The organism is Comamonas antarctica (assembly GCF_013363755.1).
Classification (GTDB): Bacteria; Pseudomonadota; Gammaproteobacteria; order Burkholderiales; family Burkholderiaceae_C; genus Comamonas; species Comamonas antarctica.
Genome location: NZ_CP054841.1, coordinates 398,447 through 456,117 on the forward strand (window position 1 = coordinate 398,447; position 57,671 = coordinate 456,117).

46 protein-coding genes and 1 pseudogene (2 of these 47 running past the window's edge) are annotated in these 57,671 nt (G+C 64.1%); 18 read left to right on the plus strand and 29 right to left on the minus strand.

The annotated features are described in order from the left end of the window. Window positions 1–712 carry the 5' portion of a LysR family transcriptional regulator gene (locus HUK68_RS21175; RefSeq protein WP_175506224.1) on the minus strand. It extends 206 nt beyond the left edge of the window, so 712 of the gene's 918 nt are visible here — the first part of the coding sequence; it begins with the start codon at window positions 710–712; its stop codon lies off the left edge, out of view. 99 nt (window positions 713–811) lie between these two features. Here HUK68_RS21175 and HUK68_RS21180 point away from each other — a divergent pair, with 99 nt between their 5' ends. Then, the gene (locus HUK68_RS21180; RefSeq protein WP_175506225.1) at window positions 812–1,312 is read left to right on the plus strand and encodes a sterol desaturase family protein; all 501 of its coding nucleotides are present in this window, start codon (window positions 812–814) and stop codon (window positions 1,310–1,312) included. Between the two features lie 4 nt (window positions 1,313–1,316). Here HUK68_RS21180 and HUK68_RS21185 read toward each other — a convergent pair whose 3' ends face one another. Genes HUK68_RS21185 through HUK68_RS21200 form a run of 4 tightly spaced genes read right to left on the minus strand, consistent with a single transcriptional unit; the run spans window position 1,317 to window position 6,289 of the window. Next, window positions 1,317–2,267: a phytoene/squalene synthase family protein gene (locus tag HUK68_RS21185; protein ID WP_175506226.1), complete on the minus strand. Its 951-nt coding sequence runs from the start codon at window positions 2,265–2,267 to the stop codon at window positions 1,317–1,319. Continuing rightward, on the minus strand, window positions 2,264–3,763 hold the full coding sequence (locus tag HUK68_RS21190) for a phytoene desaturase (RefSeq protein ID WP_175506227.1): 1,500 nt from the start codon (window positions 3,761–3,763) through the stop codon (window positions 2,264–2,266). Before HUK68_RS21190 ends, HUK68_RS21185 begins: the two co-directional genes overlap by 4 nt. Next, the gene (gene crtY / locus HUK68_RS21195; RefSeq protein WP_244146376.1) at window positions 3,760–4,998 is read right to left on the minus strand and encodes a lycopene beta-cyclase CrtY; all 1,239 of its coding nucleotides are present in this window, start codon (window positions 4,996–4,998) and stop codon (window positions 3,760–3,762) included. Before crtY ends, HUK68_RS21190 begins: the two co-directional genes overlap by 4 nt. Beyond that, window positions 4,976–6,289, minus strand: a complete 1,314-nt coding sequence (locus HUK68_RS21200) for a nucleotide disphospho-sugar-binding domain-containing protein (protein ID WP_175506228.1) — start codon at window positions 6,287–6,289, stop codon at window positions 4,976–4,978. Before HUK68_RS21200 ends, crtY begins: the two co-directional genes overlap by 23 nt. Window positions 6,290–6,454: 165 nt before the next feature. On the opposite strand from HUK68_RS21200, the gene HUK68_RS21205 reads away from it, so the two are divergent. Then, a complete protein-coding gene (locus HUK68_RS21205) occupies window positions 6,455–7,399 on the plus strand; it encodes a polyprenyl synthetase family protein (RefSeq protein ID WP_175506229.1) in 945 nt (314 codons plus the stop codon). A gap of 17 nt (window positions 7,400–7,416) precedes the next feature. On the opposite strand, the gene ilvB is transcribed toward HUK68_RS21205, so the two are convergent. Beyond that, window positions 7,417–9,189 (minus strand): biosynthetic-type acetolactate synthase large subunit, encoded by a 1,773-nt coding sequence (gene ilvB, locus HUK68_RS21210; RefSeq protein WP_175506230.1) that lies wholly within the window; start codon window positions 9,187–9,189, stop codon window positions 7,417–7,419. A 56-nt stretch (window positions 9,190–9,245) separates the two neighbouring features. On the opposite strand from ilvB, the gene HUK68_RS21215 reads away from it, so the two are divergent. Further along, window positions 9,246–9,761, plus strand: coding sequence for an Lrp/AsnC family transcriptional regulator (locus HUK68_RS21215; RefSeq protein ID WP_175506231.1), 516 nt, complete (start codon window positions 9,246–9,248; stop codon window positions 9,759–9,761). A gap of 45 nt (window positions 9,762–9,806) precedes the next feature. On the opposite strand, the gene HUK68_RS21220 is transcribed toward HUK68_RS21215, so the two are convergent. From HUK68_RS21220 to HUK68_RS21240, 5 genes are all read right to left on the minus strand, one after another. Beyond that, window positions 9,807–10,352, minus strand: coding sequence for a type 1 glutamine amidotransferase domain-containing protein (locus HUK68_RS21220; protein ID WP_175506232.1), 546 nt, complete (start codon window positions 10,350–10,352; stop codon window positions 9,807–9,809). Window positions 10,353–10,475: 123 nt separating this feature from the next. Beyond that, on the minus strand, window positions 10,476–11,489 hold the full coding sequence (locus HUK68_RS21225; protein WP_175506233.1) for a Bug family tripartite tricarboxylate transporter substrate binding protein: 1,014 nt from the start codon (window positions 11,487–11,489) through the stop codon (window positions 10,476–10,478). Window positions 11,490–11,536: 47 nt separating this feature from the next. Then, a complete protein-coding gene (locus HUK68_RS21230) occupies window positions 11,537–12,745 on the minus strand; it encodes an acyl-CoA dehydrogenase family protein (protein WP_175506234.1) in 1,209 nt (402 codons plus the stop codon). A 9-nt stretch (window positions 12,746–12,754) separates the two neighbouring features. Next, window positions 12,755–14,320 (minus strand): AMP-binding protein, encoded by a 1,566-nt coding sequence (locus tag HUK68_RS21235; protein WP_175506235.1) that lies wholly within the window; start codon window positions 14,318–14,320, stop codon window positions 12,755–12,757. Window positions 14,321–14,462: 142 nt separating this feature from the next. Continuing rightward, on the minus strand, window positions 14,463–15,425 hold the full coding sequence (locus HUK68_RS21240; protein WP_175506236.1) for a LysR family transcriptional regulator: 963 nt from the start codon (window positions 15,423–15,425) through the stop codon (window positions 14,463–14,465). A 150-nt stretch (window positions 15,426–15,575) separates the two neighbouring features. Here HUK68_RS21240 and HUK68_RS21245 point away from each other — a divergent pair, with 150 nt between their 5' ends. Together HUK68_RS21245 and HUK68_RS21250 are read left to right on the plus strand one after the other, a co-directional pair. Continuing rightward, the gene (locus tag HUK68_RS21245; protein WP_175506237.1) at window positions 15,576–17,384 is read left to right on the plus strand and encodes a monovalent cation:proton antiporter-2 (CPA2) family protein; all 1,809 of its coding nucleotides are present in this window, start codon (window positions 15,576–15,578) and stop codon (window positions 17,382–17,384) included. Between the two features lie 36 nt (window positions 17,385–17,420). Then, complete coding sequence (locus HUK68_RS21250) at window positions 17,421–18,242, plus strand: DUF2789 family protein (RefSeq protein ID WP_350355239.1); 822 nt, start codon at window positions 17,421–17,423, stop codon at window positions 18,240–18,242. Window positions 18,243–18,308: 66 nt separating this feature from the next. Here the strand turns inward: HUK68_RS21250 and HUK68_RS21255 are convergent, their stop codons facing one another. The 7 genes and pseudogenes from HUK68_RS21255 to HUK68_RS21285 all read right to left on the minus strand — a co-directional run bounded on the left by HUK68_RS21255 (window position 18,309) and on the right by HUK68_RS21285 (window position 24,805). Continuing rightward, complete coding sequence (locus HUK68_RS21255; RefSeq protein WP_175506238.1) at window positions 18,309–18,776, minus strand: hypothetical protein; 468 nt, start codon at window positions 18,774–18,776, stop codon at window positions 18,309–18,311. 43 nt (window positions 18,777–18,819) lie between these two features. After that, window positions 18,820–19,185 (minus strand): annotated as a pseudogene (locus HUK68_RS23515) (hypothetical protein); the annotation flags it as partial. Window positions 19,186–19,349: 164 nt separating this feature from the next. Beyond that, the gene (locus tag HUK68_RS21265) at window positions 19,350–19,616 is read right to left on the minus strand and encodes a Txe/YoeB family addiction module toxin (protein ID WP_175506239.1); all 267 of its coding nucleotides are present in this window, start codon (window positions 19,614–19,616) and stop codon (window positions 19,350–19,352) included. Then, window positions 19,613–19,867, minus strand: a complete 255-nt coding sequence (locus HUK68_RS21270; RefSeq protein ID WP_175506240.1) for a type II toxin-antitoxin system Phd/YefM family antitoxin — start codon at window positions 19,865–19,867, stop codon at window positions 19,613–19,615. Before HUK68_RS21270 ends, HUK68_RS21265 begins: the two co-directional genes overlap by 4 nt. A gap of 325 nt (window positions 19,868–20,192) precedes the next feature. Next, window positions 20,193–20,348: a hypothetical protein gene (locus HUK68_RS21275; protein ID WP_175506241.1), complete on the minus strand. Its 156-nt coding sequence runs from the start codon at window positions 20,346–20,348 to the stop codon at window positions 20,193–20,195. 348 nt (window positions 20,349–20,696) lie between these two features. After that, window positions 20,697–22,616 (minus strand): UvrD-helicase domain-containing protein, encoded by a 1,920-nt coding sequence (locus HUK68_RS21280; RefSeq protein ID WP_175506242.1) that lies wholly within the window; start codon window positions 22,614–22,616, stop codon window positions 20,697–20,699. Then, complete coding sequence (locus tag HUK68_RS21285; protein WP_244146377.1) at window positions 22,613–24,805, minus strand: ATP-dependent nuclease; 2,193 nt, start codon at window positions 24,803–24,805, stop codon at window positions 22,613–22,615. Before HUK68_RS21285 ends, HUK68_RS21280 begins: the two co-directional genes overlap by 4 nt. Window positions 24,806–25,736: 931 nt before the next feature. On the opposite strand from HUK68_RS21285, the gene HUK68_RS21290 reads away from it, so the two are divergent. From HUK68_RS21290 to HUK68_RS21325, 8 genes are all read left to right on the plus strand, one after another. Further along, window positions 25,737–26,408, plus strand: a complete 672-nt coding sequence (locus tag HUK68_RS21290) for a competence protein CoiA family protein (RefSeq protein WP_175506243.1) — start codon at window positions 25,737–25,739, stop codon at window positions 26,406–26,408. A 276-nt stretch (window positions 26,409–26,684) separates the two neighbouring features. Further along, on the plus strand, window positions 26,685–26,948 hold the full coding sequence (locus tag HUK68_RS21295) for a hypothetical protein (protein ID WP_175506244.1): 264 nt from the start codon (window positions 26,685–26,687) through the stop codon (window positions 26,946–26,948). A 1,801-nt stretch (window positions 26,949–28,749) separates the two neighbouring features. Continuing rightward, a complete protein-coding gene (locus tag HUK68_RS21300; protein WP_175506245.1) occupies window positions 28,750–29,823 on the plus strand; it encodes a PDDEXK nuclease domain-containing protein in 1,074 nt (357 codons plus the stop codon). 372 nt (window positions 29,824–30,195) lie between these two features. Continuing rightward, a complete protein-coding gene (locus tag HUK68_RS21305) occupies window positions 30,196–36,834 on the plus strand; it encodes a DUF3320 domain-containing protein (RefSeq protein ID WP_175506246.1) in 6,639 nt (2,212 codons plus the stop codon). A 139-nt stretch (window positions 36,835–36,973) separates the two neighbouring features. After that, window positions 36,974–38,002, plus strand: coding sequence for a hypothetical protein (locus tag HUK68_RS21310; RefSeq protein WP_175506247.1), 1,029 nt, complete (start codon window positions 36,974–36,976; stop codon window positions 38,000–38,002). 611 nt (window positions 38,003–38,613) lie between these two features. Continuing rightward, on the plus strand, window positions 38,614–40,140 hold the full coding sequence (gene istA, locus HUK68_RS21315; protein WP_175502832.1) for an IS21 family transposase: 1,527 nt from the start codon (window positions 38,614–38,616) through the stop codon (window positions 40,138–40,140). Then, complete coding sequence (gene istB, locus HUK68_RS21320; RefSeq protein WP_175502831.1) at window positions 40,130–40,927, plus strand: IS21-like element helper ATPase IstB; 798 nt, start codon at window positions 40,130–40,132, stop codon at window positions 40,925–40,927. The genes istA and istB overlap by 11 nt, the downstream gene beginning before the upstream one ends. Then, complete coding sequence (locus HUK68_RS21325; protein ID WP_175506248.1) at window positions 40,924–41,253, plus strand: hypothetical protein; 330 nt, start codon at window positions 40,924–40,926, stop codon at window positions 41,251–41,253. The genes istB and HUK68_RS21325 overlap by 4 nt, the downstream gene beginning before the upstream one ends. Window positions 41,254–41,714: 461 nt before the next feature. On the opposite strand, the gene HUK68_RS21330 is transcribed toward HUK68_RS21325, so the two are convergent. Further along, window positions 41,715–42,383 carry a hypothetical protein gene (locus HUK68_RS21330; protein ID WP_175506249.1) on the minus strand — a complete coding sequence of 223 codons (669 nt, stop codon included), beginning with the start codon at window positions 42,381–42,383 and terminating at the stop codon, window positions 41,715–41,717. Between the two features lie 44 nt (window positions 42,384–42,427). Between HUK68_RS21330 and HUK68_RS21335 the strand changes: the two genes are divergently transcribed. Beyond that, window positions 42,428–43,399: a toll/interleukin-1 receptor domain-containing protein gene (locus HUK68_RS21335; protein WP_175506250.1), complete on the plus strand. Its 972-nt coding sequence runs from the start codon at window positions 42,428–42,430 to the stop codon at window positions 43,397–43,399. 73 nt (window positions 43,400–43,472) lie between these two features. On the opposite strand, the gene HUK68_RS21340 is transcribed toward HUK68_RS21335, so the two are convergent. After that, complete coding sequence (locus HUK68_RS21340; RefSeq protein ID WP_279614313.1) at window positions 43,473–43,877, minus strand: tripartite tricarboxylate transporter substrate-binding protein; 405 nt, start codon at window positions 43,875–43,877, stop codon at window positions 43,473–43,475. 371 nt (window positions 43,878–44,248) lie between these two features. Then, the gene (locus HUK68_RS21345) at window positions 44,249–44,710 is read right to left on the minus strand and encodes a GNAT family N-acetyltransferase (RefSeq protein WP_175506251.1); all 462 of its coding nucleotides are present in this window, start codon (window positions 44,708–44,710) and stop codon (window positions 44,249–44,251) included. Between the two features lie 253 nt (window positions 44,711–44,963). Here HUK68_RS21345 and HUK68_RS21350 point away from each other — a divergent pair, with 253 nt between their 5' ends. After that, complete coding sequence (locus HUK68_RS21350; RefSeq protein WP_175506252.1) at window positions 44,964–46,469, plus strand: DASS family sodium-coupled anion symporter; 1,506 nt, start codon at window positions 44,964–44,966, stop codon at window positions 46,467–46,469. A gap of 13 nt (window positions 46,470–46,482) precedes the next feature. Here HUK68_RS21350 and HUK68_RS21355 read toward each other — a convergent pair whose 3' ends face one another. Then, window positions 46,483–48,072: an aspartate:alanine exchanger family transporter gene (locus tag HUK68_RS21355; RefSeq protein ID WP_175506253.1), complete on the minus strand. Its 1,590-nt coding sequence runs from the start codon at window positions 48,070–48,072 to the stop codon at window positions 46,483–46,485. An 82-nt stretch (window positions 48,073–48,154) separates the two neighbouring features. On the opposite strand from HUK68_RS21355, the gene HUK68_RS21360 reads away from it, so the two are divergent. Next, the gene (locus HUK68_RS21360; protein ID WP_175506254.1) at window positions 48,155–49,150 is read left to right on the plus strand and encodes a 2-hydroxyacid dehydrogenase; all 996 of its coding nucleotides are present in this window, start codon (window positions 48,155–48,157) and stop codon (window positions 49,148–49,150) included. Between the two features lie 38 nt (window positions 49,151–49,188). Beyond that, window positions 49,189–49,524, plus strand: a complete 336-nt coding sequence (locus tag HUK68_RS21365) for a hypothetical protein (protein WP_175506255.1) — start codon at window positions 49,189–49,191, stop codon at window positions 49,522–49,524. A 179-nt stretch (window positions 49,525–49,703) separates the two neighbouring features. Here the strand turns inward: HUK68_RS21365 and HUK68_RS21370 are convergent, their stop codons facing one another. From HUK68_RS21370 to phnD, 6 genes are all read right to left on the minus strand, one after another. Next, window positions 49,704–49,961 carry a hypothetical protein gene (locus HUK68_RS21370; protein WP_175506256.1) on the minus strand — a complete coding sequence of 86 codons (258 nt, stop codon included), beginning with the start codon at window positions 49,959–49,961 and terminating at the stop codon, window positions 49,704–49,706. A 177-nt stretch (window positions 49,962–50,138) separates the two neighbouring features. Next, entirely contained in the window at window positions 50,139–51,011 is an 873-nt protein-coding gene (gene phnX / locus HUK68_RS21375; protein WP_175506257.1) for a phosphonoacetaldehyde hydrolase, read from the minus strand. Window positions 51,012–51,048: 37 nt separating this feature from the next. Next, a complete protein-coding gene (gene psrA, locus HUK68_RS21380) occupies window positions 51,049–52,137 on the minus strand; it encodes an iron-containing alcohol dehydrogenase PsrA (RefSeq protein ID WP_175506258.1) in 1,089 nt (362 codons plus the stop codon). Window positions 52,138–52,226: 89 nt separating this feature from the next. Next, window positions 52,227–53,060 (minus strand): phosphonate ABC transporter, permease protein PhnE, encoded by an 834-nt coding sequence (phnE, locus tag HUK68_RS21385; RefSeq protein WP_175506259.1) that lies wholly within the window; start codon window positions 53,058–53,060, stop codon window positions 52,227–52,229. Next, a complete protein-coding gene (phnC, locus tag HUK68_RS21390) occupies window positions 53,060–53,887 on the minus strand; it encodes a phosphonate ABC transporter ATP-binding protein (RefSeq protein ID WP_175506260.1) in 828 nt (275 codons plus the stop codon). The genes phnE and phnC overlap by 1 nt, the downstream gene beginning before the upstream one ends. Further along, a complete protein-coding gene (phnD, locus tag HUK68_RS21395) occupies window positions 53,884–54,756 on the minus strand; it encodes a phosphonate ABC transporter substrate-binding protein (protein ID WP_175506261.1) in 873 nt (290 codons plus the stop codon). The genes phnC and phnD overlap by 4 nt, the downstream gene beginning before the upstream one ends. Window positions 54,757–54,952: 196 nt before the next feature. Here phnD and HUK68_RS21400 point away from each other — a divergent pair, with 196 nt between their 5' ends. Further along, window positions 54,953–55,804 carry a LysR substrate-binding domain-containing protein gene (locus tag HUK68_RS21400; protein ID WP_175506262.1) on the plus strand — a complete coding sequence of 284 codons (852 nt, stop codon included), beginning with the start codon at window positions 54,953–54,955 and terminating at the stop codon, window positions 55,802–55,804. 36 nt (window positions 55,805–55,840) lie between these two features. Here HUK68_RS21400 and HUK68_RS21405 read toward each other — a convergent pair whose 3' ends face one another. Further along, window positions 55,841–57,671, minus strand: the 3' portion of a protein-coding gene (locus tag HUK68_RS21405) for a phosphocholine-specific phospholipase C (protein ID WP_175506263.1). The gene runs 320 nt beyond the window's last position; 1,831 of the gene's 2,151 nt are visible here — the last part of the coding sequence; its start codon lies off the right edge, out of view; its stop codon occupies window positions 55,841–55,843.

Below are 57,671 nucleotides of genomic sequence, written 5' to 3' on the forward strand. Positions count from 1 at the left end.
CCACGCCCGCGGCCACCAGCGCCAGTACGGCTTCGAAGCCATGCACATGCAGCCGGGTGCGCAGCGCGCGCCCGTGCCGCGCGGCGGTATCGCGCAGGAACAGGAAGTTGCTGCTGCTGCGGCTCATGCAGACGAAGTCGAAATCCAGCGCCGCGCCCAGGCGGATGCTGCGCTGCGCCGCCAGCGCATGTTCGCGCGGCGTCACGAGCACCAGGCGCTCGGTGGCATACGGCTGCACGCGCAGGCCCTGCACCTGGGTGTCGCCCGCGAAGATGCCGATATCCGCCTCGCGCGCCAGCACGGCGGCCGGAATGTCCTCGCTCTGGCGCTCCTCGACCTCGGCATCGATGCCGGGATAGGCCACCAGAAAGCGCCCCAGGGTCTGGGTGACGAAGCCGTTGAGCGAGCTGCTGTTGGCGACCAGGCGCACATGGCCCTTGAGGCCCGAGATGAAGCGGCTGACTTCGCCCTGCATGCGCTCTATGCCCTCGAACATCTCGCGCACGTGCAGCAGCACGGCATCGCCTGCCGGGGTCAGTTCCATGCCGCGCGGCGTGCGCACGAACAGCGGCGTGCCCAGCGCCTGCTCCAGGTTCTTGAGGCGGTAGCTCGCGGCCGACGGCGTCGTGAACAGCGCCGCCGCGCCGGCGGTGAGGCTGCGGGCCTGGGCGATTTCCAGGAAGAGCCGAAGGTCTGTCAGTTCATAGCGCATGCTGCGGATTGTCGCCACAGTTCGCGGCCCGCGCTGCGGCTTCCGGGTTAGCATGGGCATTTAATGCCGTCACGCGCAGGCCGCTGCGCCCCTTGCCCCATGAACACCCCTCTTGCATCGCTTGGCATCGTGCTGGCCACCGTCGCCGGCATGGAGGTGTTTGCCTGGGCCGCGCACCGCTGGATCATGCATGGCTGGGGCTGGGGCTGGCACCGTTCGCACCACGAACCCGCGGGCGGCTGGTTCGAGAAGAACGACCTGTATGCAGCGGTGTTCGCGGGCGTGGCCATCGTGCTGATTGCGCTGGGCACTTCGGGGCGCTGGCCGCTGCAGTGGGTCGGCGCGGGCATGACGCTCTACGGCCTGCTCTACTTCATCGTGCACGACGGGCTGGTGCACAAGCGCTGGCCCTGGCGCTGGGTGCCGCGCTCGGGGTATCTCAAGCGCCTGTACCAGGCGCACCGCCTGCACCACGCGGTGCATGGACGCGAGGGCTGTGTGTCGTTTGGCTTTCTCTGGGCGCCCGCGCCCGAGCGGCTGAAGCAGCGGCTGCAGCAGGTGCAGCGCCAGCGCCAGCAGCGGCGCACGCCCGGCGGCTGAGGCCTCAGGCCGGGCGCTGGAACAGCTGCGCGCCGCGCGGCTGCGGCCGGCGCAGGCGCGACGCCAGCGCCTGGCCCGCGGCGCCCGCGACCGAGACCAGTTTTTCCGCGCGGCTGGTGCGCGCGCGCCGGTCCCACGCCGCCGCGCCGCGCGCCTGTACCTTGCGGCCAATGGCGCGGTAGACGCTGCGCGCGGTGGCAATCGACCAGGCCGAGCGCAGCGGCAGCGCCGGCAATCCGCCCAGTGCCGCGTCGTAATACGGCTCGGCCGTCTGCACCAGCCGCCGCGCCACGCGCGCCAGTGCGTCGCGGTGGCGCGGCTCGGCCAACGCCGCATCGGCGGGCAGGCCCTCGGCGGCCAGCCAGTCGGCGGGCAGATAGATGCGGCCGATGGCGGCATCCTCGACCACGTCGCGCGCGATATTCGTGAGCTGGAACGCCATGCCCAGGTCGCAGGCCCGGTCCAGCGTGGCCGCGTCGCTGCGGCCCATGACCTGCGCCATCATCACACCGACCACGCCGGCCACGCGCCAGCAGTAGGCCAGCGTGTCGTCCAGCGTCGCATAGCGCTGGTCCGCGACATCCATCGCAAAGCCGTCGAGGTGGTGCTCGAAATACACCGCGTCGATGCGGTGGCGCCGCACCACCTCGGCCAGGCCCGCAAAGACCGGATCGTCGCCGGGCTGGCCGGCACAGGCGCGCCGCGTCGCCGCGCGCAATTGCGCGAGCCGCGCCGCGCCATCGCCGCGCTGCCCGCTGCGCTGGCCATGGCCCAGCACCTGGCCATCGACCACATCGTCGCAGTGCCGGCACCAGGCATACAGCATGACTGCGCTCTCGCGCACCTCGGGTGCAAACAGCCGCGCGGCGGCGGCGAAACTCTGCGAACCGGTGCGGATCGCAGCCGTGCCATGCGCCACGAGCCGCGCATCGCCGGTGGCCTGTGCGGCCGTCATGGCGCTGCCTCGGCAAGCATCAGCCCGGCCGTGGCCTTGGCCGAGCCCACGACGCCGGGCACGCCCGCGCCCGGGTGCGTGCCCGCGCCGACGATATACAGGTTCGGGATTTCGGCATCGCGGTTGTGCGGGCGAAACCAGGCGCTTTGCGTCAGCACCGGCTCGAGCGAGAAGGCCGAGCCGTGGTGGGCGTTGAGTTCGCTCTCGAAGTCCGCGGGCGTGAACATGCGGCTGGTCACCAGGGTCTCGCGCAGCCCGGGAATATAGTGTTTTTCCAGATAGTCGAAGATGCGCTCGCGCAGGCGCGGGCCCTGCACCGCCCAGTCGACCGGAGCGTTGCCCAGGTGCGGCACCGGCGCCAGCACGTAATGGCTGGAGCAGCCCGGCGGCGCGAGCGACGCGTCGGTGGCGCAGGGCGCGTGCAGGTAGAGCGAGAAATCCTCGGGAATCGCGCTGCCGTGGAAGATTTCCTGGATCAGTTCGCGGTAGCGCTTGCCGAAGCACACCGTGTGGTGCTGCAGTTGCGGCTGGGGCCGCGACAGCCCGAAATGCACGACAAACAGCGACATGCTGAAGCGCTTGCCCTTGAGGCGCCGCGCCTCGGCCTGCCCGCGCGCGGTATGGCCCAGCAGGCGCTCGTAGGTGTGCACCACGTCGGCATTCGACGCCACCTGGTCGAACGCCTGGCGCGCGCCGCCCGCGACCACGGCCACGGCGCGCCCGTCCTCGACCTCGATGCGCTGCACCGGCGTCGAAAGGTGCAGCGTGCCGCCCATGTCCTCGAAGCAGCGCCGCATGCCCTGCACCAGCGCGCCCGTGCCGCCGCGCGGAAACCACACGCCCCACTCGCGTTCGAGCGCATGGATCAGCGCATAGATGGCGCTGGTCTCGAACGGGTTGCCGCCCACCAGCAGCGAATGGAAGGAAAACACCTGGCGCAGCTTCTCGTCCTGGATGAACGACGCCACGCGGCTGTAGACGCTGCGCCAGGCCTGCAGCTGCACCAGCGCCGGCCCGGCCGCGACCATGTCGCGAAAGCGCAGGAACGGCACGGTGCCAAGCTTGCGGTAGCCTTCGTCGAACACCGCGCGCGAATAGGCGAGAAAGCGCTGGTAGCCCTCGACGTCGAGCGGCGACAGCGCGCGCAGCTGGGCATCGAGCGCGGCCTGGTCGTTGGCATAGTCGAGCGTCGTGCCATCCTCCCAGCACAGCCGGTAGAACGGCGCCACCGGCAGCAGCTCGACATAGTCGGCGAGGCGCCGGCCCGACAGCGCGAACAGCTCCTCGAGCGCCGAAGGATCGGTGATCACCGTCGGGCCGGCGTCGAAGGTGAAGCCCTGGTCGTGGTAGACATAGGCGCGGCCGCCGGGCTTGTCGCGCGATTCGAAGACCGTGGTGCGCACGCCCGCGGCCTGCAGCCGCATGGCAAGGGCCAGGCCGCCGAAGCCGGAGCCGATGACGGCGGCCGTGGGACCCGAAGAATGAGAGACGTTCATGGCGTGGGAGAGCGGGAAGAAGCAGAAGCCGCGCCGGCAGCGCCGGGTACGGAAAGAAGGGCGGCGCGCAGCGCCGCGGTGACGGGCACCGGCGGGCGGCCCGAGAGAATGCGCGCCTTGTCGGCCCAGGACGGCTGGCCCGCGTAAAAGCGCCCGATCAGCGGCGCGGGCAGGCCGTAGAAACGCTCCATCACGGCGCGGCGCGCGGGCGGCGCCGCAGCCAGGAACAGCATGCGGTTGAGCAGGCGGAAGAAGCCGGTGCTGCGCCAATGCGCGAGCGCATGCGCGCGCAGCGCGGCAAAGACGCGGGCCGGATCATCCCAGCTGCTGCGCGGCAGCGCCGCGAGATGGTCGGCCAGGCGCATGGCCTGGGGCAGGGAGTAGCCGGTGGTCGGATGGAACAGCGCCGCGGCCAGGCCGGCCTGGGGCACGCCCTGCGCGCCGGCCCAAAGCGCCTGCGCGTCGCCCGCCAGCGCGATGGGCAGCACGCCCTCCTCCTCGCGCAGCAGCGCCGCCACGCGCCAGCCGCGCGCCGCGACATAGTCGGCTATGTGGCCGCGCAGGCGCTGGCGCGACAGCTCGGCGCCATCGGCATAGACCGTGTCTTCGACCAGCACGGTGTCGGCCGTGAACGGCAGCACATAGACAAAGCGGTAGCCATCGACCTGGTCGACCGTGGCATCCATCAGCAGCGGCGCGGTGAGGCCGTGCGGCGCCGCCAGGCGCAGCTCCTGGCCGAGGAATTTCTGAAAGCGCAGCGCCAGCTGCGCGGGCGGCGCGCCGCGCGCATCGATCACGGCGCGCGCGCGCAAGCTGCGGCCGTCGGCCAGCCGCACGCTGGTCGGCGCCACGCGCGCCACCGCGCAATGCAGCCGCGCCGCCAGGCCTTCCTGGCCGCGCAACACCGCATCGAAGCGCTGCGCCGTCACGCTGCAGTATTCGCCCTCGATGCGCCGGCGGTAGCTGGGAAACTGCACCTCGTGCGCGGGCCAGCGGTGCACGACCAGCGGATCGATCCAGGCGCGCTGCGCGGCCGTGAGATCGGCGCCGTGAAAGCTCCAGGTATGGTTGCCGCCCAGCGCCGCGCCGGCTTCGAGCAGCAGCACGCGCAGGCCGGGATGGGCCTGCCGCAGGCGCCGCGCGATCAGCCCATTGGCCAGCCCGCCGCCGACCAGCAGCAGATCGGCGTCGAGATCGCCCGGGCCCGGCATCTCAGACAGGGGCCGCGACGGCATGGTTTTTCGCCGCCGGGGCGGGCCGCAGATAGGGCCGGTGCGGCAGCAGCGCGGCTTCGGTCAGATCGGCCGCATGCTCCACGCCGCCGGCCAGCGCGATTTCGCGGCCCAGGGCGCGGCTGCGCTCGGCAAAGTGCGGCTCGTCCAGCAGCCGGCGCAGCGCGCCCCGCAGCGCCTTGACACCGGCGAGCGGCGGCAGCAGCTTGAGTCCGGTGCCGGCGTGCGCGATGCGCGCCGCCACGCCGGGTTGGTCGAAGGCAATCGGCAAGGCGAGCTGCGGCGTGCCGGCTTCGAGTGCGTCCATGACGGTGTTCAGGCCCGCGTGCGTCACCACCACATCGGCGCGCGCGAGCGCGGCGCGCTGCGGCGCAAACCCGGTCACGGCGGTGGCGCCGGCACGCAGCAGCGCCGCGGCCTGCGCTTCATTGAGCCGGTCGCAATGCGCAATCAGCAATTGCAGGCCCTCGGCGCGGCAGGCGCGCGCGATGCGCTCGAACAGCGCATGGCGGCCGCCCTGCAGCGTGCCCAGCGAGGCAAAGACAAACGGCCGGTCCGCATCGAGCGGCAGCGCCAGCGGCGCCTCCTGCGCCGCGGGCCCGCGCAAGGGGCCGACATGGTGCAGGCGCGGCGCGGGCGCGGTGCGCGCAAAGTCAAAGCCGGGCGTGGTCTGGCTGATCTGCGCCAGCGGCGAGACGCAGTCGGCCAGCGTGCGCCGGCCCGTGAGGCCAAAGCGCGCGGCATGCCGCTGGATCACGGCCTCGTGCCGTCCCATCATCCAGTCATAGACGCGGGTGCTGCCGGCGTTGAGCTGTACGCCGCGCGCGTCGACGGCGTAGCCCCAGGGCATCACCGGCAGCGGCACGCGCGGATCGCGGTTGACCGGCAGGGCGCAGGCCACCGAGACAAACGGCAGCCCCATGCCGGCAGCCAGGATGCCGCCCGCGGCTTCCATCTGGTCGGCGACGATGGCCTCGACGCCCAGTTGCTCGAGCCAGGCCGGCGCCTCGCGGCACAGCATGTCGGTGCTGTCCGCGACATCGCCGATCACGCGGCGCAGGCCCAGCGGGCCGCCGGGATTCGCGGCGCGCGCGACGAGGCCCTCGAGGCTGCCCGCGGGATGGCTGGCCGCGCCCAGGGCCTGGAAGCCGATGCGATGGTCTTGCAGCAGCGCCGCGACATCGGCCTGCTGCAGCCAGCTCACGCGGTGGCCCCGGTTCAGCAGCGCGCACGCCAGCGCCTCCAGCGCGCGCACATGGCTGGTGAACGGGGGAACGATGAAGGCAAGGTGCATGGAGTCGAGACGCGGCGGCAGCGGACCAGAAGCAGTCCCTGGCTATTGTGTCTGGCAAGGCTGTAGGACGGAGGCGCTACTTGCGGGCGCCGGCCGCCACGGCCCCGGCTTTCTGACTAAGGTGCGAAGACCGCTTTGCTTGGGCGGTGCCCTGCCCTGACCGCCATGCCCGTGTTGCTTGCCCTGCCGCCCTGTTCCTCCACCGCTGCCCTGCCGCCAGGCGAGGCGCAGGCACGGCTGATCGCCGCGCTGCGCGCGCGCATCGACGAACGCCTGGGCCAGCTGCTGCCCGCCGCCGATGCGCAGGAAAATCCGGTCGCCGCGGCCATGCGCTATGGCGTGCTCGCTCCGGGCAAGCGCGTGCGGCCGCTGCTGCTGCTGCTCGCCGCGCGCGGCTTCGGCATCGCGCCGGACGATGTGCTGGACGCCGCCTGCGCGCTGGAGATGGTGCATGCGGCCTCGCTGTTTCTCGATGACCTGCCCTGCATGGACGACGCCCGGTTGCGCCGCGCCCAGCCCACCGTGCATGTGGCGTTTGGCGAAGACGTGGCCATGCTCGCGGCGGTGGCGCTGCTCGCGGGCGCATGGCGCATCACCGCCGCGGCCAGCGCGCTGCCGCCGCTGGTGCGCACCGACATGGTCGGCGTGCTGTCGGAGGCCGTGGGCATCAATGGCCTGGTGAGCGGCCAGTACCGCGACCTGCACGCCAGCGGCCCGGCGCGCACCACGCCGCAGATCGCGCAGACCAACCAGCAAAAGACCGGCGCGCTGTTCACCGCGGCCTTCGAGCTCGCGGGTCTGGCCGCCGGCGCCAATAGCGCCACGCGGGAGATGATGGGCGAAGCCGCCGAGGCGCTGGGCCAGGCCTTCCAGCTCGCCGACGACCTGGCCGATGGCGAGATGGACATCTCGGCATTGGGCAAGGACTGCCAACAGGACATCGGCAAGCCGACGCTGGTGGCGCTGGTCGGCCCGGCGCGCACGCGGCGCATCCTGGCCGGCCATGTGCGCCGCGCCGAGGCGCTGTTGGCCCAGGCCATGCCCGGAGACCAGGCGCTGGCGCAGTTCACGCGCAGCCTGTTCACGGCGCAGCGCCGCGCGGCCGCCTGAGGCGCCAGCGCCGCAGCTCAGGGCTGCTCGCAGTACCAGCGGTCGTCGGCCAGCATCACCTCGTGGTGGCCGCGGCCCGCGGGCATCATCGGGTAGCAGTTCTGCTGCGCGGCGACCTGCACGTCGAGAAAGAACGGGCCGTCATGGGCCAGGCATTCGTCCAGCGCCGCATCGAGTTCGCGCGCATCGTCCACGCGACGCGCGCCCCAGCCGAAGGCGCGCGCCAGCGCGACGAAATCGGGCAGCGCCGCGTTCCAGCTGTGGCTCAGGCGGTTGCCGTGGTTGAGCTGCTGCCATTGCCGCACCATGCCCATGTAGCCGTTGTTGCACAGCACCAGCCTCACCGGCGTCTGATGTTGCACGGCGGTGGACAGCTCCTGGATGTTCATCAGCACCGAGGCATCGCCGCTGATGCAGACCACGGGCTTGTCGGGATGCGCGATCTGCGCGCCAATCGCCGCGGGCAGGCCGTAGCCCATGGTGCCCGCGCCGCCCGAGGTCAGCCAGCGCCGCGGCCGCTCGATGGCCAGGTGCTGCGCGGCCCACATCTGGTGCTGGCCGACATCGGTCGCGACAATCGCGTCGCGTCCGGCCAGCTGCGCGCGCACGGCGCGCATCAACTGCTGCGGCAGGATGGTGGTTGCGCCGGGCGTGAAGGCCAGGCAGTCGGCGCGGCGCCAGTGGTCGATGCGCTGCCACCAGGGCGCGAGCCGCCCGGCCGGCGCGGGCGGCGGCAGCAGCGCCGTGAGCGCTTCGAGCACCGCGCCGCAGTCGCCGGCCAGCGCCACATCCACCGGGATCACCTTGCCGATATTGCCGGCATGGATGTCGACATGGATCTTGCGCGCGCCCGGCGCGAAGTCGCTCAGGCGCCCGGTGATGCGGTCGTCGAAGCGCGCGCCCACGCAGATGATCAGGTCGGCGTGGTGCATGGCGAGATTCGCCTCCAGCGTGCCGTGCATGCCCAGCATGCCCAGGTGCAGCGGATCGGAGGCGGGCAGCGCGCCCAGGCCCATCAGCGTCAGCGTCGTCGGCAGTTGCCAGTCGCGCGCCAATGCCGCAAAGCGGGCGCACGCGGCCTCGCCGGCGTTGATCAGCCCGCCGCCGCCATACAGCACCGGGCGCTGGGCCTGCGCGATCAGCGCCGCCGCGGCCTGCAGCGCGGCGCGGCCCGGCAGCGCCGGCCGTGCGGGCATGGCCGGCGCCGGCGCGGGCGCGGGCGCATCGACATGCTGCAGCTGCACGTCCTTGGGCAGGTCCAGCAGCACCGGCCCGGGCCGCCCGCCCAGCGCGATGCGCACCGCCTCGCGCACGGCCTCGGCAATGTCGTTGGCCGCGCGCGGCTGGTGGTTCCACTTGGTCACGGGCCGCGAAATGCCCAGCGCATCGCATTCCTGGAAGGCCTGCGTGCCGATCACGCCGCTCGCGACCTGGCCGCTGATGCACAGCAGCGGCACCGAATCGCTCATCGCATCGAGCAGGCCGGAGATGGTGTTGGCCACGCCCGGCCCCGAAGTCACCAGCACCACGCCCAGGCGGCCGGTGCTGCGCGCATAGCCTTCGGCGGCATGCACCGCCGCCTGCTCGTGGCGCACCAGCACATGGCGGATCGCGGGCTGGCCGTGCAGCGCGTCATACAGCGGCAGCGCCGCGCCGCCGGGGTAGCCGAAGATGGTGTCGATACCGCAGGCCACCAGGGTATCGAGCAGGGTCTCGGCGCCATTGCGCGCGGGGTGGGCCGCAGCGGTGGCGAGAGCGGTCGGTGGTTTTTCGCGGGTATCGGTTTTCATATGCAGATTTTTCCGCTTTTGAAGCAAAATTGGCTTCTTTTTTCGGGGCGAAAACCATGCCGACGTCGAAAACCATTCGGAAAAACGCGCTTGAAGAAGAAAAACCACCGCTTCAGTTCGACAAGCACGATCTCGCCATCCTGCGCGAGCTGCTCGAAGACTCGCGCCGCACGCTGCAGGAGATCGGCGCGGCGGTGAAGCTCTCGCCCACCACCTGCTGGAGCCGCATCAAGCGGCTCGAGGCCGAGGGCGTGATCAAGCAGTACCGCATCGAGCTCGACCGCGCGCGCCTGGGCTTCCGCGACACGGTGATCGTGCAGCTCACGCTGGAGAGCCATACCGACGAGACGCTGTTCGAGTTCGGCCGCGTGCTGGCGCGGATTCCCGAGGTGATGGAGGCCTATCTGGTCTCGGGCGACTATGACTACTTCATCCGCATCGCGGTGAAGGACACGCGCGACTACGAACGCCTGCTGCGCGAGCAGCTCTACAAGATTCCGGGCATACGCCACAGCAAATCGAGCTTCGTGCTGCGCGTGCTCAAGGACGAGCATGCGCCACTGCTGCCCTAGCAGCGGCGCAGCGCGGCGCCGCGCCATTCAGGCGCGGCCGTGGCCTCAGCCCGCCGCGCCCAGCAGCTTCAGGAACTGCTCGTTGAACGCGGGAATGTCGTCAGGCTTGCGGCTGCTGACCAGCTGCTGGTCGACCTGCACCTCGGCATCGACCCATTGCGCACCGGCATTCTTCAGATCCACCTTGAGGCTGGGCCAGCTGGTCAGGGTGCGGCCCTTGACCAGCTCGGCATCGATCAGCAGCCAGGGGCCGTGGCAGATCACCGCGATCGGCTTGGCCTGCGCCGCGATCTGCTTGACGAAGGCGCGCGCGTCTTCGTCGACGCGCAAGGCATCGGCGTTCTGCACGCCGCCGGGCAGCAGCACGGCATCGAAGTCCTCGGGATTCGCCGCGCCGATCGTGGCGTCGACGGGGAAGCTGTCGCCCTTGTCGGTGTGGTGAAAGCCCTGGACGCTGCCGGGCTTGGGCGCGAGGATGGTGACTTGCGCGCCCGCGGCTTCAAGCGCCTTTTTCGGGCCGGTCAGCTCGACCTGCTCGAAGCCATCGGTGACGAGAACGGCGATTTTCTTTCCGGAAACATTGGCAGCCATGGAATTTCCTTTGCTTTGTCAAAAGGACGACTTTCCATGCTGCTGCAGCCTCCTCCTGTAGTCGCAGTCCCATAACGCCGCCAGATGCGCATATTGCCGCCCCTGTCTTACAGCGCGGCGCCGCTACATCGGCTCGAGCGCGGTCAGCTTCATCATCGCCGCCGTGACCTCCATCTCCCGGCTGAACGCCTCGCGGTAGCGCGCGCCATCCATGGGCGTCACATTGCCGCCCTGCTCCTCCAGCGCGGCAATCACCGCCGGTTGCCTGAGCGCCTTGTCGAAGGCCGCGCGCATGCGCGCCACGATGGGTTCGGGCGTGCCGGCAGGCACCGACACCCCGCCCCAGGAAGTGAGTTCGACGCCGCGCACCCCCAGTTCGGCCAGCGTCGGCACATCGGGCAGCTTGGGATTGCGCCGGGCGCCCGCAATCGCCAGCGCACGCAGCTTGCCCGCCTGGATATTGGAATACGCGACCGAGAAGATCGGCGCGCCAAACGCCACCTGCCGGCCCATGACGGCGTTGACGATCTCGGACGCCCCCTTGTAGGGCACATGCGTGACGCGCACCTGCACCGCGCTCAGCAGCAACTCGACGCCCAGGTGCGAAGGCGTGCCGACGCCGCCCGAGGCATAGTCCAACTTGCCCGGCGCCTGGCGCGCCTGCGCCAGCAGATCGTCGAGCGTGCGGATGTTCGACTCGGCGTTGACGATCAGCACGATGTCCGAACTGGTCAGGCCCATCACATGCTGGAAGTCCTTGAGCGCGTCATAGCCCGGCGCCTTGTACATGTGCATGCTGGCGGCCATGGGCGCGCTCGAATAGATCCAGGTATAGCCGTCGGGCGCGGCCTTGGCGACGATGCGCGCGCCCAGGTTGCCGCCCACGCCGCCGCGGTTCTCGATGATCACCGGTTGGCCCAGTTCGCGCGCCACCGCCTCGTGCAGGATGCGCGCCGTGGTGTCGGGCGCGGTGCCGGCGAGAAACGGCACCACCCACTTGATCGGGCGCGCCGGCCAGGGCTGGGCCGCGCCGGCCTGCCCCGGCAACAGGCCCAGCAGCGCCGGCGCGGGCAGCAAACTGGCGGCCAGGCCGCGGCCCAGGAAGTGCCGCCGCGGCAGCGAGGTGTGGTTCGTCATCTGGCTTGTCTCCTGTCGTTGTATTTGAAATCTCGCCGCGTGGCGGCTCAGGCGCGCAGCAGTTCCTGCGCGATGGTGTTGCGCTGGATCTCGCTGGTGCCGGTCAGCACGCGGTACATGCGCAGCATGCGGAACAGGAATTCCACGCGCCGGCCCTGCACGATGCCCTCGCCGCCGTGGATCTGCACCGCGCGGTCGGCCACGCGGAACGCGGCCTCCGAACAGAACAGCTTGGCCATCGCGGCCTGGGCGCGCGCATCGCTGCCGGCATCGATCTGGCGCGCGGTGCCGAGCATCAGCGCGCGCGCCGCGCTGAGCTCGGTGGCCATGTCGGCCAGCTGGTGCTGGATGGCCTGGAACTCGCCGATCGCGCGGCCGAACTGGCGGCGCTGGCGCGCATAGTCGCGCGCATCGCGCAGCGCCAGCTGCGCCAGCCCCAGCATCGCCGGGCAATGCAGCAGCCGGTTGACGGTGATGCGCCCCAGCGCCAGCGCCAGGCCGCGGCCTTGTTCGCCGATCTGATTGGCTGCCGGCACGCGGCAGGCCTCGAGCACGATGTCGCCGGTATGCGACTGCCCGGCCATGGTCTTGTAGCCGCTCTCCACGCGCACGCCGGGCGACTTCAGGTCGACAAAGAAGGCCGTGATCTCGCGCTGCGCCGGGTCGCTGGCGGTGGACGCCATCAGCACCGCATAGTCGGCAAACGGCGCGCCCGAGATGAAGCGCTTGCGCCCGTCAAGCACGAAGTCGTCGCCGTCGCGCAGCGCGCGCGTCTGCAACGCGCCCGCGTCGGAGCCGGCCTCGGCCTCGGTCAGCGCAAAGCAGATGGCCTTGTCCGCCTGCGCCACCGGGACAATGAACTGCGCCAGCTGATACGGCGTCGCATGGCGCACCAGCGCGCCGACGCGCGGCGGGCCGCTGAGCTCGCCCAGCACATGCGGCGCAAACGGCGAGCCGCTGGCGTAGATCGCCTCCTTGATCAGCACCTGGTCGAGCACCGGCAGCTCCAGCCCGCCCATGGCCGCGGGCAAGGTCATGCCATAGAAGCCCAGCGCCTGCGAGCGCTTCCAGACCTGCTGCAACAGCTGCCGGTCGGCGCCATGCTCGTGGTCGATGCCCTGCGTGCGCGCCAGCGCTGCCAGCTCGCCAAACAGGAATTCCTGGATGCGTGCGATCAGGTCGGCGGCGCGCGCCGAGCCCTCGAAAGGCACATCGAACAGCGGCTCGGGAAGGGCGGAGATTGCATCGTTTTTCATCTGTGCTCCTCAGTTCACCATGCGGCTGTGGCCGCTCCAGTAGCTGGCCTGTATGGCCTTGCGCATCACCTTGCCGTTCGGGTTCTTGGGCAGCGCCGGCACGAACTCGATATGGCGCGGCCGCTTGAAGCCGCCCAGCAGCTGCGCGCAGAAGCGGTCGATGCCCGCGGCGTCCGGCGTGCGGCCGGGCTTGAGCACGACATGCGCGGCCACGGCCTCGCCCCATTTCTCGTCGGGAATCGCAAACACGCAGGCGTCGGCAATCGCCTCGTGCTGGTAGAGCACGGCCTCGACCTCCGACGGATAGACATTGAAGCCGCCGCTGATCACCATGTCCTTCTTGCGGTCGACGATATAGACATAGCCTTCGTCGTCGGCGCGCGCCAGGTCGCCGGTGTGGTAGCGGCCGTTCTTGAGCACCTCGGCCGTGAGCTCGGGCGCGCGCCAGTAGCCCGCAAACACATCCGGGCCGCTGACCACGATCTCGCCGATCTCGCCGGGCGCCACGGGCAAGCCCGCATCGTCGACGATCTCCACCAGCGATTCGAGAAACGGCCGGCCGCACGAGGCCAGGCGCTCGGGCATCGCGGCGCGCGCCAACAAATGGTCCTCGACCGACAGCCCGCAGACGCCGGAGGTGGTCTCGCCCGCGCCGTAGCCCTGCGACAGCACCGGTCCGAACACATCCATTGCGCGCAGGATGCGCGCCGGCGCCATCGGCGCCGCGCCATAGCCCATGCGCAGCAGGTCGGGCAGTGGCCGGTACTGGCCTTCAAGCTCGGCCAGCAGCATGTTGATCATGGTCGGCACCAGGAAGGTGTGCGTGACGCGCTCGGCGCGCATCTCGGCCAGGAAGCGTCCGGGCTCGAAACCCGAGAACAGCCGGATGGTCGCGCCGCTGCACAGCGCCGGCACCAGCTGCATGCCGGAGGCATGCGTGACCGGCCCGACCAGGCCCAGCAGATGGCCGCTGCGCATGCCATCGGCGCGCATCAGGAACTTGCGCAGCTGCGCGAGCCGGTTGCCAAAGGTCTGCATCGCGGCCTTGAGCACGCCCGACGAGCCCGAGGTGTAGTGCAGCACCGCCACCTCGTCGGCCGTGACGCGCTCGGGCGTGAACGCGTCGCTGGCCTGCGCCAGCGCGGCTTCATAGGACGACTGCGCCGGGCCGTCGAGCAGCAGCAGGCGCGGCATGGGCCCCTGGATATGCGCGCGGAACGCCTCGGCGCGCTCGGCCGTCGTGACGATCAGCGTGGCCTCGCTGTTGGCCGCGATCGCGCCGACCTCGGCGGGCGACAGGCGTGCGTTGAACGGCGCCTTGATGAACGCGGCCTTGTAGCAGGCCAGCTCGATCTCGACGATCTCGGTGCAATTGGGCAGATAGATGCCCACGCGGTCGCCGCGCGCCAGGCCCATGCCGCGCAAGGCATTGGCCAGGCGGTTGGAGCGCTGCTCCAGTTCGGCATAGGTCAGGCGGCGCGTGCTGCTGGTGACAGCCAGCTGCCGGGCATGGGCGCGCGCACTGCGTGCGACGAGTTCGCCGACATTGGCGATGAAGGGGGCGGACTGCGGCATAGGTCTCCTGGTGGTCGCCCGGTCCATGGCGGCCGGGCGTGAGGCCACTGTCACCGAAGTCGGCGCCGAGCAGGAAATACCGTTTGCTGATGCCAGCCCATCAAAAAATCTGATGCCCTGCCGTTTGCCAGCGGTGCTTGCCTCAGTCCGGCAATTCAGCCTGCCAGATGCCGGCCTCGATCAGCCGCCGGCTTTCCTGCAGCAGCGCATCGGCCACCACCTGCGTCGCGGCGTCGGCCACGCGGTCCGCCGCCGTGGCCAGCGTATAGGCACGTTGCAGCTGCGGCCGCGCCACGCGCGCCACGATCCAGTCCTTGCGGCCCTGGTGCGGGCCTTCGGCCAGCGTGCAGGCCGGCGTGAAGGTAAAGCCCGCGCCGCACTGGTACAGCGAGCGGATCACGCGCGCCGAGTCATGCTCGTGCACCACGTTCAAGCCAATGCCCAGCCGGCTCGCGGCCTCCTCCACGGTCTGCCGGCTGGAAAAGCGCCGCGACTGCAGCACCAGCGGCAGCCGCGCCGCGTCGGCGAAGTCGATCTCCCACGGCCCGTGCGGCGCCGGGCCGCGCAGCAGCGGCGCCACCGTGCCATCGACATCATGGCCGCAGACATAGATCGACTCGCGCGCCAGCGGCTGGCAGCGCAGCAGCTCGAGCTGCGGCGTGTCCACCAGGATGCCGATATCGGCGCGGCGATCGAGCATCGCCTTGCGCACCATCAGGCTCAGATCGTCAAGCACGAACACGCGGATGCGCGGATGGCTGCGCCTGAGCCCGGCCAGCAGCGGCCCGAGCAGCAGCGAGGCCAGCAGAAACGGCAGCGCCACCGTCACCGAGCCCTCGGGCCCCTGCGGCAGCCGCTGGATGCGCTCGCGCAGCGCATCGGCATCCGACAACAAGCGGCGTGCATCCTCATACAGCTGCAGGCCCGCAGGCGTGGGCGTGACGCCTGCATGCGAGCGCTCGAACAGCTGCGCGCCGAGCTCGGCTTCGAGCTTCTTGATCTGCGCCGTGAGCGCCGGCTGCGCGACATACAGCGAGCCCGCGGCGCGCGAGAGGCTGCCGGCTTCAAGCACGGCAATGAAGTAGCGGAGATTGCGCAGGTCCATGGGCAGCACTCTACCGCGCTGACAGCGCCGGCCGTCGCAGCCGCGACCGGCAATTTTTAGCCGCTAAAAAAATCCGGCATGGGCCCGTGGGACCATTTCCCAGCGCCAGGCCTGTGTTACAAACCGCAGCATCGAATTGCGGAAATCCCCATGGCCACCGAAGGCAACGCCAGCCAACTCATCAGCATTGTCACCCTGCTTGGCGCGGCGGTGATTGCCGTGCCCCTGTTCAAGCGCCTGGGGCTGGGCGCGGTGCTGGGCTATCTGGCCGGCGGCCTGGCCATCGGCCCGTTCGGCCTGGGCCTGGTCAACGATCCGCAGACCATCATCCATGTGGCCGAGCTGGGCGTGGTGATGTTCCTGTTCATCATCGGCCTGGAGATGAAGCCTTCGCACCTGTGGAGCCTGCGCGGCCAGATCTTCGGGCTGGGCAGCCTGCAGGTGGGCCTGAGCGCGCTGCTGCTGACCGGCGTCGGCGTGGCCTTTGCGTTCCCCTGGCAGATTGCCTTCATCGCCGGCGCGGGCTTCGTGCTCACCTCCACCGCCATCGTCATGCAGGTGCTGGCCGAGCGCGGCGACATCCATGCGCCGCGCGGCCAGCGCGTGGTCTCGATCCTGCTGTTCGAGGATTTGCTGATCGTGCCCCTGCTGGCCATCGTGGCCTTCATCGCGCCCGTCGATGCGTCGCTCGCGCCGGCCACGCCGCTGTGGCAGCGCATAGGCCTGGCCGGGCTGTCGCTGGCGGCGCTGGTGGCCGCGGGCCTGTGGCTGCTCAACCCGCTGTTTCGCGTGCTGGCCAAGTCCAAGGCGCGCGAAGTCATGACCGCCGCCGCGCTGCTGGTGGTGCTGGGCGCGGCGCTGCTCATGGACCTGGGCGGCCTGTCCATGGCCATGGGCGCGTTCGTCGCCGGCGTGCTGCTGTCGGAGTCGACCTTCCGCCACCAGCTTGAAGCCGACATCGAGCCTTTCCGCGGCCTGCTGCTGGGCCTGTTCTTCCTCGGCGTGGGCATGGCGCTGAACCTCGAGGTGGTGGCCGCGAACTGGCAGCTGATTGCCGCCGCCGTGCTGCTGCTGATGCTGGCCAAGGCGCTGTGCATCTACCTCGTGGCGCGCGTCACGCGCAGCACGCATGCCGATGCCATCGACCGCGCCGTGCTGATGGCCCAGGGCGGCGAGTTTGCCTTCGTGCTGTTTGCCGAAGCGCTCAAGCTGCAGGTGATCAGCGCCGAGGTCAGCGCCAACCTGACGGCCGTCGTTGTGCTGTCCATGGCGCTCACGCCGCTGGTGCTGGTGCTGCGCAAGCGCTTTGCGCGCCCGCAGCCGGCCTCGCTCGACGGCGTCGATGCCGCCGAGAACCTGCAGGGCAATGTGCTGATCATCGGCTTCGGCCGCGTCGGCCAGATCGCGAGCCAGGGGCCGCTGGCACGCGGCGCGCAACTGTCGATCATCGACATCGACCCCGACGTGATCCGCGCCGCCGAGCCCTATGGCTTCAAGGTCTACTACGGCGACGGCGCGCGCACCGACGTGCTGCATGCCGCGGGCGCGCACGGCGCCCAGGTGGTGCTGGTCTGCGTGGACAACAAGCAGGCCGTGACGCGCATCGTCGAGAGCCTGCGCCGCGAGTTTCCGCAGGTGACGGTGGTCACGCGCGCCAGCGACCGCGAGCACGCGGTCGAACTCGTCAAGCTGGACGCAAGCCACGTGGTGCGCGAGACCTTTGAATCGGCGCTGGTCATGGGCGAGAAAGCCGTGCTCGCGCTGGGCGCGTCGGAGGCCGAGGCCAGCGACCTGACGCGCGTGGTGCGCTGCCGCGACAACGAGCGCTTTGCGATCGAGACCGCGGGCGGCAACTTCGCCGGACGCGCCCTGCTGCTGGGCAACATCGAATACATCGCGCCGCCGCAGCACGCGGAGCACGCGCACGAGCCGCCGCCGGCAACGCCGGGCATGCCATGATCGGCCTGCCTGCTCCTCTTTCCTCCACCGCTGCCCATGCCCATGTCTGAACACTACCGTTTCCACGAACTGTTTGCCCAGCTGGGCCTGCCCAACTCGGCCGCCGACATCGCCGCCTTCCTGCAGCGGCACCGCCCCCTGCCCAACGACGTGCTGCTGGCCGATGCGCCGTTCTGGGACGCGTCGCAGGCGCAGTTCATCCGCGAGAAAAAGCAGCAGGATGCGCCCGAGTGGATCCAGCTGATCGACCAGCTCAGCGAGGCCTTGCGCGAGCCCGCGCCCAGTCACAGCGCGCTGGGCGCAACCCGCGTGCTGGCCCTGTCGGGCAGCCTGCGCCAGGCCTCCTTCAACACCGCGCTGGCGCATGCCGCCAAGGCGCTGGCGCCGCAAGGCCTGCAGCTGGAAGTCGCGACGCTGCACGGCATTCCGCTGTATGACGGCGATCTCGAAGCCAGCCAGGGCATTCCGCCGGCGGTGCAGGCGCTCAAAGCGCAGATCCTGCAGGCCGACGCGCTGCTGCTGGTCACGCCCGAATACAACAACGGCGTGCCCGGCGTGTTCAAGAACGCCATCGACTGGCTGTCGCGCGCCGACGGCAAGGCGATCTTCGCGCAGCGCCCCACGGGCCTGATCGGCGCCTCCATGGGCGGCTTCGGTACCTTGTCATCGCAGACCGCCTGGCTGCCCACGCTCAAGCTGCTGGGCGTGCGCCTCTACAGCGGCGGGTCGGTGCTGGTCTCGCGCGCGCAAAACGCCTTCGATGCCCAAGGCGCGCTGATCGATGCCGCGGGCCAGAAGAATCTGGCCGCCTATCTCGCGGGCTTCGAGGAATTCGTGCTGCAGGCGCAGGCGCGTTAAGCGCCCTCGCGTCGCTTCGGCCGCGGCGGCGCATACCGTCCAGGCCAGTTCTTCGAACGACAGCGCTCAGTCTTTGCCCGCAAACCACGCCGGGGCGCGGGCAGCCTGCCGCGAGACCAGGCTGCGAATGCGCTGGTCATGACCGGTTTCAAGACTTCTGCGCAGTGTGTCCATATCGGCATCCGGTAGCTCCGCGGCTCCCTGGGCAAATACAAACGGCTTCGCGCCCAGCGACCTTGCCGCGAAGCCGGCATGCTCGCGCGTGATCATCAAGCCCATGCCCTGCTCGATGACGCGTACCGGCAAGGTGGCATGCATCTGCGGCACACCCAGCGGCAGCACGAGACGCCCACCGGGCTTGAGATGGTGCAGCCAGCGCTCCGCGGGGCGCGCCACGCCGAAATTGACGTAAATGGCATCGACCGGAAATTCCGGCTGTGCCGCCCCATCGGCGCAAATGACCTCGATATTGGCAGCACCAGCGAGATTGCCATGCAGCCGGGCCGCCGGGCCGCCGGGCCGCCAGCTTGTCATTGCATTCCACCGCCAGCACCTTGCCCCTGGGGCCGACGAGCTGCGACAGAATGGAGGTGTAATACCCCGTCCCCGCGTCGATGTGCGCCACCACCTCGCCCGCCTTCGGCTGCAGGGCATGCAGCCAGCGCGCATGCAGCACCGGGCTGCCATTGTTGACACCGCGCGCAGCGTCGAGGCCCACGACCACATCCTGATAGATCAAGACGGGATCATTCTGCGGCAACGTGATGTAGCCATCCCAAGGCGTAAGAATCTGCCAGTTATCCCTGCCAAGGAACCGCTCTCGGGGCACGCTGGCGAAAGCCTGCTCCAGGCGTTTGTTTCCCGACGCATTTGCCAAAGCCAAGACTTGCCTGGCGAAAACTGCGCGGATCAGCACAAGCGGGCAGACTGGAAACGGAGTCATTGAGGCCTCCGGATGAACATGGTCACTTGCGCTGGCCGACCGGATGATGACGCAACTCCCTACCGAGGGCCTGAAGCCCGCGGCGTGGCGCCATCACCGGGCAACAGTTGGATCCGGCCGCATTCACGTTAGCGTGCATCGAGCCAAGATGGCAGATGTCGGCACTAATCGCCGTAATGGTACCGGCATGCCAGGACGATCACATCCTCGTCCGTAGCGCGGTAAACCAGCCGGTTTGTCTGATCGATGCGCCTGGACCAATAGCCCGACAGATTGCCCACCAGCGGCTCGGGCTTGCCGGTGCCCACAAAAGGCTCGCGAGCGGCCTCGGTAAGCAAGGCATTGATTCGCTTGAGGGCCTTTTTGTCGTGACCATGCCAGTACAGATAGTCGTCCCAAGCATGGGGCAAGAACTTGATGGCCCGGCTCACGGTTCCAACAGCTCATGGGGCTTGGCTGCGCCCTTGCGGTCCTGCTCCACGGCCGACATCAGACGGCGCGCATTGGCCGGGCTTTGCATCAAGTGCAAGGTCTCCAGCATGCTGTTGTAGGTGGACTCGGAAAGAAGCACCGCGTTCTCCCCATCACGCCTGTGAATGAGCGTCACATCGCAGTCCGCCACAACGCGATCAATGACGCCTTTGAACTGGCTCCTGGCTTGGCTGAAACTGATGACACGCATGGCGGCTCCTAAGTTGTACTTAATATTGTACTAGTTTCATCAACGCCCTTCGACTGCCGCCCTCATGGTCTGGGAAGTACACCCCCACCGCAGCCCACAGGCCCTAAGCGCGCGCCAAATGGCCCAAGGCACACGAGCCTGGTCGCCAGCCCCCCCAGAAGCAGCCATCTGCCCAACGCCAACAGGCAAGCGTCCTCACATCCTTTCTCAGGCTCTCACCTCGATCAAATGGGAGCAACTGCCGTACAGGACCTGCCTTTTTGCCTGCCGCCACCCTCTGCCGCACCCTCACTTCGAGAGCGATCTTTCAAAACATAACAATTAATCAGAACGCACCACAATGAGAGATATGATGCGTCAATAAAATAAAATTAAATAAAACAACCCACAAAGAGCAGAGAAAGCGACCGCCCTGCCGAAGCGCAAAACGCCCTGCAGCAGTCTTTGAAGGAAGGAAAATGGCGTTGTCTTCACCGGTCATGACGAATCGGCATGGGAGACTTCAGGGAACTATGATGGCTTGAAGACAGTGAGCGAAACATCCAACGGTGTACGAGTGGCATCGCCCCTCGCGTTCAGATGCTGGACTGCGCAGAAAATGCGGGGTATAGGGCGTTCTATGGGCAGCGAAACCTGCTATGCATGGAATAAGACGCTGCTTATCGCGAGTTATTCCATAATGAACTGCCTGTTTGCCGGAAAGAAGCAAGCAAGTTTCGCCTCAAATTCAAAGCGAGTGCGAGTTTGAGCGCCCCGTGCCGGTCACCAGCAGGCGCCCTCTACGGTCCTCACTAATAGCAACTGCACCATCGTGACCGACGCCAGCCATTTACACCACTTCGATGTGCCAGCCCTTACTCAAGAGCATGGTTCGCAATCCTGGCGGAACCCGCTCTTCGTTTGCAGCTAGACACAACAACGCTGCTGGGCGAGACATCGCAACGTAGAGATTCCGCATTTGGGCCTGCTGTGTCTTTGGGAGCATGTCGAGCTTTTTCGAGGCAATCCCGGCGATGTATTCAAGCCCTAACGCGACGTCAAATTTCCTACTGGTGCCACCGTAGGCTTCCAAGACCAAGGATGCGGAGTGCGTCTCGCCCTTCATCCCAGCTGTGGTACCCAGTCCAAATTCAAGACTCCGCCCTAAGTGGGAGACTTGGCACCTCGCCGAGGCAGCCGAGTTCGTCGTCCCTTGCAGTCCTGGCCCATCAAATACGCTCAAAGCTGAGAACTTATCAAACTCGAGTCCATTCGGAAGGTACGGTTGGAGTCCTACATATACAAGCTCGATGGTCGAATCACGCTGGCCGACGCCACAGAGTTGCTCGCCAGAAATCGCCAGATGACGGGTGATACCTTCAATCGGCCCTGATGCCCCAAACTCTCTTGCGGCCCGAGGCAGCGCACGCGCATCTCGAACGCCGCTCACCAGAGGCGACGCCGCCGCGCGAAGCACCAGCAGCAGCGCCCTCCGGACGTCAGCAACACGCGAGTTGAGCGATGCCTCCCGCAGGGTCCTCTTTGCATCGCCGACGAGCCCCCAGAAGCTTTCAGAACGCATGCTGGCGATTTGCTGGCCTTCACCATAGGCTTGCCAATAATCAACAAGGTGGCGTCCAACCGCAACCTTCCCTTCTCCCGACTTGCGAGTGCACATCGCCTTCACCTCGCGGGCCGCAGCTTCCTCCTCGGTCAGGCGATCAATGACTAGGCGGCCATAGTGCGGCACCACCTTGGCTATATCTGCCGTGGAGTACAAGAGTAGGATCGGCGCATGGGTGCCAGATCCCTCTCCAACAACTGCATTGCCGCTCAGACGCACGCTGCTCACCGCGCTTGCGATGGCCGGACCAAATCGCTTACTGGTACTGATGCAACCGTAACCGCTCCGCGGGAACGTGAGGAGGTCAGCGTTCTCCTCGTCCGAGAGAATCTTTTGGTCTACATCCCCGAATCTTTGCATCACCGACTTCCGATCGAAGATACGATTCAGGAAAGACTCCTGGTCCCAGGACGTATCCTGCATCTCGTCGATGAACACCATAGGGAACCGTCGGTGAACGACATCCACGAGATGGGGACACGTATTGAGCGCGCGGTCGGCATACGCGAACATGTCCCGATGCCGGAAGATGCCGTCCTTGGTAAGCATCTTCTTAAGCGTCATCAGTGACTTGTACGACGCCGTGTGCGTACCGGGCAGTTTTCCGCTCTCAACTTGCAACTGGAGGTCCGCTGTCCGATAGAACAAGGAAGTGGCGATGCCGTCGCCATTGTTCTGATTCTCCAGATACACGCGCAGGCCCGAGAACATGCCCAGCTGAAGAAGCGACTTAGCCCTATCCGCGAAGACAACATCGTCGATGACATCTACCTTTTGGCCCAAGCTCCGCAGCATAGGCATCGAGAAAAACTGGTTAACGAAGGCATGGATGGTGCCGACGAAATGGGGGTAGCTCAGTAGCTGCGCGCCCTCAGAGCTCCCCGCTAAGCGCCGCGCAATTTCGTCCCGCGCTACGTTGGTGTGGCTGAGAACACAGATTCCGCGTCGCGCATGTGGCCACTTCTTCGCTAGCAAGAGCAGCTTGGCTGCGAGCAATGAAGTCTTCCCACTACCCGGAACCGCATTGAAGTCACGCGAACCATTTTCCAGCAGCGCGCTCCGACGCTCCACATCATCGAAGTTTAGGTCCTTGACTAAGGTCGTGAGGTCGGCCAGGTCCACCAGTTCGAGATTGACCGCGCTCACGCTCCATCCCCCTGCGTGATACCCGTCGACGCACTTGGCAGAACGACTGGGGCTATCAGCGCGGTTCCAGCCTGACCATGTGTCTGAGCATTAGCGACGAGGGTGCCTTGCGGAACAGGCACGGCCGGAATGAACGACGGCCCTGAGGGGAATGCCGCAGGCACTGGAGGCAGCGGAGGCAGCGTGGAGCTTGGGGCTGACGCTGCAGCTCCAGGCACGGTGAGCGCGGTTAACACTGCCGCTCCCGCCCCGGCCGTCATTGCAGGCTTCGCGGCTGGAGCGATAGTCAAGTGGGAGAGTGCTGCCTGCAAGTAAGGAGGCAAAGCCTTGAACAGGTCTTCGCCCGTTCCATACTTGCCCGTGCAGACTAGATGGGCCGCGTACTGGGCCGCAATGGCCTTGGATGCTTCCTTTAGTTGAAGTGGCTTGTAGATGATTGCCGCAAGCTCCTCCTTGGTGTGCCCTGCACTGTCCAACGAGGTCCAGCTCAACTCAGCTGCGGCCAGCGCCTTAATCTCATCGGCTTCTTCAAGACGTTCATCGCGAGACTTTGCCTTGGCTGCCAGAGAAATCGCCAAGTGCATTAGCTTTGCGCAGCCATGTAGCGCCAGGTCGAACTCAAGCGTCCAACGATCAGAAACACACACTATGGTCTTGCCGCCTTCAGCTCGTTCCTTCTTCCTCTGCACCGCTTCAGCCAACTCTAGCGCGGAGTAATCAGAATCGAAGCGCTTACCTTTGGCGGGCTTGGCGACGTAAGGCTTCGCGACGTCGGGCACAATGTCCCGGTCCGTCAGGCAGACCACCGGAATAGGAATCTCCGGGCCGGCTCCCTCGCGCTGAAGGATGCGGGCGTAGTGATACAGGCCAGTGTGTCCGACGTTGACCATTGACACGCCATGCCGTGAGAACGACCGACCGCACATCTCAGCGATAGCAGGAACCAAGATAGCTTCGGCAGGTCCCTCTACCATCATGACACCGCGGGCGAAGAACAAGTTCGCCTTGGTTGCGTCGACGAAGCGGTGCAGGAACGAGTAATCGGTGCGCTTGAGCTTCGTCTTGCCCACCGCTAACGGAAAGGTCTGAGCCTTGTGCACCAGCGTCATGTCTTCGATACGAGCGGTCGACACCAGCGAAGGGCTATGAGTCGTCATGATGACCTGCACGCGCTTCCGCGCTTGCTCCTCGTTAGAGTGTTCCTTCAGTAGGTCCATCACGCGCTCTTGCAGCTGCGGATGGAGGTGAGCCTCAGGCTCTTCTACAAGCAGCAGAGCGAGTTCCTCGCCGTCCCGTAGCAGGACCAGCTCTGTGGCCATGAACAGCGCGTTGTTGTAGCCAAGGCCCCGCGCACAACGTTCATCCGGATGAATATGCGTGCCGGGAAGTAAGGAAAGCTCGAACTTCTCAAGGATTGGCGTTAGCGAAAGGTCGGGGGCGATACGAATGCGCGACTGAAGCTCCTCGCCGGAGAACGCGAACTGACCGAGGTAGTTATCGTTGATGTCCTTCTCTACGCCCTTGACGACCTCATGCTCACCCAGGTGATGCTGCGCAAACGCCATCAGGCCGACCAAGCGCTCAGGAACATCTTTGGGCGAGGCCTTGTCGAAGTCGTTCACTTCCTGACCTGCGATGTCGTTGTGAGCGCCAAGAATCTGCGAAAGACGCGATTGGCGGCCTGGTCGCAACTCCGCTTCGGCGTCACGCAGTGGCCTCAAGTAGGTCGCGCGCACAAGCTCTCTGACCGCGTAGCCAACCTCCGGTCCGGTTCCAGCAGCGCCGGTTCGGACGACTGTGTCGACGCGCGCTCGCTTTGTCGCTTGCGGCGGGTGGTAGCGCGCCTCGAGATGGAGGATGAGCGAGCAGGTTCCGTCCGCGGCGAGGGTGAGCCATTCGAGAACCGATGCCTCTTGGTCTGGGCTCAATCCACACAGAGTGGCTTCGATGCTGAGCGTTTGGGCGCGGCCTTTGCCTTCAACGTGGAAGTCCTGCTCAAAGAGCCTGACAGGCTCATAGCTTGTCGTCAGCAGTAACTGCCGGATGGCATCAACGATGCCAGTCTTGCCCGCATCGTTCTCACCGACAAGGATGTTGAGCCCGGGATTGAGCTCCCAGTTCAGTTCAGGTGCAGTCGTGCCGTCTCCAAATGCGCGATAGTTGCGCGCCCGGATGTGCTTCAGGTACATGCTTTCTCCCCCACTTATTTGTTGGCATAGCCTGCGAAATTATGCAGGCTCCATTCGACTTATGTTCTCGCTTGCCGCTTAGGTCATTCACACCATTGCGATGTTGTCTTCACTGTCTCATCCCACGGAAATAGGCTCCGTACCGTACAGGCCCGTGAGTTGACGTGTTTGGACGCGCTCGGCGCCAAACCTCTTGACGCTCACGCAACATTATCACTTCTGCGTACCTATTTTGGGGAATCGAAATTTCGCCTCGAACGTCCGCTGTGCACATCTCGGCCGCAGTCGCGTGCACGTCTTGCCTGATAAGTGTTTTCAGCTGGTGACGTCCATTCGGAATCGGTAAGCTGTATTCCGGACCTTGGAGATGTTTGCAGACCTGCAGTGACGTCGACGAATGACCGGAAGCCAGCAGATTTCGGACGTTCCGATTTAGGCCGCGATAGACAGCACACGCTGCAAAGCAGACACCAGCATAGTCACTCTTGATACCTTTTCTGGCTGACTGACGGAACGTGTGAACTTTTACGGTCATGGACTGATGATCGCCAGCTTTAATGCTTTAAAGGTGCCTTTAAACCGACACAGCCGTATGCAAACTGCGTATTCTGGATCTGCGCAGGCACCAGGCCGCTCTAGGTAAATACCCCAAAAATAAATCAGCGAAGTTTTAGGGGTCATCATTTCGGCTCCTCCCCCTCCCAGCCGAGGGTTAACCAGTAAATAATTACAACTTTAAACCGGCTCCCATCACTCGATCGGAGATACACTCTGCTTTAGATAGTTTGGGAGCGAAAAAACCTCTCACCGTTAACGCCAATAGCACTATCTTAGGCCGAGGTACCATCTTCGTTTTATTGAAATCGGGTTTCATATCCTTTCTTTATGTCTCAATTTGCACTTTCAGCAGACGGCCAAGAGATCGATGCCCATGAGCTATCAGACTGATGATTGGGAGCGCATGAAAGCCACATCTAATCGTGGTTCTTACGTTATGTCTTGCTGTAAGTCTCCTGCGGTGCTGAAAACAAGCATACTTGGAATACATTTTTTCTCCCACGTCTCCGATGAATGTTTCACAGCACCAGAAACCATTTGGCATCGCGATGCCAAATCGAGCGTCGTGGCAGCCCTTGATGCTCTCAAGATTAAATCCCAGGAAGAAGTGTCTGGGGTCACACCAGATGGCCAAAAGTGGCGGGCTGATGTGTTCTTCGAGCACTGCGGACGACGTTTTGCAATCGAGCTCCAACATACACCGCAGACCCTCTCAGAGTTCATGCGTCGGCAGCAGCGCTATGAAGCGTCAAGTGTGAAGTGCTATTGGGTGGTTCGAACAGAAGTGTTTTTGCGCTTACAGAAGGCCACTGTTCAGTATGCCCTAAAGCGTTTTCATGGCGGCAAGTTGCCAGTGGACGGAGTTGGAACTGGCGCCATTCCAGAGCTGCCGGTGGCTATGTTGCAGCCAGGCACTGAGCAGCCCATGCAATTTGGGTTATTAAAGGCCTCCACGATCACAACTTGGATACTAGCTTTGCTAGAAAACCGCTACAAGTACTTTGAAGGATCTTGGTACATCACTGAGCAGCAATCGCTTTTCTAATGCGGACTATATAACTGAGCGCCGGAACTTAAGAATTGCATTTCCTTTAAGATGAACAGTGGACCACTGCCCTAATGTGCAGAGCTTGACCACCACGCGGATCCCGGCTGTTCAAATGGCGAGGCAGAGATGGTTTGCTAAAGTTTCCATCTTGTGCATGATTACCTTTGACATATGGCCGGGGCCAGCAATGTGGCCACAAAAGGCCCCCGTTCAACAACTAGCTTACTATCATTTTTGGAAGATTGAATGCTAAATCTATTAGACACAGGCCGTATGGCCTACAAATTCGGCAAATGGCGTGCTATTCCATATTTTTTAGCAACGCCACTTCCCCTGATCTTCGCCACCTTGATGCTTTCAGTCTTTGGCATCTTGCCAGGTAACCCGAGCCCGCCAACTGCCGTTCAATGGATAGGGATTATTCTATACGGGTCAGGCTCAGCTATAGGGATATGCGGCTGCTATCAGCTGTATCGCGATCACGTACACCATGATTATTACCAGGAGGCAGACCGCTATCAACGCGAAGGCTGGTAGCTACGCGGATACTGCCTCCAAAGATGCCGAGCCAGTTAGGTGGTAGCCCAAGCCAACGAAATTTGGCTACCATCAACGATTGATCGGCTTTTTTCGAACACAAGGGACCTGCTTTCTCGCCCGGCGATAGCCACCGCTTTAGCCTGAATTAACGCCTAATCCCGCCGTCTGGCGCAATGTAGTAGATACATCCTACGGCAGTACGCAGCTCGACACTTCTGACTTAGTTCGTCTGCAGAAAAACGTCGTACTTGATCAAGTTGGATTTGTGTGTCAGCTATGGTTTCTGTGGCCCGGCCTCAAAGCAAGCTTTGCATCGTTTGCACTGGTTGCAGGGCTGTTATGCGCCTCCATGTACCGCTTGCGTGCGACTACAGCAAAGCCTCATAAGTAACGATAACGCACTACTTATCGTGATCTATTTCAACAGAACGATCGCTCGAACTTCGAGACAGAGCAGTGAATCGCCTCAAATACGTGAACCCGATACGTCCAGTCGCAATGACCTGATTCAAGACGAAATGCCTGGGCGCATACGCGGTGGCGGTGAGACGCGCGATTTCCAGAAAGACGATACCGTGACGTTCGAGACCCGCAACGGTTGGAACAACATGGGCGTGGTTGTACGCATCAACCATCGCACCGCGACGATCGGCACGGGTGACGGCGGGAGTTTACGCGTGCCATCCCACATGTTGCGAACAACTGCTCGACATCTGAACCCTGCCCCAACTTCACAACACGTTACTTACCTCACTGAGACCTGGGGGCTAAGCTAACGCAAAAAAGCGACGCCGCTCCCGACGTCCCGCAAAGCCCGGAGAAGTTCAGTGTTTGCGGTGACGTCTATAAACAGCTACTACAAAAAATCATCACCAAAGAACTTTTTTATGGCACTTAAGCCCGGACCCAAACCGATCGCTAAATCTACTGGCAAGCCCGATCAACGTCGTCGCGATAACAAGGAAACTCCCGGTAACACATCTACTCTGAAGCCTAGCAAGCCTAAACCCAAGAATTGATATAGCTGGGTTCGCAGTTGCAGCGGGAGTAGCAGATCTTCCTACGGGAGATCTGCTACTCCCATATATTCGCGTGCGTATGTGCCGAACTCATTGATAGCAAGTTTCGCGTTTATGGGGCACATACGGCGCGCGTCAAGGTATTTCTCCTCATTTACGCAGTCAATGGCAACATATCTTTGGCGGCCCGGCATCCCGATTTCTCAGTAGCGCTTAGTTTTGACCGAACCGTACCAGTTTTCGTGGAGGCGGTTTAGCTCAAGTCAGGCGGCCACTATGACGCCCCGAATTGCTACTTTTTCCTAATTAGAGGTGTGCTGCTCAGATAACTCGCGATAAGGTCCCTTTCTCACAAGCTTAGGCTCGACACGCCCTGCTGGGAGTCACGTCGCGTGTGATGGCGCTGACGAGATTTTTCTTTCCGAGTGGCGCCCTTCTGTGCACTGTCTTACAGGATTTGGAGCTGCGAAGCACCGTCGGAAATTCCTCGAGCAACCCATCACAACGCGTCTCGAATGAGAGTCAATCCCTGAGGCGTTGCGAGCGCCTACGGCTGCGGTGAATCACAGCTAGTTGCTCTTGGCCATCATCTGGGCAGCTATTTCTTTCAGCCCTTTGCGGCCCGACATACTGCATTGGTGTCTCGCAGCCCCTGAAGAGCGCGCTTGCGCAGTGGCACAATCCTCGGCAGCCTGCGCGTTCGCCCAGCACCCTCACCTCATCTCCGACCAGATACGCCGGCCCCGAAACACAGGCAAAAAATAGAGGAGCTCACTTCCATGGGCATCGACACACATCCACAGCTTGCGCCGGAAGACTATGCCGACTGGCTGGCCCAGCTCAAAGGCCAGATTGCGCAGGCCAGGCAACGCGCGGCGCTGGCCATAAACGCTGAGCTGGTGCAACTCTATGCGCGCATTGGGCGAGACATTTTGCAACGCCAGCAGGCCCAGGGCTGGGGCGCCAAGGTAATCGAGCGGCTGGCGCGTGACCTCAAGGAGGCATTTCCAGATATGCGCGGTTGGTCGTCCAGCAACCTCAAGTACATGCGGTTTTTTGCCCAGCATTGCCCGGACGGGCAATTTGGTCAGCAGCCTGCTGACCAATTGCCTTGGTTCCATATCGTCACCTTGCTGACGCAGTTGGACAGCATGCAGGATCGCGCCTGGTACGCCACGCAGACGCTGCAGCACGGGTGGTCGCGCACCACGCTCGCCGTGCACATCAAAAACCGCCTGCATCTGCGCCAGGGCGCAGCGGTCACGAACTTCGAGGCCCGCTTGCCAGCGCCCGCGTCTGCGATGGCTCTCGAAACGCTCAAAGATCCGTATCTGTTCGACTTTCTCGGTTTGGGCGATGATGCGCAAGAGCGCGAGATCGAAAACGGGCTGATCCGCCATATCACACGCTTCCTGCTGGAGTTGGGGGCGGGATTTGCCTTCGTGGGCCGACAGTTTAGGCTGGAGGTTGGTGGCGACGAGTTTTTTATCGACCTGCTGTTCTATCACACGCGCCTGAAATGCTATGTGGTGGTGGAGCTCAAGGCCACGGCCTTCAGGCCAGAACACGCGGGCCAACTCAACTTTTACCTCGCAGCAGTGGATGCACAGGTCAAAGCCGAGGATGACAAGCCCACCATTGGCTTACTTCTATGCAAGCAGCAAAATCGGTTGGTGGCGGAATATGCGCTCTCGGGAATCGATAAACCCATAGGCGTAGCCGAATACCAGTTGCTGCGCGACCTCCCTGATGCGCTGGAACAGAGTCTGCCAAGCATTGCCGATATCGAAGCAGAACTAGCCGGTGATTTAGAGACGTTGCAAGCACCGGAAGAGCCAAACTTTCCACAATGAGTGCTCCAGTGCACGTTTCGGCCAACGTCACCCTTGATCTCGGTCGTAGTGATCGATGCCAATGAGGACGTTGGCCAAGGTAATCTCGGCATCGTGACCGCCCATTTCGGCAGACGCAACGAGCGGCCCCACGGCCATTGCTGCGTAGCGGGTGAACTCTAGAGCCTGCCGCCAGGGTTCAGATCATGACTCAGGCCTCCTGAACACATGCATCCGGTATTTCATCTTTATGCGGAACAGACCTTTGGCCTGGCCGCCGGCGCGGACCCAATTGCAGCCCGAAGCTCTGGTCATTTTCAAGTGGCGTTAATATTACAAATTGAAATAACCGCGCATCACGCGTGTTATGACATGGGCACTACAGGGAATTCCATGGACGATACAACACGGGAAGTTTCGGTGGCCGTAGCCGAACTGAAGATCGACGCCACCCTCATCGCCAAGTTGAACTTGGCCGACTTTCAGAATTCCGTACCGTTGATTCGGGATCTCTGGCTGATCAACGAGACCGGCAAAACGCACGAGCAGGTGGAGCTGCTCCTGACTTCCAGCCCACCGTTTCTCAAGCCGCGCGCCTGGCACATTGACACGCTGGCGGCCGGCTCACGCCTTGCGATCCGCGATCTGGATCTGAACCTGGATGGCGGATTGCTGGCACGTCTCACCGAAGCCGAAACCGCCACAGTCTCTCTCGCCCTGCGGTGCGCGGGCTCGGATCCTGCTGCGCCGGTCCTCACACAACGTGATATCCAACTGGAGCTACTGCCACGCAACCAGTGGGGCGGGCTGTCGCATTTGCCTGATTTGGTGGCAGCCTTCGTACAGCCAAATGATCCGGCCGTGGACAGGCTGCTGAAGCGTACCGCGGAGGTTCTGCGGCAAAACCATCGCAACCCCGCATTGGACGGTTACGCCGGCGGTGCCAAACGCGCCTGGGAACTGGCGTCGGCGATCTGGGGCGCCACCGCCGGCATGCAGCTGGACTATGCGCTTCCACCCGCCAGTTTCGAACAATCGGGTCAGAAGGTTCGCAGCCCCAGCCAAATTGAATCCTCCGGCCTGGGCACATGTTTCGACCTAGCCCAGCTGTTTTGCGCCGCGCTGGAGCAGGCAGGCTTGAATCCGATGCTGATCTTCACCGAGGGCCATGCCTTCGCTGGAGTGTGGCTGCAGCCCGAGGAGTTCTCGACGACGGTCGTCGACGATGTCACCGCCTTGCGCAAGCGCCTCAGGCTCAAGGAGCTGGTGCTGTTCGAAACCACACTGATCACGCAGCGACCGACTGTTCCTTTCAGTTACGCCACGGAGCGCGGTGCCCAGCAGGTGGACGAAACCCTCGACGCCACATTCCGCCTGGCGGTGGACATCCGGCGTGCCCGGCTGCAGCGCATCAAACCCTTGGCCAGCGCAGAGGCGGCAGCGGCTGTATCCGTAGATGCGACGACCACGTCTGGCGCGACCGTGATGGAGGACGCACCAGACCTGCCCGACAGCCCACCTGCCAATGCAGATGACATCAGCCAACTCGATCCCCGGGACCGGCTGCTGCGCTGGCAACGCAAGCTGCTGGACCTGTCTCTGCGCAACAACCTGCTGAATTTCAAGAGCGGCAAGAAGGCGCTCAAGCTGGAAGCGCCGGATGCAGGAGCGCTGGAAGACCTGCTGGCCAGTGGCCAGCCGCTGAAGCTGCTGCCACGCCCGGACCTGATGGACGGCGCCGATCCACGCAATCAGGCCATATACGAGGCGCGCGAGCGGGAGAATGTGCGCCGAGCTCACGCGCTCGGTGCGCTGCAACGGCGCGAGATCTTTGTCGGCGTCGCCGAATCCGAGCTAGATGTGCGCCTCACCGACCTTTTCCGCGGCGCGCGCACGACCTTGCAGGAAGGGGGCGCGAACACCCTCTATCTCGCGTTGGGCTTTCTGTCGTGGACACGTGAGGACCGCGACGGCCAGCGCTACCGTGCCCCCTTGATCCTGGTACCGGTCAGCCTGCAGCGCAAGAGTGTACGCTCCGGTTTCACGCTCACCTTGCACGACGATGAGCCGCGTTTCAATCCCACCTTGATCGAAATGCTGCGCCAGGACTTCGAGCTGAATCTGGGGACGCTCGAGGGCGAATTGCCGCGGGACGAGGCCGGCCTGGATGTCGCAGCCGTGTGGAAAACCGTAGGCCACGCCATCAAGGACATTAAAGGCTGGGAAGTGACCGAGGAGGTGGTGCTGTCCATGTTCTCGTTTGCTAAGTACCTGATGTGGAAGGACCTGGCCCAGCGCAGCGAGCAACTGCGCGAAAACGCCGTGGTGCGCCATCTGCTGGACACGCCACGCGATGCCTATCCACCGGGTGCTCCGTTCCCGCAGGTGCGTGAGCTGGACCAGCATTTTGGCCCCGCACAGGTGTTCTGCCCCCTGCCCGCGGATTCTTCGCAACTGTCGGCCGTGCTGGCTGCCTCGCAAGGCAAGGACTTCGTGCTGATTGGGCCACCCGGAACCGGCAAGAGCCAGACCATCGCCAATCTGATCGCCCAGTCCCTGGCCCAGGGCCGTCGCGTGCTGTTTGTGTCGGAAAAAATCGCGGCGCTCGACGTCGTATACCGGCGCCTAAGGGAAATCGGACTGGGAGAGTTCTGCCTCGAATTGCACTCCAGCAAGGCACGCAAGCTCGACGTGCTGGCACAGCTGCAATCGGCTTGGTCCAGCAGCGGCCAGGCCGACGCCGAACAGTGGCGTGCCGAAGCCGAGAAGCTCCAACGGCTGCGTGATGTGCTGAACATCTATGTCGAACGTCTTCACCTGCTGCGCCGCAACGGCCTGAGCCTGTTTGCGGCCATGGGCACGGTCAGTGCGGGACGCGACATCGCTCGCCTGGATCTGGTGTGGCCTTCGCCCGAGCACCACGATGATGCCGGCATGGAGCAGTTGCGCAACGCCGTTGACAGGCTGGAAGTCAATGCCCAGGCCATCGGGCATGCCGCACTGGTGCAGCATCCCTTGGCGTTGGTCGGCCAGGGCGATTGGTCACCGACCTGGCAGCAGCAACTGGTCGCCGCGGCGCGCGACGTGCTGCCCGCAGCCCAGACAACAGTCGATTCCGCCCAGGCACTTGTCGAGGCCATTGGCTTGCCCTCTTGCGCCTTGACGCCCGAAACCTGCGAGGCGCTGCTGCTTCTGGCCCGGCGCCTGCCATCGGCCGCCGGCCACGACTGGCGTTTTGTGCTGCGTCCCGACGCGCGCACTCTATGCCAGCGCCTTGCGCAAGGCGCAGTGCTCAAGCGCCGGCATGCCGAACTGAACGCGCAGCTTTCCACGCCATGGCCGATGGCGGTCTCGCTAGCCTGCGACAAGGCGCTGGCCGCGCTCACAGAACATCGGCAAACCCGACTGCAACTGGGCGCGCCTTGGCCGGCGGCGGTCATCGAGCAAATCAACCAGGGATTGGAGCTGCTGTCGCAGCTTGCCGAACAGCACGCACAGCTATCGGTCAGCTACGGACCTCATGTCGAACAACTCGATGTCGCCCAGTTGCAGCAGGCATGGGCGCAGGCAGAGCAGGCGTTCTGGCCCAACTCCTGGCTTGGCAAGCGCAAGGTCACGGCCCAACTGGCCAGCGCGATTCCCGCTGGGTCGGAACCCGATATCGACGCCGATCTGCGGCGGTGGAACGCCATCCGTGCTCTGCGCCAACAAATCCAGAACCTTGCTCCCGCCCCCGAGTGCAAGGACGTGTGGGCCGGGTTGGACACGCAAGCGGAAAAGGTGCGCACCGCTCTGCGCTGGCAAAGCGCATTGGTTGCGGTGCATGACGACCGTGCCTGGGAAGACAACGGTTTCGACATCATCGCCAGCGGCGAATGCGGAGCTGCCATGCAGGCCGATCTGCAAAAAGCACGGCGGTTGCTCCAGCTCGATCAGGAGATCGCGGCCTACGCTGGACTGGCGGCGCTTACCGATGGCTTGTGGGCCGGCCATGGCACCCAGGCCGAGGCGCTGCGCGCCGCCTTGGACTTCCTTGCCGACTGGCGCAGCCATGTCCAGCAAGGCAGCTTGGCGCAGCGCCACAGCATGGTCGAGCAAGGCCTTTGTGGCCCCACGCTGGCACGTGATCTCCAGACTTTCCAGCAGCGTACGCAAACCGAGGTTGAGCTGTCCGCCCTGGACGATTTGCGCGAATCCACCGATGGCTTGTGGAAAGGCTTGGCCACCCAACTTCAAGACCTTGAAGGGGCCTGCCAGCTGCGCGAGGATCTGGCTGCGGTGATGGCCCGTCTGGCCTGCACTCCCGAACAGATTTCTGCCTGCAGGGCGCCGTTGCACGCGCTGCTGGGCGACGCCAATGCACTGCTTGAGCCAGGAGGACGGATCGCACTTGCTGGCGACCGCTACCTGGCGAGCTGGGAGCAGTTGCTTCCCCGGCGTGAGGCGCTGGCAACCACCGGGCATTTTGCCGAGGAGGCCCAAGCGCGGTGGCAGTCGCTGTCACTTGACGACCTTATCGCACACAGCCAGTCCGTCGTGCGCGCCGAGCACAGCCTGCGCAGCTGGTGCGCCTGGCGCCAGGCACGCGGCGAAGCACTGGCGCTGGGCCTGTCCCCTGTCGTCCAGGGCATCGAGCAAGGTCAGGTCGGACCTGGCGAGACACGGCAAGCCTTCGAAACCAACTACGCGCGCTGGTGGCTCAACGCGGTCGTCGATCATGAGCCGGTCATTCGCGGCTTTGTCAGCGCCGAACACGAACAGCGCATCCGCGATTTCCGCGCACTCGACGACCGCTTCACCGTGCTCACCCGCGACTGGCTGCGCGCCCGGCTATGCGCCGACCTTCCCGCGCAAGACAACGTGAGCCGCAACTCCGAGTGGGGACTGCTGCGGCACGAGATGGGCAAGAAACGCGCGCACCTTCCACTGCGTGACTTGATGAGCAAGATCCCCGAAGCGCTCACCAAGCTAACACCCTGTCTGCTGATGAGCCCGCTGTCCATCGCCCAGTATCTGCAGGCCGGCGCCAACGCCTTCGACCTGGTGATCTTCGACGAAGCCTCGCAGATCCCGGTCTGGGACGCGATTGGCGCCATCGCTCGTGGCCGCCAGGTGGTCATGGTCGGCGATCCCAAGCAGCTGCCGCCGACCTCGTTCTTCGACCGCGCTGAGTCGGGACTGGACGACGAAGACGTGGAAGCCGATCTGGAAAGCATTCTCGACGAGTGCATAGGCGCCAACCTGCCGACACGCAATCTGAACTGGCACTACCGCTCCCGCCACGAAAGCCTGATCGCTTTCTCCAACCACGCCTACTACGATGGCGAGCTGGTCACCTTCCCGTCTCCCGTCACCGACGATCGCGCCGTGAGCCTGGAGGTGGTGTCGGGCACATACCAGAAGGGAGGCGCGCGCACCAACCCGGCAGAGGCCAAGGCATTGGTCGCCGAGGTGGTGTCTCGCCTAACCGCGCCCGGATTCCGCGAAAGCAAATACACCATTGGCGTCGTGACGTTCAACGCTGAACAGCAAAAACTGATCGAGGATCTGTTCGACGACGCCAGGCGCAAGGACCCTCGGCTGGAGCCCTACTTCGACGATGCCGAGCCGGAGCCACTGTTTGTCAAGAACCTCGAGAGTGTGCAGGGTGACGAGCGCGACCTCATCTTCTTTTCCCTGACCTATGGTCCAGACGCCGCAGGTCAGCTGGCCATGAACTTCGGCCCGCTCAATCGCCAGGGCGGCGAGCGCCGGCTTAACGTGGCGATCACACGGGCGCGCCAGGAACTGCGCGTGTTCTCCAGCTTCCGAGCCGAGCAAATGGATTTGGCTCGTACCCAGGCCATCGGCGTGCGCGATCTCAAGCATTTCATGGAATTCGCCGAACGTGGTGCCCGCGCCCTTGCGGAAGCCAACCGCGGCAGCCTCGGCGGCTTCGATAGCCCCTTCGAGCAGGCCGTGGCCACTGCATTGAGCCACCGCGGCTGGCGCGTTCAATCACAGATTGGCGCTTCTTCGTTCCGTGTCGACCTGGGCATCGTCGATCCCGACGCACCGGGCCGTTACCTGGCCGGCGTGGAGTGCGATGGCGCCACCTATCACCGCAGTGCCACGGCACGTGACCGCGACAAGCTGCGCGAACAGGTGCTGCGCGGGCTGGGCTGGGAAATCGTGCGGATCTGGTCTACGGACTGGTGGGTCGATCCCGTCGGCACGCTGGACAGAGTGGACGCCCGGCTGCAGGCATTGCTCAGCGTGCAACGTGGGCGGCGTGCCGAACAAGCCGAACGCGATGCCGAGGCCGAGCGCCAAGCGCAATCGGCTATCGCGCAGGCCAGCTCATCGGCGATGGCGTCTGAACGGATACCTGCGGTACCGGTTCCAGATGTGGAAGCGGGTGCTGCCGAAGCTCCTTCTGAAACCTCCTTGCCGCATGCTGAAGAAATCTTTGCCAGGCAGGTCTCGGCGACACCCGTCACTTTCGACGTCGTGAACGCTACGCATTTGATCGGGTCTACCTACCAGGCCACCAGCCCTGCCGAAAAGGTTACAGGCGCTGATCCAGATCGCTTCTACGATAGCGATTACAACCATGTTCTGTCGGCCATGATTGCCCATGTCATCGAGCATGAAGGGCCTGTTCTCGACGCATTGCTGGCACGTCGCATTGCCCGCGCACATGGTTGGTTACGTACCGGCGCCCGGATCCGCGAGCGTGTGTTTGAACTCGCCCGGGAGCGCTACCGTTCGACGGAAGAAGAGGTTGGCAAGTTCTATTGGCCTGGCCATCTTGATCCCACCGCGAAGTCTCCTTTCCGCGCACCTGGCGACGAAGACAGCGTACGTGTGGTCGACGAAATCTGCATTTCTGAATTGCTATCGTTGGCGGAAAGTGTGATCTCACAGGGCGCACAAGGCGAAGCCGTGTATCAGTCCATGGCGCGAAGGCTCGGACTGCAACAGTTGCGGGCAGCCAGTCGGGCGCGACTGGAAGTTGCAGTGCGTAGCCTGCCAAGCGCGGATTCTGCATAAGACCGTCGTTGATCACGATGACTTGTTACAGCCGGCAGCGACCCCACAGCACACCAGTACCATGCCAACTCAAAATGCACGTGGACGACCCAAACCGGTTGCGTTCAGTGGCCTGTTTCTGCCCTCATATCAATGGGAGATGAAGATCAAGGGGGTCCCAGTTCATGAAATGGAAGATGCGGCTGGGGAGCGTGGCACTTTGTTCAGGCATCTGCGCCGCAAGGATGCTTCGCCCCGCCGCATCGCCGAGCTGGCTGTTAGCAGCCTACGATCCCTCGCTAAATCCAACTCCCAGGTGGCAATCCATCTAGATGCTTTCGAAGCAATAGCAAAGTCTGACGCGCCGTTGGCAGACGAAGTTGCCGATCGCCTTGCTGCAACATTGCCAGGTTATTGGGGTTGTTTCTTGGCCGGGGTACGACGCAATCCTGCACGAATACTGCTTTTTATCTTGACCTATGTAGAAATCGAGCAAGCATCCGTTGCAGCCGACGCTGCCTTTGCAAAAGGCGACTACTGTGCCACGGCAGAAATCGTAAGAGTCGATCCAACTCTGCGCATGTTTTGGTGCGAGGAGAGTCTGCAGCGGTTGGCCTCAGCCCAAGATGTGAGGCAGACCCTATCAGCCCGTGTATACGCCTGGGTCCAAGTGCAACTCTGTGTCATAGCTCGATCATCCATTTTCGAAGCAGATGCTACGCAAGCAATGACGCTTTGCGGTGCTGCCGAAAAGCTCCTGGATGGTACGCGGGTGTTGCCGGGAGTTCAGTGGTTGAAAATGGCCAAGCAGTTGACTGATGCATCAAGTCTGGCCAACCTGCGCGAGCAGCTTCTGCGCAACGGTACCACCCATGACAAACTGCCCAGCGAGGCCACCATCAAACGTTGGAGCCGAGGAGCCGTCTTTCCCCAACAAACCCCGGCCTTGCAGCTCTTTGTCGAGCGAATTGCTGAACGTGCGCATATCCGAGATCCCAGAGTGTCAGCGGACCATGCCTATGCAGCTCTGGCCCACATGTATCGAATTGCCAATCGGCTTCAGCACACTCATTGGTTCGCTTCGCAGGTACGAAAAAATCCAGATGAAATGCTGAAGCGAGGTTTTGCGGCCTGGCACGCGCATCACCTTGCAGCCGATGACACGCCATTTGGCTCTAACTACGCCTAACGGGAGTCACAAGGCACCCTGGGGGGATTGTTGCTTCTGCCTTTTCCTGAAACGCCCTTTCCAGGACCTGCAGGCCAACCACCGTCATTGCCCGGTCCCAAGCCCTTTCCTCTGCCAGGACGTGGCGGCGATGTATTGGCCGGGGCGTTGGAACTAGTTTTTTTTGCAGTTTGAGCAGAATTCATGAATGTTCTCCGAAACACGGCAACAGCACCGTGGAACCAATTCTCAGATGCCAGAATCGTTTCGACGGGATCACATTTTTGGCAACTCATGCCAGATCTTGGCAATCCAAAGTCAACGAATCACGCCAAGCTTTGCGCCGAATGGTGCACTGGAAGCTACACAGGACTCTCATGTTCCATTCACGCGTGTGCGTCCGGACCACTGACGGGCGCCAAGTTCAGCGACTCAAGCTCGCCCCGAATAGCTAACGATAAGCGCTGCTTGTTGCGCACTGGCTTGTTGCGCACTGGCTTGTTGCGCACTGTCTAGGGCAATACTGTTGATTTCCACCCAGAAGTGACCCACTAACCCCCGGTTTTTCCATCTCAATCTGATCCACGCATTAACCCTAGCCTGCTGCTTTCTTGTGCAGTAGGAGACCAGGAGTGATTGACGTGGCTACTTTGAGTGTCATCAGACGCTGGGCTCTACGTGAGCACCTGTCCATCCGAGAGATCGCCCGCAGAACCGGACTTTCTCGCAATACCATCCGCAAGTATTTGCGCTCCGATGTTGTGCAACCTCGTCTTGCACAGCGAATGATCGTTGCCAAGCTCGACCCATTCGCCAGCAAGCTGTCTGGCTGGCTGCGCACAGAAGCCAACCGCTCTCGTAAGCAGCGGCGCACGATCAAGCAGATGTTTCTGGACTTGCAGGCGCTGGGCTATGCCGGCTCCTACAACCGGGTCGCTGCCTTTGCCAGAGTTTGGAAGGCTCAGTGTCATGCGGCTGAGCAGACATCAGGGCGAGGCGTTTTTGTGCCCCTGGTCTTCGGTGCTGGCGAAGCCTTCCAGTTCGATTGGAGTGAAGACTGGGCTGTGATTGCAGGTGTGCGCACCAAGCTACAAGTGGCTCACTTTAAGCTCAGCCACAGCCGAGCCTTCTATCTGAGGGCATATCCGCTGCAAACCCATGAGATGCTGTTTGATGCCCACAACCATGCCTTTGCGGTTTTTGGAGGCATCCCCAGACGAGGGATATACGACAACATGCGCACAGCCGTCGATCGTGTCGGTCGTGGCAAGCTCAGAGAGGTCAATGCCCGTTTCAGTGCCATGGCCAGCCACTTCCTGTTCGAGGCACAGTTTTGCAACCCGGCCTCGGGATGGGAGAAGGGGCAAGTCGAGAAGAATGTTCGGGACGCTCGCCATCGCATCTGGCAATCTGTACCAGCGTTTCCTACACTGCGGACACTCAACGATTGGCTAGAGCAGCGGTGCCAGCAACTGTGGCAAGAGATTGCGCATGGGCAGTTACCAGGCTCTGTCGCCGATGTGTGGAAACAAGAGCGCTCAGACTTGATGCCGATGCCTCGGCCGTTTGATGGGTTTGTCGAGCATGCTAAACGGGTCTCGCCCACCTGCCTGGTGCACTTTGAGCGCAATCGCTACAGCGTGCCAGCCTCTTATGCCAACCGGCCCGTTAGCTTGCAGGTTTATGCCGACCGCCTGGTCGTCGTGGCCGAAGGCAGGGCAATCTGCGAGCACCAGCGCATCATTGAGCGCAATCATCAGGGCATCGGTCGTACGGTGTATGACTGGCATCACTACCTAGCGGTATTGCAACGCAAACCCGGAGCATTACGCAACGGAGCTCCATTTGCCGAGCTGCCAGACGCTTTCAAACTGCTGCAAACTCTGCTGCTCAAGCAGCCTGGCGGTGACCGCGAGATGGTGGAGATCCTTGCTTTGGTGTTACAGCACGATGAACAGGCTGTCTTGGCATCTGTGGAGTTGGCATTGGAGGATGGTGTGCCTCGCAAGACCCACATCATCAATATCTTGCACCGCCTGATTGATGGAGTGCAGCAACCTGAGCCCATCCATTCACCACAAGCCTTGGCCTTGATCGTTGAGCCACAAGCCAACGTCGTGCGCTATGACCAACTCCGACAGGTGCGCCATGCGTCATGACCCCGCCATTGCAGCAATCATCATCATGCTCAGGCAGCTCAAGATGTTTGGCATGGCTCAGGCCGTAACAGAACTTGCCGAGCAAGGCTCACCAGCCTTTGAAGCTGCACACCCCATACTGTCGCAACTGCTCAAGGCCGAGAGCGCAGAGCGAGAAGTGCGCTCCATTGCCTATCAACTCAAGGCTGCCAAGTTCCCCGTCTATCGAGATTTGGCGGGCTTTGACTTCGCCCACAGCGAGGTCAATGAAGCCTTGGTTCGCAACCTTCATCGCTGTGAATTCATTGAGAAGGCCAACAATGTAGTGCTTGTCGGTGGACCCGGTACTGGCAAGACACACATCGCTACAGCACTAGGTATTCAAGCCATCGAGCACCACCGCCAAAGGGTGCGCTTTTTCTCCACCGTGGAGTTAGTCAATGCATTGGAACAAGAGAAGTCCCAAGGCAAAGCCGGGCAGCTCGCCCACAGGCTGGTGCATACGGATTTGGTGATACTCGATGAACTGGGCTATCTGCCCTTCAGCTCATCTGGTGGTGCGTTACTGTTTCATCTGCTCTCAACGCTTTACGAACGCACCAGCGTGGTGATCACCACAAACCTGAGCTTCAGCGAATGGGCCAGCGTGTTTGGGGATGCCAAGATGACCACCGCATTACTGGACCGTCTGACCCATCACTGCCATATTCTGGAGACAGGTAACGACAGCTACCGCTTCAAGCACAGCAGTGCAGTTCAGCAACCATCCACAAAGAAGGAGAGAAACAAAACCTTATCCACATCTTGAGCCTTACGGCTCAAGTCAAAGGGTGGGTCAGTTTGAGATGGAAATGGCGGGTCAGATTTGCGTGGAAATTAACAGCAATACGCTTTGCAGTTGGCTGGCATCAAGAGAGGGACGCAGCATCATGGATGATTCCAGAACAGCTCATCGGCCTCGTGCGAGACATCATTCGCTTACGTCGTGACACCTCGCTCGAGGCGAACAAAGAACGTGAACTGGCACTCGAAAAAATTCAAATCATTGGCAGAACTGCAACTTTTTTTCAGTGGCTTCGATGGCATGAAAAGACTGCACGACACGTGTTAGGCGATGACATGCAACCGCAATGAGATCGGCAATGTGCTCAATTGGGCACGGGACAACATCGGCGACTGGTGCTCCTGATCTGCAGAGGAATGCTCACGAAGCTCGCTTCTATGCGCCCGCGAAAGCTACAGATCCGCCTCATAGCCCGGGCCTTCGGCCGTTTTAACTTCCAACCCCGCTGCCTTGCACAATGCTATCGGCGCGTCTTTAGCAGCGAAACAGCTCGGCCATTTCTGACCGGCTCCCTCTTTGGCCTGACGCACTTCCAGCGGCAGTTTCTTCCAGAAGATCTAAGAGGACTCATCTGGTCAACTGTTTGTAAATCCTGGCGCTCCACGTTGGAGCGGTGTTTCATGAATGTCTGCTATGCAGCACAGCACTTGGCAGTGAGCCCAAAACGATGTGTACGACACGTTCACCACGCCGGCATGGCCCAGGGAAGACAACACTAGGGCCCAACAGGCACCGGCTTTATGCCCGCTCTTCAAGAAGCGGCTATGTTGTAAGCCCAAAGCAGTTCTTTACCCATGACTTTGCTTGCGGCTTCCAATTCGACTTTTGACCCAGCAGTCCGTACCCTCCACTGCAGTTCGGGACGACGGATCATGCGGATTTCGCCACGCTGCCGTTCGCGCTGAAAACCGAGAGCATTCGCGCGGAGAAGCGTACATGTGATGGCAACTGGAAAGTCCATCGGCAACGAGTCCATAAGCCGCGACACCAAGGTGCCAAAATCTTCAAATGCATTCTGGTAGAAATTCATAAGCACCGGAATTGGCTTGTCTGCCAATGCCGCTTCTGGAAATGTCCAGACGCCTGCAATGATGTGGCCGTCGGAGTGAAACTCGCTGGCCCAACCTGGATCCTCTGTGCGAAAAGTTGAAATGATCCCATCAAATGTCGATTCAACCGCATAGTGAGTCTGGAAGGCGTTCCACCACCCATCCGCATCATCACTAGACGCCCCTTGGCGCAGTATCTCGGCGACCGCTTTTTTACGGACGTCAATCTCTACGGGACGAACGGGCACGCATTGCCAAATAAGCGCTGGCTTCCCTTCCAGCGCATGGTCATCACAAAAATTTTGCAGCTTGAGCTTCAGCAGTGGATGCTCATCCAGGACACTAAACGAATTATTTGCCGTGTTTCGCATTGCAGTGCTCCTTCCATCGATCGATTTTCAGCGAAGATTACAGGATGAAAACCGCCTTCATTTCTTACAGCCATGCTGATGAACAGTACCGTGTCGAGCTGGACAAGCACCTGTCGCTGTTGAAGCGCCAGGGGCACATCACCACATGGAGCGACCATCGCATAGACCCCGGCGGGGATTTCGACGAACACATTTCTGCGGCACTCGAAGATGCTGACCTGATCCTGCTTCTGGTCTCGGCGGACTTCATCCATTCCGAATATTGCTATGGCATCGAGATGAAGCGGGCGCTGGAACGCCACGATGCGCGAGAGGCCGTGGTGGTTCCGATCATCCTGCGCCCATGCGATTGGAAAAGCTCACCTTTTGGCCGTCTCAAAGCACTACCCACGGATGGCAAAGCGGTCACTAAGTGGCCCTCGCTGGATGACGCCTTTCTGGACATTGTGCAGAAGATGCGTTCAATGCTGACGGCTCCAGGCTCAAGCGCTGCAACTCAAAAGGTAGCGAATGCTCCGCTTTCGCCGGGCGTCACGCAGGCGAACCCAGGAACTGTCATTAGAAGGACTACGCGCTCAAGCAATCTGGCGCTTCCCAGGCGTTTCACCGATGAAGAGCGACATGACTTCGCCCTGCAGGGATTCCAATACATTCGCTCATATTTCGAGCAGTCGCTGATCGAGCTTCAGGCTCGCAATCCTGGAATCACTGCAAGGATCGGCGATGCGTCGAGTGCCGTATTCACTGCCATTGTCTTTCGGGATGGTCAGCGGATTGGCGGCTGCCGCATCGCCCCAGGTAACAGTTGGGCCAGCGGCGGCATCACCTATTCCAGCTCCGAGCACGCATCGGATAGCAGCTTCAACGAACTCATCACCGTCGAAACTGACCAGAACCTGATGTATTTCAAGGCGACGCTGGGACGTCAGTCATTCGGCCAAGTGGGAGAAAGGTTGACGGACGAAGGGGCTGCGGAGCATCTTTGGTCGATGTTCCTTGCCCAGTTCCACCAGTGAAAGCCCAGCCAGGCGATGCGCAGCCTTCTGGGCAGCCCTGGCTGCATCCCGCCTCGAACCGCAATACCCCACCTCACTCCAGCGTGACCCTGGCCTTTTTCACCAGCCGGGCAAAGCGTTCCTGATCAGATCGCATGAACTGCGCTGCGGCCTCGGGCCTATTCCGTACCGTGTATTCGTCGCGGCGTGCAAAGCCCGCCTCGACCTCCGGCTCCGAATAGGCCGCGACGATCGCATCGTGCAAGCGCCGCACCTGTGCTGCAGGCCAGCCCTTGAGCCCCACGGCCGCCACCCAGCCGCTGATGTCCACCTCGACAAAGCCCTGCTCGGCCAGGGTCGGTACCCGGGGTAGCGATGACATGCGCTGGCGGCCCATGATGCCAATGGCGCACAGCGCCCCCAAGCGGATATGCGCCTGGGCCGTGCCGACCGCGAGCACTCCCATCTCCACCTGGACGCCCAGCAGATCCGCCACCATAGGGCCCGCACCCTTAGTACGGGATATGCCTGGCCGATACGCCGGTTGCGTCGAGAAACACTTCCATGGCCAGGTGAAAGACGGTGCCATTGCCGGGAGACGCGCGCCCTGGCGGTACCCAGCGGTTCACTCATGCGTACGAACGGCGCAACGTCACCACGGTTGTCAAGCTGCGGAAAGCACTATCCCGAGAGAATACTCTGGGCCGATTGCAGACGCAGAACTTTGGAAATGGCCTGGAACGACCAGCTAATCGCGGCCAGAGGCAAGTGCTTGAAAAAAAGCGCTTTTTAGTAACGATAAGGACCCCTTATCGCGATCAACGATCGCTGAGGCCACTTTCGACCGTTGTGGAACGACGTGACCACCCACTACCTCAACACCTTCCGCATCACCGCGTTTTGCAGCACCACGCCGCGCCGGACAGGAAATTGCCGCTCGACGACCTCGAATCCGTGGAGCAGGAAAAAAGGCTCTGCGGTCTTGCTTACCTGCGACGTGAGTTCAATCAGGCCGAGCGCATTGGCTTCCTGATGAATGCGTTGCATCAGCCGCCGCCCTATTCCTTGGCGCGGGTGGCGGCCGGATACGAAGAAATGGTCGATGTAGCCGTTTTGCTGCAGATCGGCGTAGCCGACGATTTCACCGCCCTGCTCCGCCACAAAAGGCTGAATCTCACGCATGCGGCGGGCCCATGAATCCGCGTCCATGTCGGCTGGAGCCCAGGCCTGGATCTGTTCGGCGGTGTAGTCTTGGGCAGCAATGAGATGAATGGCCGAACGATATACGTCGAGCAAAGCGGCTTCGTCCCCGGGCTTGAATCTGCGAATCATGCGCTGCCTTTCGCGCCGGCCGCGACACCTGCAGCACGCGCCCGCGGACGGGCGCAATCTGGCAACCCCGTTGTCCGGAAACCGAGGTGATGCAAAGCCAAATATTCAATAGAGCGCATGGTCCATCACCCTATCACGGCCAACTGCCCGAAAAACCTCGCCTGAACCCCGAGCAAGCTGGTAACGTCCGGTCAATAACGGATATTCCCGGAAATCGATCCGGGAGCCAGGACACATCAAGAGAGGTCGTGATATGTGGAATGCTTTGCTGGCGGTGCTGCGCTACTTCCAGGCGGCGGTGCCGTTTCGGCTGGGCCCGGCGCTGATCGCGACGGCGGTGCTGCTGACGCTGCTGCTGATCCCTGCACCGGACGGGCTCACGCCCCATGCCTGGAGCCTGGTGGCGATCTTTCTGACGACCATCGTGGCCATCATTCTCAAGGTCATGCCGATCGGGGTGATGGCGCTGATGGCCATTGTGATCGTCTCGCTGTCGCAGGTCACCTCGGGCAGTTCCAAGGGCGCGATCACCGATGCGCTGAGCAGCTTTTCCAATCCGCTGATCTGGCTGATCGTGGTTGCGATCCTGATTTCGCGCGGCCTGAAGAAAACCGGGCTAGGCAACCGCATCGGCCTCAAGTTCATCGCGCTGCTGGGCAAGCGCACGCTGGGCATAGGCTACGGCCTGACGCTGTGCGAGCTGATCCTGGCGCCCTTCACGCCCAGCAATACCGCGCGCGGCGGCGGCATCGTGCATCCGATCATGAAGTCGATCGCCAACGCCTTTGACTCCGATCCGGCCAAGGGGACCGAGCGCAAGGTGGGCACCTACCTGGCGCTGGTGAACTACCACGCCAATCCCATCACCTCGGCGATGTTCGTCACGGCCACCGCGCCGAATCCGCTGGTCGTGGACTTCGTCGCCAAGGCCACCCATCAGAGCTTCCAGCTGAGCTGGACCACCTGGGCGCTGTGCATGCTGCTGCCCGGCCTGCTGTGCCTGCTGCTGATGCCGCTGGCGATCTATCTGCTGTCGCCGCCCGAGCTCAAGGCCACGCCCAACGCGGTGGACTATGCGCACTCCGAGATGGCGAAGATGGGCCCGCTGTCGGGCAGCGAGAAGGTCATGCTTGGCACCTTCGGTCTGATGCTGCTGCTGTGGGCCAATGTGCCGGCAATGCTGCTGGGCCCGGCGTTCACGCTCGATCCCACGGTGGTGGCCTTTGTCGGCTTGTTCATCCTGATCATCACCGGCACCATCGACTGGGACGATGTGCTGTCAGAGAAGAGCGCCTGGGACACGCTGGTGTGGTTTGGCGCGCTGGTCATGCTGGCCGAGCAGCTCAACAAGCTGGGCGTGATCAGCTGGTTCTCGCTGGGCATGAAGGATGCGATCGTCGCCAGCGGCATGGGCTGGCCGGCCATTGCCGCGGTGCTGGTGGGCGTGTTCGTGTTCTCGCACTATCTGTTTGCCAGCACCACGGCGCACATCAGCGCCATGCTGCTGGCCTTTCTCACCGTCGGCGCGCAGCTGATTCCCGGGGAATATGTCGTGCCCTTCATGCTGCTGATGGCGGCCGGCTCGAGCATCATGATGACGCTCACGCACTACGCCACCGGCACCTCGCCGATCATCTTCGGCAGCGGCTATGTGACGCTGGGCAACTGGTGGCGCGTCGGCGCGGTGATGTGCGTGCTTGAGTTGCTGGTGTTTGCCGTGGTCGGCAGCGTCTGGTGGAAGCTGCTGGGCTACTGGTGAGGCCGGCCGGCCCTCACCGGCTCCACACCGCGACCAGCTGCACGATCAGGATCTTCACCACCGTCATTGACGGGAAGATCATCGCGTAGCCGATGTCGGGCTTGTCGGTAGGCGCGATGCGGTTGGCAAACGACAGGATCGCCGGGTTGCCGGTGACGCCGGCCACCACGCCGGCCACGGTGTCGAAGGGCAGGCGAAACACGGCCATGGCGATCAGCATCGTCACCGCCACCAGCACCGCCACGATGGCGCTGCCCAGCAGCAGATACAGCAGGCCGCTTTGCGCGATGGCCGCGGCAAAGGTCGCACCCGAGGAGATGCCCACCACGGCCAGGAACAGCGTCAGGCCGAAGTTGCGCAGCACCAGGTTGGCCGACACCGGCATGGCCCACTGCAGTGCGCCGGTGCGCCGGCGCCAGCCCAGCAGCAGCGCGACCAGCAGCAGCCCCGCAAAGCCCAGCGAGAAGCTGCCGATGAAGGGCAAGGTCCAGGCAATCGCGCCAAAGCCCAGGCCCAGGGTCACGCCCACGCCCAGGCCGATGTAGTTGACCTCGCCCGTGCTGCGCACCGAGTCGCCGAAGATCGCCGCGAGCGCCGCGAAGCTCGAGCGCGGCGCGAGAATGCCGACGCGGTCGCCAAACTCCAGCCGGCGTCCGGGCAGCGCATCGAGATCGGCATCATTGCGGCGCAGGTGCAGGATGCGCGCCTGCAGCGCGGCGGGAATCTGCAGCTCGGCCAGCTGCTTTCCCGCGGTGCGCGGATTCGAGACAAACAGCCGGAAGTAATCCAGGTCCTGGCGGTCGCGCAGCATGCGGCCGGGATCGGCGGGGCCGAAGCGCGACGCGGCATTGCGCAGCGCCAGCGGGTCGGTGCCGGTGAACAGCAGCACATCGCCGCGCTGCAGCGCCGTGGCGGCATCGGCCGGCAGGTTATGGTGGCCGCGCCGCAGCGCCGCGATCGCCACCCCCGGCGGCAGGTTCACGCAGGCTTCTGCCAGGGTCATGCCCAGCACCGCGAACTCCTCCACATCCACCTCCTCGGTGTGCAGCACGGCGGCATGGCTGCGGTCGAACTTCGGCTTGAAGAAGGCGTTGTACAGGCCCAGCATCAGGATCGGCACCGCCACGCCCAGCGGATAGGCCACCGAATAGCCGGTGGCCGGATCGGTGCCGAACACCGCCAGCGCGGCCTGCAGCGCCGCGGTGCTGGTGCCGGCGCCGGCAAACGCGCCCAGCGCCTTGGCGAGTTCCGTGCCCGGCAGCCAATGCACGGCGGCCAGCGTCAGCGCCAGCGCCGCGGCCACGGCAAGCAGCGCCGCGAGATTGGCCTTGGCGCCCTCGGCACTGCTCAAGCCACGAAAGAACTGCGCGCCGTAGGCCACGCCCACGCCGTACAGGAACAGCATCAGCCCGACATTGCCCAGCAGCGGTGGCAGCGAGAGCCTGGGCGCGGCGGCGCCCACGGCCAGGCCGACAAACAGCACGGCGCCCGAGCCCAGCGCAAACCCCTTGATATTGACCGCGCCCAGCAGGTAGCCGACGGCAATGGTGAAAAAGACCGCCAGCAAGGGCTGCGCCGCCAGGAAATCCGCAAGCCAGTTCATATCGTTGGGTTTCGTCAAGTTGAAACGAGAATTAGTTTAATCTTGCATCAGTTACGAAACGTTTTCGCAAAGGATCCGGTGCATGAAAGTGGCTGTCTTCAGCACGCGTCGCTACGACAAGTCGCTGCTCACCCAGGCCAACGCGGCCGCGGGGCATGAACTGGTTTTCATCCAGGATAGGCTGACATCCGAGACCGCTGCGCTGGCCGCGGGCTGCGCGGCGGTCTGTGTGTTCGTCAACGACAACGTCGACGCGCAGGTGCTGGAACTGCTGGCGCAACAGGGCACGCGGCTGGTGGCCACGCGCTCGACGGGCTACAACCATGTGGATGCCGCCGCCGCGGCGCGCCTGGGTGTCGAGGTGGTGCGCGTGACCGACTACTCGCCGCATTCGGTCGCCGAGTTCGCGGTCGGGCTGCTGCTGGCCGTCAACCGCAAGATCGCGCGCGCCAGCATTCGCACGCGCGAAGGCAATTTCGAGCTCGACGGCCTGATGGGTTTCGATCTGCACGGCAAGACCGCGGGCGTTGTCGGCACCGGCAAGATCGGCACCATCTTCGCGCGCATCCTGCAGGGTTTCGGCTGCACGGTGCTGGGCTACGACCTCTACCCCTCGCCGGCCTTCGAGGCCGCGGGCGGGCGCTATGTTGGGCTGGACGAGCTGATGCGGCAAAGCGATGTGATTTCGCTGCACTGCCCGCTGACCGACGCCACGCGGCATATCGTCGACGCGAGCACGCTGGCGAGCGTCAAGCCCGGCGCCATCCTGGTCAACACCAGCCGCGGCGGGCTGGTCGATACCGAGGCCGCGATCGAGGCCTTGAAGACGGCGCGGCTGGGCGGGCTGGCCATCGATGTCTACGAGCAGGAAGCCAGCCTGTTCTTCCAGGATCTGTCCTCGACCATCATCACCGACGACGTGATCCAGCGCCTGGTGTCGTTCCCGAACGTGATCGTCACCGGCCACCAGGCGTTCTTCACCCAGGAAGCCATCGGCCAGATCATGCAGACCACCATCGCCAGCATCAGCGCATTCGAGCGTGGCGAAACCCTCGTCAACCGCATCCCGGCCGCCTGACGCCGCGGTCCCGCCCCTATTTCCCCCTTTAGAAAACCATGTTGAACCCCAGCCACGACTCCAGTCCCCGCCACTGGGAAACCATCCTCGAGAGCATCGACCAGGAGATCACGCAGATGGCCATCCTGTGCCGCATCCGCCTGTTCGATCCGGGAGTGATCGCCCGCATCATCGAGCGCAACGACGTGGTGTGCGGACACAAGAACCCGCGCGCGTTCGAGAAGCTGCGCGCGCTGCTGATCATGCATTTCACCGCGCACCAGCGCGCCGAGCATGAACTCGACGAAGCGCAGGTCAACGCCATCGATGCGCATATCCGCGCACATCTGGATGCGCGCCTGGGCGGCCATCTGCTGGAGCAGCTCAAGAGCTGAGCACCGGGCCGAGCCGGGTGTCCGCGCTGCGCGGCGCGGCCACCCGGGCAGCGGCATCAGCTGTGGCTCAGCAGCTTGGCGACCTTGTGCTCGAACGCATCGCCCACGAGCGGTGCCGGCAGGTGCGAGTGCATGCCGAATTCCTCGATGCGCTGCACGATGCCGGCTTCGCTTTCGTCCTACACCACCAGCGTGCGCAGGCCCGACCAGGCCACCGAGGCGCGCAGCGCCGAGGCCCGGCCCTGGGTGGCCCAGCTCAGCGCGGCCACAGGACATGCCACGAACAGCCACCGAGCCAGCAATTGCCAATCGAGACTGGTTGCAGGCAGCAGCAATAGCGCCAGATAGCCCGCTACCATGCTCAGAAGCATGCTGCTCCAGCGCCTGGGGCCGATGCCGACCGGATCGCCGTGGTAGTAGGGAAAATCTCTGGTCATCAATGCCTGTTGTACGGGCCGGCCTTGCGGTCCCATCCCACCGCGCAGGCAGCTTCCCGCCATGGCCCACGCCAGCTTGCGGTGCCCAACACCGAGCGCCGCCTCAGTGCCGGTTCATTATGGTCAATGCCGACTCGGCATGGCGCCCACTGATGGAAGGCGATGCGCGCGCGGAACTCACGGGCATGGGCAGCCGGGTGGCATTTGGCAGCCCGCATCGGGTCGGCCGTGACCGGCTTGCAGTGCAATCTGCCGCAGCACCTCGGGCAGCTCGGCGACGCTGCGCACTACATGGTGCGCACCGGCTTTACGCAGCTTGGCCTCGGCCCGCGCCACGCGCGCCTCGATCTCCTGCGGGCTGGCCTGCGCCAGTTCGGCCAAAGAATAGCCGACCTCGTTGCCCGACAGGCTCACGCCCACGGTCCACATGCCGGCGCGCAGCCCTTCCTCGATGCCGGGCACGGTATCGTCGACCTTGACGCAGGCGCGCACGTCGCCGATGCCCAGCGCCAGCACATTGGCCAGCGCCATGAAGGGCCCCGGGCGCCCGCCCGCGCGCAGTTCGTCGCCGGCCACCACATGGTCGGGCGCGATGCCCGCGGCCGCGGCCTGGGGCAGCAGCTGGTCGAGTACCTCGCGCGGGTAGCCCGAGCACGAACCCACCTTCAGCCCCTGATCGCGCAGCCACTGCAGCGTCTGCACCGCGCCCTCGATGGGCGCGGAGAATTCACCGACCTTGGCAATCTGCATCGGCATGAAGCGCGCATAGATCGCATCGACATCGGCGGCGCCGGGCGCGGCGCCAAAGCGGCGGCGCCACTGGGCGGCAATCGATTCGTCCTGCAGCAGCTGGTGGATATGGTCCCACTTGGACAGCCCCATCGGGCCGCGCGCCTGGGCCAGCGTGATGTCGATGCCAAACGTGGCAAACGCCTCGACGAAGATCTGCGTGGGCGCGAGCGAGCCGAAGTCGACCAGCGTGCCGGCCCAGTCGAAGATCACGGCTTGCAGCGGGGCCAGGGTGGAGGAAGTGCTAGAGGTCGTGGACATGGTGATGTTTCTGGAAAGAAAGGGACGGACTGCGGCATCAAGCCAACTGCCGGATGAAGTTGCGCCCGCGCGGGCCGGTCGCGGCCTTGTGCAGCATCGCGCTCCAGTCGGCGGGCGCGACACCGTAATGCGCGGGATCGGTGGCCACGCCCAGCTGGTGCAGCCAGCCGCGCAGCGCGTCAAGGGCCGCGCCGGCGCTGGCGGCGCCGAAGATCGACAGCAGCGCGGCATCCACTTCGGCGTCCGCGCCCATGGCCATCTCCAGCACCAGCGGCAGGCTGAAGGAGCAGGCCAGGCCATGCGGCACGCCGTGGCGCAGCGTGATGTCATAGGACAGCGAATGCGCGAGCGCGGTCTTGGTGTTGGAAAACGCCAGCCCGGCCAGCAGCGCGGCCCGGGCCATGTCGGCGCGCAGCGCCAGGCTGCCCGGCTGCTGCATCAATTGCGGCAGCGTGGCCAGCGTGCGCCGCGCCGACTGCACGGCCAGCGCCATCGACACCGGGTTGCGGTGCACATTCCAGATCGACTCGAGCGCATGCGACAGCGCGTCGAGCCCCGCGGCCAGCGTCGCGCCCGCGGGCAGGCTGGCCATCAGCTCGGCATCGATGATCGCGGCCTCGGGCCAGGTGCAGTCCTGGTGCAGCGAGTGCTTGCGCCCCGCGGCCTGGTCCCACAGCGTGGCCCAGGGCGTGACCTCGCTGCCGGTGCCGGCGGTGGTGGGGATGGCAATCAGCGCCTTGTGCGGGCCCGCGGGCAGCTGGCCGCCCTGCTCCAGCAGCGCCAGCAGTTCCGCGAAGCCGCGCGAAGGCGTGGCGCATAGCAGTGCCTTGGCGCAGTCGATGGCGCTGCCGCCGCCCAGCGCCACGATGCAGGGCACGTCGGCATGATCACGCTGCACGCGCTCATAAAGCGGCGCCAGCCACTGCACATCGGGATTGGGCTGCACGCAGTCCACCACGGCTTGGAGTTGCGCGCCCAGCAGGGTTTGCACGCGCTGCACCAGGCCCAGGCTGCGGGCTTCGGGAAACGTCACCAGCAGGCAGCGGCGGCCGGCCAGCAGCGCCGGCAGCTGTTGCAGGCTGCCGGCGCCGGCAGTGATGCGCACGGGGTTGTGATAAGTCCACACGGTCGGGTCTTTCAGGAAATTCAGGCAAAGAAGGGCCGCACCACCCGGGCCGGGACGGCAAGGAGTGCGGCACGCGGCGACGCCGCGTATCAGTGGCGCGCGCCCTGCTGGATGCGGCTGCGCAGCGCGTTGGAAGCCAGGTCGGCGAGGATCACCATCAGCGTGATGACGATGATGCAGGTCGCGGTCTCCTGGTAGCGGAACAGCTTCAGGCTGGCCACGAGCTCGAAGCCCAGCCCGCCCGCGCCCACCATGCCCAGCACCGTGGCCGAGCGCAGATTGACTTCGAAGCGGTACAGCACCACGGCAATCCAGGCGGTGATGGCCTGAGGCACCACGCCAAAGGCAATCACCTGCAACTGGCTCGCGCCGGCGCTGCGCAGCGCCTCGAGCGGGCCGTTGTCGATCTCCTCGATGCTTTCGGCAAAGAACTTGCCCAGCATGCCCATGCCGTGCAGCGCCAGCGCCAGCACGCCGGGAAACGGCCCCAGGCCCACGGCCGAGACAAACACCAGCGCCAGGATCAGCTCGTTGATGCTGCGCACCACGTTGAGGAATTGGCGCGTGGCGCGGCGCAGCCCGTGCCAGCTGTGCAGGTTGCTGGCGGCTATGAAGGACAGCGGCAGCGCCAGCAGGATCGACAGCAGCGTGCCCCAGATGGCGATCTGCAGGGTCTCCAGCGCCGGCGCCCACAGGCGCGGCAGGATGCCCAGGTCGGGCGGCACCGAGCGCGCGAGGAAGTCGCCGATCTGCGGCAGGCCCGCGGCCAGCTCGCCCCAGCTCATCTGCGCGCCGCCGGCGCTCCACACCAGCACCCAGCCCAGGGCCAGCGCCAGCGCCGCCTGGGCCAGCCAGCCGGTCGTGGTCTGCGGGCGCGCGGCAGTCCACTGCCAGCGCGTGGTATTCAAGGTCGGGTTTTCCATCACGCGCCTCCCACGGGGGTGGCCACGCTGACCGGCAGCCACGACCCCGGCAAAAGCGTGGAGCGGGCCGCGTTGGCGGCTGCCAGGCCGGCGCCCGGCGGTGCGTGGTGGTAGATGGCGTCCAGCGCGGTGTCGTCCAGATCGGCGGGCTTGCCGTCAAACACCATGCGCCCCTGGGCCAGGCCGACAATGCGGTCGCCGAACTCGCGCGCGTATTCCACCTGGTGCAGGTTGCAGACCACGGCAATGCCCATCTCGCGCGTGGCTTCGCGCAGGTACTGGAGCACGCTGCGCGCGGTTTTCGGGTCGAGGCTGGCCACGGGCTCGTCGGCCAGGATCACCTGGGGCTGCTGGGCCAGCGCGCGCGCAATGCCCACGCGCTGCATCTGCCCGCCCGACAGCGCCTCGGTGCGCGCGCCGGCCTTGTGCGCCAGGCCCACGCGTTCGAGGCACTGCTCGGCCAGCGCCAGGTCGCCCTGGCGGAAGAATTGCAGCACCGAGGCCAGCGTGCCCACCTGGCCCAGTCGGCCGGTCAGCACGTTCTTGCGCACCGACAATCGCGGCACCAGGTTATGGTGCTGGAACACCATGGCCACCTGGCGCGAAAGTTCGCGGCGCGAATGCCTTTGCATCAGGTCCATGCCGCCGACTTCCAGCGTGCCGCCGTCGGGCCGGTTCAGGCCGTTGATGCAGCGCAGCAGCGTGGATTTGCCCGCGCCCGACAGGCCCAGCATCACCAGGAATTCGCCCGGGCGCACGTCCAGATCGATGCCATGCAGCACATGGTTGTCGCCATAGCTCTTGCGCAGATTGCGGATGTGGATCATTTCATCTTTCCCAGATCGAGCTTGAGCAGGCGGGCGGTATCGCGCACCACGTCATAGGCCTGGTCGTTGGTCGGTGCAAAGCCGTTGAGCACGCCCTGGTCGCCCCAGGGCAGGTCCTTGATCTCGGCCAGCGCCGCGGCCACCTTCTGCTTGGTTGCATCGTCCAGGCTCTTGCGCCAGACCATCGGCGACTCGGGGATGGGCTGCGAGCGCCACACCACCTGGAAGTCCTCGGCCTTGACCAGGCCCTTGGCCACGGCCGAATCGAAGATGCGGTCGGCAACGGCTGCCGCATCGACTTTGTTATTGGCCACGGCCATGATGCTGGCGTCGTGCGAGCCCGAGAAGATCACGCGCGCGAAGCCCTTGTCGGCATCGAAGCCCGCGCCCAGCAGGCCGGCCTTGGGAAACAAATGGCCCGAAGCCGAGGTCGGATCGACAAACGCAAAGGTGCGGTCCTTGAGCTGAGCCACCGACTGCAGGCCCTTGTCCTTGCGCGCGATGATCATCGAGTGGTAGGCGCTCTTGCCGGTCTTCTTGGTCACCGCCACCGCAAAGGCCTCGGCATTGGCCATCTGGCTGGCCAGCACATAGGAGAACGGGCCGAGGTAGGCGATATCGAGCTTGCCCGAGCGCAGCGCTTCGATGACGCCGTTGTAGTCGTTGGCGACGAAGGGCTTGACCTTCATGCCGGTCTTGGCCGCGAGCTGGTCCATGACCTGCTGGCTGGCGCGCACCATGGCCTGCGCGTCTTCGGAGGGAATCAGGCCCACGCGCAGCTCGGCGGCCTGGGCAAATGCCGCACCGCTCGCGGCCAGGATCAAGGAGGCGGCCGCGCTGTGCAGCCAGGCTTTGCGGGTCAGTTTCATGGCGGAAATCCTTTGCATTGCAGGCTCGCAGCAGCGAAATGCCGTGCGATGGGTGGAATGCTATGGACGACATATTTCGGTCATATGAAAGTTTTAGAGTGGCTTCCAACAGCTTCCATAGACAACACCTGGAGATGAAATTGCCCTGCCCTGCCGACTGCCCCAGCCACGCCTGGCCCGATGCGCGAGGGCGCGCATGAGCACCGCGCGTTACCGCGCCTTTGTCGCCGTTGCCCACCAGGGCAGCCTGAGCGCGGCGGCACGCTCGCTGGGGCTGAGCCAGCCGACGATATCGAGCCAGATCGCGACCCTGGAGCGGCAAAGCCGCGTCGAGCTGTTCCATCGCCGCGGCTACCGCATGGCGCTGACCAGTGCCGGCGCCAGGCTGCTGCCGCTGGCGCAAAAACTCATGGCGCTGGAATCCGAAGCCGATTTCTTCCTGCGCGACGCGGGCCAGTTGAACCAGGGAGAGCTGAAGATCGGCGCCGTGGGCCCGTTCCATGTGATCGAGATGGTCGCCGCCTACCGCGCGCGCCATCCAGGCCTGCAGCTGTCGATCCGCATGGGCAATTCGCAGCAGGTGCTGCATGATCTGGAGCACTACACCACCGATGTCGCGGTGCTGGCCGGGCTCTACGAGCGGCCCGAACTGCTGGCGCGTGAATATGCGCGCCACGCCATCATCCTGTTTGCGCATGTCGAGCACCCGTTCGCGCGCCGCGCCAGCGTCGGGCTGGAGGAACTTCAGGGCCAGCCGCTGCTGCTGCGCGAGCCGGGCTCGACCACGCGCACGGCGCTGGAGCAGGCCTTGCGCGGCGCGGGCGTGCAGCCGCGCATCGACCTGGAGATAGGCAGCCGCGAGGCCATCCGCGAAGCCGTGGCGCGCGGCCTGGGACTGGGCGCGGTATCGGAAGCCGAATTCATTCCCGACCCGCGCTTCGCGCCGGTGCGCATCGCCGGTGATCCGGCCAGCACCACCACCTATGTCTACTGCATGGCCGAGCGGCGCGACAGCCTGCTGATCGGATCGTTTCTGGACGCGATCTGAGGGCGCGCCGGCTCGCGGCCCGCGCGCAGGCCTGGGCTATGGGCCCAGTACTCCCATGGCGGGATCGCTGACCCCATCGTTGCCGTTTTCCAGCCTTCCCGCAAAGCGGCGCTCGAAGTGCTCGCCCATGGTGAGGGTGAAGTCGTACCAGCTGTGGCTGGCATCGAGCGACCAGCGCGGCTCGATCTGCATGCCCGGCGCGACCGAATAGGTCCAGGGTCCATCGCTACGATAGGCGTTGGAGGCCACCGTGACCTGCGCCGGACTGTCGCCCATGTTCATGATCGTCACCGAGAGCGCATTACCCAGGGGGTCGTAGCAGACTCGGATTTCCGGCTGGGGCCCGTTGGCATAGGCCTTGAGGTCGCCGCGGAAATACCGGTGGTAACCGTTGGGCCCGAGCACCCAAAGGCGGTACTTGCCATCGTTGTCCGCCATGGCCTGCCAGGCATCGGAAATCAGCTTGCGGGCTTCGACCGCATAGCGGCGCGGACGCCGCGACAGGTTGAGTTCATCGTAGACATGGAAAACCGCGCCTTGCTCGCCGGTGTTGCTGAAGGTCAACCAGGCCTGTCCATTGGCCAGGTCGATGTTGGCGCTGGTGTGCAGGCGATAGGGCAAGGCACGCGAGGGTCGCAGCATCAGCGCTTGCGCAGGCAGGGGTTCGGTGCCGAATTCCGGTACCGGCACCTTGCCCGACGCCACCTGCTGCGACAGCTGGGCATCGGCTTGCGCCCGGGTGGGGGCGGTGGCCAGCGCCGGCTTGGCGGCATTCGGCTGGCGAAAATCAAAGCACGACAGCATGTCGCCCAGCATAGCCCGGCGGTAGGGGCTGATGTTCGGCTCGAGCACGCCGAAACGCTGCTCCAGGAAACGCAGGGTCGAGGTGTGATCGAAGGCCTGGGAGTTGACCCAACCGCCGACGCTCCAGGGCGAAATCACCAGCGTCGGCAGGCGCGGGCCAGGGCCGAAGGGCTTGCCGTCGGAGGCGGGCTTGGTGGACGCGCCAGGCGGCGCCGGCATCGTGTAGAACTCGCGGCTGATATCGACCGTGGACTTGCCGGCATGGCTGCCGTCGTCGTTGCGCCACGGCGGCGCCGGAGGCGGCATGTGATCGAAGAAACAGTCGTTTTCATCGTAGTTGACGATCAGCACGGTCTTGCTCCAGACCTCGGGCTTGGCGGTGAGGATGTCCAGCAGCTTCTGCAGATACCACGCGCCCTGGCCGGGCACCGACATGCTCGGGTGTTCGCTGTACGCGCCCGGCGCCACGATCCAGCTGACCTGGGGCAGCGTGCCGGCTTCGACATCGTCGGCCACGGCCTGCAGAAAACCGCCGTCGGGCATGGTGTTGCCATAGCCCTTGTAGAGCGGCGAGTACGACTCCATGGTGGCCGAGTAGGTGGCGTTCGGCGAGCCCATCGCCCGTAGCTGCTCGTCGGCGGCGCGGTAGGAGGAAAACGCCACCAGCTGGTTGTTGTTGCTGTTGTTGCCGGGCCGGTTGTAGACCTTCCAGCGCACGCCCGCGGCCTGCAGCCGTTCCGGGTAGGTGGTCCAGGTCAGGCCATCCTCGGACGGCCCCAGGCCGCCCCAGTTGGCATTGGTGACGCAGGCGTGGTCGCTGACGTTGGCGCCATTGCTGCCGCTCCACAGGAACATGCGGTTGGTGAAGGTTCCGGTGTTGATCGAGGTGTAGTAGGCGTCGCAGACCGTGAAGGCATTGGCCAGCGCCCAGTGGAACTGCAGGTCGGATTGCTGCAGATAGCCCATGGCCACGCTGGTGCTCTTGGCCAGCGGCCAGGCCGCCATGCGTCCGCCGTCCCAGGCAGCCTGCTGGTCGCTCCAGTTGTGCGCGCCACCAACCCGC

Excerpts from the sequence above, each read along its gene's own strand:
- HUK68_RS21180 (WP_175506225.1), top strand. The coding sequence starts at position 812 with ATGAACACCCCTCTTGCATCGCTTGGCATCGTGCTGGCCACCGTCGCC.
- HUK68_RS21185 (WP_175506226.1), bottom strand. The coding sequence starts at position 2,267 with ATGACGGCCGCACAGGCCACCGGCGATGCGCGGCTCGTGGCGCATGGC.
- HUK68_RS21190 (WP_175506227.1), bottom strand. The coding sequence starts at position 3,763 with ATGAACGTCTCTCATTCTTCGGGTCCCACGGCCGCCGTCATCGGCTCC.
- crtY (WP_244146376.1), bottom strand. The coding sequence starts at position 4,998 with ATGCCGTCGCGGCCCCTGTCTGAGATGCCGGGCCCGGGCGATCTCGAC.
- HUK68_RS21200 (WP_175506228.1), bottom strand. The coding sequence starts at position 6,289 with ATGCACCTTGCCTTCATCGTTCCCCCGTTCACCAGCCATGTGCGCGCG.
- HUK68_RS21205 (WP_175506229.1), top strand. The coding sequence starts at position 6,455 with ATGCCCGTGTTGCTTGCCCTGCCGCCCTGTTCCTCCACCGCTGCCCTG.
- ilvB (WP_175506230.1), bottom strand. The coding sequence starts at position 9,189 with ATGAAAACCGATACCCGCGAAAAACCACCGACCGCTCTCGCCACCGCT.
- HUK68_RS21215 (WP_175506231.1), top strand. The coding sequence starts at position 9,246 with ATGCCGACGTCGAAAACCATTCGGAAAAACGCGCTTGAAGAAGAAAAA.
- HUK68_RS21220 (WP_175506232.1), bottom strand. The coding sequence starts at position 10,352 with ATGGCTGCCAATGTTTCCGGAAAGAAAATCGCCGTTCTCGTCACCGAT.
- HUK68_RS21225 (WP_175506233.1), bottom strand. The coding sequence starts at position 11,489 with ATGACGAACCACACCTCGCTGCCGCGGCGGCACTTCCTGGGCCGCGGC.
- HUK68_RS21230 (WP_175506234.1), bottom strand. The coding sequence starts at position 12,745 with ATGAAAAACGATGCAATCTCCGCCCTTCCCGAGCCGCTGTTCGATGTG.
- HUK68_RS21235 (WP_175506235.1), bottom strand. The coding sequence starts at position 14,320 with ATGCCGCAGTCCGCCCCCTTCATCGCCAATGTCGGCGAACTCGTCGCA.
- HUK68_RS21240 (WP_175506236.1), bottom strand. The coding sequence starts at position 15,425 with ATGGACCTGCGCAATCTCCGCTACTTCATTGCCGTGCTTGAAGCCGGC.
- HUK68_RS21245 (WP_175506237.1), top strand. The coding sequence starts at position 15,576 with ATGGCCACCGAAGGCAACGCCAGCCAACTCATCAGCATTGTCACCCTG.
- HUK68_RS21250 (WP_350355239.1), top strand. The coding sequence starts at position 17,421 with ATGCCCATGTCTGAACACTACCGTTTCCACGAACTGTTTGCCCAGCTG.
- HUK68_RS21255 (WP_175506238.1), bottom strand. The coding sequence starts at position 18,776 with ATGACAAGCTGGCGGCCCGGCGGCCCGGCGGCCCGGCTGCATGGCAAT.
- HUK68_RS21270 (WP_175506240.1), bottom strand. The coding sequence starts at position 19,867 with ATGCGTGTCATCAGTTTCAGCCAAGCCAGGAGCCAGTTCAAAGGCGTC.
- HUK68_RS21275 (WP_175506241.1), bottom strand. The coding sequence starts at position 20,348 with ATGACCGGTGAAGACAACGCCATTTTCCTTCCTTCAAAGACTGCTGCA.
- HUK68_RS21285 (WP_244146377.1), bottom strand. The coding sequence starts at position 24,805 with ATGTACCTGAAGCACATCCGGGCGCGCAACTATCGCGCATTTGGAGAC.
- HUK68_RS21290 (WP_175506243.1), top strand. The coding sequence starts at position 25,737 with ATGAGCTATCAGACTGATGATTGGGAGCGCATGAAAGCCACATCTAAT.
- HUK68_RS21295 (WP_175506244.1), top strand. The coding sequence starts at position 26,685 with ATGGCCTACAAATTCGGCAAATGGCGTGCTATTCCATATTTTTTAGCA.
- HUK68_RS21300 (WP_175506245.1), top strand. The coding sequence starts at position 28,750 with ATGGGCATCGACACACATCCACAGCTTGCGCCGGAAGACTATGCCGAC.
- HUK68_RS21305 (WP_175506246.1), top strand. The coding sequence starts at position 30,196 with ATGGACGATACAACACGGGAAGTTTCGGTGGCCGTAGCCGAACTGAAG.
- HUK68_RS21310 (WP_175506247.1), top strand. The coding sequence starts at position 36,974 with ATGAAGATCAAGGGGGTCCCAGTTCATGAAATGGAAGATGCGGCTGGG.
- istB (WP_175502831.1), top strand. The coding sequence starts at position 40,130 with ATGCGTCATGACCCCGCCATTGCAGCAATCATCATCATGCTCAGGCAG.
- HUK68_RS21330 (WP_175506249.1), bottom strand. The coding sequence starts at position 42,383 with ATGCGAAACACGGCAAATAATTCGTTTAGTGTCCTGGATGAGCATCCA.
- HUK68_RS21335 (WP_175506250.1), top strand. The coding sequence starts at position 42,428 with ATGAAAACCGCCTTCATTTCTTACAGCCATGCTGATGAACAGTACCGT.
- HUK68_RS21340 (WP_279614313.1), bottom strand. The coding sequence starts at position 43,877 with ATGGTGGCGGATCTGCTGGGCGTCCAGGTGGAGATGGGAGTGCTCGCG.
- HUK68_RS21345 (WP_175506251.1), bottom strand. The coding sequence starts at position 44,710 with ATGATTCGCAGATTCAAGCCCGGGGACGAAGCCGCTTTGCTCGACGTA.
- HUK68_RS21350 (WP_175506252.1), top strand. The coding sequence starts at position 44,964 with ATGTGGAATGCTTTGCTGGCGGTGCTGCGCTACTTCCAGGCGGCGGTG.
- HUK68_RS21355 (WP_175506253.1), bottom strand. The coding sequence starts at position 48,072 with ATGAACTGGCTTGCGGATTTCCTGGCGGCGCAGCCCTTGCTGGCGGTC.
- HUK68_RS21360 (WP_175506254.1), top strand. The coding sequence starts at position 48,155 with ATGAAAGTGGCTGTCTTCAGCACGCGTCGCTACGACAAGTCGCTGCTC.
- HUK68_RS21365 (WP_175506255.1), top strand. The coding sequence starts at position 49,189 with ATGTTGAACCCCAGCCACGACTCCAGTCCCCGCCACTGGGAAACCATC.
- HUK68_RS21370 (WP_175506256.1), bottom strand. The coding sequence starts at position 49,961 with ATGACCAGAGATTTTCCCTACTACCACGGCGATCCGGTCGGCATCGGC.
- phnX (WP_175506257.1), bottom strand. The coding sequence starts at position 51,011 with ATGTCCACGACCTCTAGCACTTCCTCCACCCTGGCCCCGCTGCAAGCC.
- phnE (WP_175506259.1), bottom strand. The coding sequence starts at position 53,060 with ATGGAAAACCCGACCTTGAATACCACGCGCTGGCAGTGGACTGCCGCG.
- phnC (WP_175506260.1), bottom strand. The coding sequence starts at position 53,887 with ATGATCCACATCCGCAATCTGCGCAAGAGCTATGGCGACAACCATGTG.
- phnD (WP_175506261.1), bottom strand. The coding sequence starts at position 54,756 with ATGAAACTGACCCGCAAAGCCTGGCTGCACAGCGCGGCCGCCTCCTTG.
- HUK68_RS21400 (WP_175506262.1), top strand. The coding sequence starts at position 54,953 with ATGAGCACCGCGCGTTACCGCGCCTTTGTCGCCGTTGCCCACCAGGGC.